Annotated in this window: 55 protein-coding genes and 4 tRNA genes (2 of these 59 running past the window's edge); 31 read left to right on the forward strand and 28 right to left on the reverse strand. The window is 33.7% G+C overall.

Annotation, left to right across the window (positions count from 1 at the left end; genetic code table 11):
• The 8 genes from FCN74_RS02990 to FCN74_RS12260 form a co-directional block, all read left to right on the forward strand.
• Positions 1-151 carry the 3' portion of a helix-turn-helix domain-containing protein gene (locus FCN74_RS02990; protein WP_138931104.1) on the forward strand. 146 nt of this gene lie to the left of the window's left edge, so the window shows 151 of its 297 coding nt (coding positions 147-297); its start codon lies beyond the left edge, outside the window; the stop codon is at positions 149-151.
• 3 nt (positions 152-154) lie between these two features.
• Complete coding sequence (locus tag FCN74_RS02995; RefSeq protein WP_138931105.1) at positions 155-2,458, forward strand: DUF3987 domain-containing protein; 2,304 nt, start codon at positions 155-157, stop codon at positions 2,456-2,458.
• 192 nt (positions 2,459-2,650) lie between these two features.
• Positions 2,651-4,591 (forward strand): tetratricopeptide repeat protein, encoded by a 1,941-nt coding sequence (locus tag FCN74_RS03000; protein ID WP_138931106.1) that lies wholly within the window; start codon positions 2,651-2,653, stop codon positions 4,589-4,591.
• A 4-nt stretch (positions 4,592-4,595) separates the two neighbouring features.
• Entirely contained in the window at positions 4,596-5,204 is a 609-nt protein-coding gene (locus FCN74_RS03005) for a nucleotide pyrophosphohydrolase (protein ID WP_138931107.1), read from the forward strand.
• Positions 5,205-5,281: 77 nt separating this feature from the next.
• Positions 5,282-7,135: a DUF2075 domain-containing protein gene (locus tag FCN74_RS03010; RefSeq protein WP_138931108.1), complete on the forward strand. Its 1,854-nt coding sequence runs from the start codon at positions 5,282-5,284 to the stop codon at positions 7,133-7,135.
• A gap of 158 nt (positions 7,136-7,293) precedes the next feature.
• Positions 7,294-7,947 (forward strand): hypothetical protein, encoded by a 654-nt coding sequence (locus FCN74_RS03015; protein WP_138931109.1) that lies wholly within the window; start codon positions 7,294-7,296, stop codon positions 7,945-7,947.
• Positions 7,948-7,954: 7 nt separating this feature from the next.
• Positions 7,955-8,425, forward strand: coding sequence for a DUF6804 family protein (locus tag FCN74_RS12150; RefSeq protein ID WP_246062541.1), 471 nt, complete (start codon positions 7,955-7,957; stop codon positions 8,423-8,425).
• A gap of 19 nt (positions 8,426-8,444) precedes the next feature.
• Positions 8,445-8,567 carry a hypothetical protein gene (locus FCN74_RS12260; RefSeq protein ID WP_262710013.1) on the forward strand — a complete coding sequence of 41 codons (123 nt, stop codon included), beginning with the start codon at positions 8,445-8,447 and terminating at the stop codon, positions 8,565-8,567.
• Positions 8,568-8,653: 86 nt separating this feature from the next.
• On the opposite strand, the gene FCN74_RS03025 is transcribed toward FCN74_RS12260, so the two are convergent.
• The gene (locus FCN74_RS03025) at positions 8,654-9,523 is read right to left on the reverse strand and encodes a hypothetical protein (protein WP_138931110.1); all 870 of its coding nucleotides are present in this window, start codon (positions 9,521-9,523) and stop codon (positions 8,654-8,656) included.
• 911 nt (positions 9,524-10,434) lie between these two features.
• On the opposite strand from FCN74_RS03025, the gene FCN74_RS03030 reads away from it, so the two are divergent.
• Positions 10,435-11,484 carry an endonuclease gene (locus tag FCN74_RS03030; protein WP_138931111.1) on the forward strand — a complete coding sequence of 350 codons (1,050 nt, stop codon included), beginning with the start codon at positions 10,435-10,437 and terminating at the stop codon, positions 11,482-11,484.
• 537 nt (positions 11,485-12,021) lie between these two features.
• On the opposite strand, the gene FCN74_RS03035 is transcribed toward FCN74_RS03030, so the two are convergent.
• The gene (locus FCN74_RS03035; protein ID WP_138931112.1) at positions 12,022-12,771 is read right to left on the reverse strand and encodes a hypothetical protein; all 750 of its coding nucleotides are present in this window, start codon (positions 12,769-12,771) and stop codon (positions 12,022-12,024) included.
• 185 nt (positions 12,772-12,956) lie between these two features.
• Between FCN74_RS03035 and FCN74_RS03040 the strand changes: the two genes are divergently transcribed.
• Positions 12,957-13,148 carry a hypothetical protein gene (locus tag FCN74_RS03040; protein ID WP_138931113.1) on the forward strand — a complete coding sequence of 64 codons (192 nt, stop codon included), beginning with the start codon at positions 12,957-12,959 and terminating at the stop codon, positions 13,146-13,148.
• Between the two features lie 94 nt (positions 13,149-13,242).
• Here the strand turns inward: FCN74_RS03040 and FCN74_RS03045 are convergent.
• Positions 13,243-13,315: transfer RNA gene (locus FCN74_RS03045), tRNA-Phe, on the reverse strand.
• A gap of 172 nt (positions 13,316-13,487) precedes the next feature.
• On the opposite strand from FCN74_RS03045, the gene FCN74_RS03050 reads away from it, so the two are divergent.
• The 6 genes from FCN74_RS03050 (at position 13,488) to FCN74_RS03080 (ending at position 21,124) form a co-directional block, all read left to right on the forward strand.
• Positions 13,488-14,222, forward strand: coding sequence for a type III pantothenate kinase (locus FCN74_RS03050; protein ID WP_138931114.1), 735 nt, complete (start codon positions 13,488-13,490; stop codon positions 14,220-14,222).
• A complete protein-coding gene (locus tag FCN74_RS03055; RefSeq protein WP_138931115.1) occupies positions 14,215-15,456 on the forward strand; it encodes a lipid outer membrane transport protein FadL-like protein in 1,242 nt (413 codons plus the stop codon). The genes FCN74_RS03050 and FCN74_RS03055 overlap by 8 nt, the downstream gene beginning before the upstream one ends.
• A 14-nt stretch (positions 15,457-15,470) precedes the next feature.
• Positions 15,471-16,838, forward strand: coding sequence for a hypothetical protein (locus tag FCN74_RS03060; protein WP_138931116.1), 1,368 nt, complete (start codon positions 15,471-15,473; stop codon positions 16,836-16,838).
• Position 16,839: 1 nt separating this feature from the next.
• A complete protein-coding gene (gene lptC, locus FCN74_RS03065; protein WP_138931117.1) occupies positions 16,840-17,403 on the forward strand; it encodes an LPS export ABC transporter periplasmic protein LptC in 564 nt (187 codons plus the stop codon).
• Positions 17,404-17,670: 267 nt separating this feature from the next.
• Positions 17,671-18,963 (forward strand): hemolysin family protein, encoded by a 1,293-nt coding sequence (locus FCN74_RS03075; RefSeq protein WP_138931118.1) that lies wholly within the window; start codon positions 17,671-17,673, stop codon positions 18,961-18,963.
• Between the two features lie 97 nt (positions 18,964-19,060).
• Positions 19,061-21,124 carry a peptidylprolyl isomerase gene (locus FCN74_RS03080; RefSeq protein ID WP_138931119.1) on the forward strand — a complete coding sequence of 688 codons (2,064 nt, stop codon included), beginning with the start codon at positions 19,061-19,063 and terminating at the stop codon, positions 21,122-21,124.
• A gap of 89 nt (positions 21,125-21,213) precedes the next feature.
• Here the strand turns inward: FCN74_RS03080 and FCN74_RS03085 are convergent, their stop codons facing one another.
• Both FCN74_RS03085 and hemC read right to left on the reverse strand, forming a co-directional pair.
• The gene (locus FCN74_RS03085; RefSeq protein ID WP_138931120.1) at positions 21,214-21,858 is read right to left on the reverse strand and encodes a uroporphyrinogen-III synthase; all 645 of its coding nucleotides are present in this window, start codon (positions 21,856-21,858) and stop codon (positions 21,214-21,216) included.
• Between the two features lie 5 nt (positions 21,859-21,863).
• The gene (gene hemC, locus FCN74_RS03090; protein ID WP_138931402.1) at positions 21,864-22,769 is read right to left on the reverse strand and encodes a hydroxymethylbilane synthase; all 906 of its coding nucleotides are present in this window, start codon (positions 22,767-22,769) and stop codon (positions 21,864-21,866) included.
• Between the two features lie 110 nt (positions 22,770-22,879).
• Between hemC and FCN74_RS03095 the strand changes: the two genes are divergently transcribed.
• The 3 genes from FCN74_RS03095 (at position 22,880) to FCN74_RS03105 (ending at position 25,256) form a co-directional block, all read left to right on the forward strand.
• On the forward strand, positions 22,880-24,031 hold the full coding sequence (locus FCN74_RS03095) for a DegT/DnrJ/EryC1/StrS family aminotransferase (protein ID WP_138931121.1): 1,152 nt from the start codon (positions 22,880-22,882) through the stop codon (positions 24,029-24,031).
• Entirely contained in the window at positions 24,018-24,578 is a 561-nt protein-coding gene (locus tag FCN74_RS03100; protein ID WP_138931122.1) for a nitroreductase family protein, read from the forward strand. Before FCN74_RS03095 ends, FCN74_RS03100 begins: the two co-directional genes overlap by 14 nt.
• Positions 24,579-24,653: 75 nt before the next feature.
• Positions 24,654-25,256 carry a carboxymuconolactone decarboxylase family protein gene (locus FCN74_RS03105; protein ID WP_138931123.1) on the forward strand — a complete coding sequence of 201 codons (603 nt, stop codon included), beginning with the start codon at positions 24,654-24,656 and terminating at the stop codon, positions 25,254-25,256.
• A 30-nt stretch (positions 25,257-25,286) separates the two neighbouring features.
• On the opposite strand, the gene FCN74_RS03110 is transcribed toward FCN74_RS03105, so the two are convergent.
• Positions 25,287-26,111 carry an SDR family oxidoreductase gene (locus FCN74_RS03110; protein ID WP_138931124.1) on the reverse strand — a complete coding sequence of 275 codons (825 nt, stop codon included), beginning with the start codon at positions 26,109-26,111 and terminating at the stop codon, positions 25,287-25,289.
• Between the two features lie 46 nt (positions 26,112-26,157).
• A complete protein-coding gene (locus FCN74_RS03115; RefSeq protein WP_138931125.1) occupies positions 26,158-27,132 on the reverse strand; it encodes a beta-ketoacyl-ACP synthase III in 975 nt (324 codons plus the stop codon).
• A gap of 215 nt (positions 27,133-27,347) precedes the next feature.
• Between FCN74_RS03115 and FCN74_RS03120 the strand changes: the two genes are divergently transcribed.
• The gene (locus FCN74_RS03120; RefSeq protein WP_138931126.1) at positions 27,348-29,066 is read left to right on the forward strand and encodes a sodium:solute symporter; all 1,719 of its coding nucleotides are present in this window, start codon (positions 27,348-27,350) and stop codon (positions 29,064-29,066) included.
• 45 nt (positions 29,067-29,111) lie between these two features.
• Positions 29,112-31,043 carry a trehalase family glycosidase gene (locus FCN74_RS03125; protein ID WP_138931127.1) on the forward strand — a complete coding sequence of 644 codons (1,932 nt, stop codon included), beginning with the start codon at positions 29,112-29,114 and terminating at the stop codon, positions 31,041-31,043.
• 39 nt (positions 31,044-31,082) lie between these two features.
• On the opposite strand, the gene FCN74_RS03130 is transcribed toward FCN74_RS03125, so the two are convergent.
• The 14 genes from FCN74_RS03130 to FCN74_RS03195 all read right to left on the reverse strand — a co-directional run bounded on the left by FCN74_RS03130 (position 31,083) and on the right by FCN74_RS03195 (position 44,786).
• The gene (locus FCN74_RS03130; RefSeq protein WP_138931128.1) at positions 31,083-31,475 is read right to left on the reverse strand and encodes a hypothetical protein; all 393 of its coding nucleotides are present in this window, start codon (positions 31,473-31,475) and stop codon (positions 31,083-31,085) included.
• Between the two features lie 19 nt (positions 31,476-31,494).
• Positions 31,495-32,112 carry a fibrobacter succinogenes major paralogous domain-containing protein gene (locus FCN74_RS03135; protein WP_138931129.1) on the reverse strand — a complete coding sequence of 206 codons (618 nt, stop codon included), beginning with the start codon at positions 32,110-32,112 and terminating at the stop codon, positions 31,495-31,497.
• Between the two features lie 31 nt (positions 32,113-32,143).
• Positions 32,144-33,115, reverse strand: a complete 972-nt coding sequence (locus FCN74_RS03140; RefSeq protein WP_138931130.1) for a hypothetical protein — start codon at positions 33,113-33,115, stop codon at positions 32,144-32,146.
• 7 nt (positions 33,116-33,122) lie between these two features.
• Positions 33,123-34,079 carry a DUF6175 family protein gene (locus FCN74_RS03145; protein ID WP_138931131.1) on the reverse strand — a complete coding sequence of 319 codons (957 nt, stop codon included), beginning with the start codon at positions 34,077-34,079 and terminating at the stop codon, positions 33,123-33,125.
• A gap of 9 nt (positions 34,080-34,088) precedes the next feature.
• Complete coding sequence (locus FCN74_RS03150; protein WP_138931132.1) at positions 34,089-34,577, reverse strand: hypothetical protein; 489 nt, start codon at positions 34,575-34,577, stop codon at positions 34,089-34,091.
• Between the two features lie 10 nt (positions 34,578-34,587).
• Entirely contained in the window at positions 34,588-35,118 is a 531-nt protein-coding gene (locus FCN74_RS03155; RefSeq protein ID WP_138931133.1) for a hypothetical protein, read from the reverse strand.
• Between the two features lie 6 nt (positions 35,119-35,124).
• Entirely contained in the window at positions 35,125-37,947 is a 2,823-nt protein-coding gene (locus tag FCN74_RS03160) for a hypothetical protein (RefSeq protein WP_138931134.1), read from the reverse strand.
• Between the two features lie 355 nt (positions 37,948-38,302).
• Entirely contained in the window at positions 38,303-38,842 is a 540-nt protein-coding gene (locus FCN74_RS03165; RefSeq protein ID WP_138931135.1) for a hypothetical protein, read from the reverse strand.
• 165 nt (positions 38,843-39,007) lie between these two features.
• Positions 39,008-40,645: a LytTR family transcriptional regulator gene (locus FCN74_RS03170; RefSeq protein ID WP_138931136.1), complete on the reverse strand. Its 1,638-nt coding sequence runs from the start codon at positions 40,643-40,645 to the stop codon at positions 39,008-39,010.
• A gap of 185 nt (positions 40,646-40,830) precedes the next feature.
• Positions 40,831-41,994, reverse strand: coding sequence for a DUF6268 family outer membrane beta-barrel protein (locus tag FCN74_RS03175; protein ID WP_138931137.1), 1,164 nt, complete (start codon positions 41,992-41,994; stop codon positions 40,831-40,833).
• Position 41,995: 1 nt separating this feature from the next.
• A complete protein-coding gene (locus FCN74_RS03180) occupies positions 41,996-42,445 on the reverse strand; it encodes a DUF2147 domain-containing protein (RefSeq protein WP_138931138.1) in 450 nt (149 codons plus the stop codon).
• Between the two features lie 22 nt (positions 42,446-42,467).
• Positions 42,468-42,986 (reverse strand): hypothetical protein, encoded by a 519-nt coding sequence (locus tag FCN74_RS03185; RefSeq protein ID WP_138931139.1) that lies wholly within the window; start codon positions 42,984-42,986, stop codon positions 42,468-42,470.
• 117 nt (positions 42,987-43,103) lie between these two features.
• Positions 43,104-44,309, reverse strand: coding sequence for a GTPase HflX (hflX, locus tag FCN74_RS03190; RefSeq protein WP_138931140.1), 1,206 nt, complete (start codon positions 44,307-44,309; stop codon positions 43,104-43,106).
• Between the two features lie 87 nt (positions 44,310-44,396).
• Positions 44,397-44,786 carry a DUF2721 domain-containing protein gene (locus FCN74_RS03195; protein WP_138931141.1) on the reverse strand — a complete coding sequence of 130 codons (390 nt, stop codon included), beginning with the start codon at positions 44,784-44,786 and terminating at the stop codon, positions 44,397-44,399.
• A 153-nt stretch (positions 44,787-44,939) separates the two neighbouring features.
• Between FCN74_RS03195 and FCN74_RS03200 the strand changes: the two genes are divergently transcribed.
• The 3 genes from FCN74_RS03200 to FCN74_RS03210 all read left to right on the forward strand — a co-directional run bounded on the left by FCN74_RS03200 (position 44,940) and on the right by FCN74_RS03210 (position 47,570).
• The gene (locus FCN74_RS03200; protein ID WP_138931142.1) at positions 44,940-47,201 is read left to right on the forward strand and encodes an inorganic phosphate transporter; all 2,262 of its coding nucleotides are present in this window, start codon (positions 44,940-44,942) and stop codon (positions 47,199-47,201) included.
• A 62-nt stretch (positions 47,202-47,263) separates the two neighbouring features.
• Positions 47,264-47,338, forward strand: a tRNA-Val gene (locus FCN74_RS03205).
• A gap of 157 nt (positions 47,339-47,495) precedes the next feature.
• Positions 47,496-47,570: transfer RNA gene (locus FCN74_RS03210), tRNA-Val, on the forward strand.
• Positions 47,571-48,048: 478 nt separating this feature from the next.
• Here FCN74_RS03210 and FCN74_RS03215 read toward each other — a convergent pair.
• The 3 genes from FCN74_RS03215 to FCN74_RS03225 all read right to left on the reverse strand — a co-directional run bounded on the left by FCN74_RS03215 (position 48,049) and on the right by FCN74_RS03225 (position 48,998).
• On the reverse strand, positions 48,049-48,237 hold the full coding sequence (locus tag FCN74_RS03215) for a hypothetical protein (RefSeq protein ID WP_138931143.1): 189 nt from the start codon (positions 48,235-48,237) through the stop codon (positions 48,049-48,051).
• Positions 48,238-48,684: 447 nt separating this feature from the next.
• Positions 48,685-48,894 (reverse strand): GIY-YIG nuclease family protein, encoded by a 210-nt coding sequence (locus FCN74_RS12390; protein WP_212751755.1) that lies wholly within the window; start codon positions 48,892-48,894, stop codon positions 48,685-48,687.
• Between the two features lie 30 nt (positions 48,895-48,924).
• Positions 48,925-48,998: transfer RNA gene (locus FCN74_RS03225), tRNA-Ala, on the reverse strand.
• 80 nt (positions 48,999-49,078) lie between these two features.
• On the opposite strand from FCN74_RS03225, the gene FCN74_RS03230 reads away from it, so the two are divergent.
• The 3 genes from FCN74_RS03230 to FCN74_RS03240 all read left to right on the forward strand — a co-directional run bounded on the left by FCN74_RS03230 (position 49,079) and on the right by FCN74_RS03240 (position 51,798).
• Complete coding sequence (locus FCN74_RS03230) at positions 49,079-49,666, forward strand: HupE/UreJ family protein (protein WP_138931144.1); 588 nt, start codon at positions 49,079-49,081, stop codon at positions 49,664-49,666.
• Between the two features lie 88 nt (positions 49,667-49,754).
• Positions 49,755-50,186, forward strand: a complete 432-nt coding sequence (locus FCN74_RS03235; protein WP_138931145.1) for a deoxycytidylate deaminase — start codon at positions 49,755-49,757, stop codon at positions 50,184-50,186.
• 1 nt (position 50,187) lies between these two features.
• Positions 50,188-51,798 (forward strand): S41 family peptidase, encoded by a 1,611-nt coding sequence (locus tag FCN74_RS03240; protein WP_138931146.1) that lies wholly within the window; start codon positions 50,188-50,190, stop codon positions 51,796-51,798.
• Here the strand turns inward: FCN74_RS03240 and rsmI are convergent.
• Together rsmI and FCN74_RS03250 are read right to left on the reverse strand one after the other, a co-directional pair.
• Positions 51,776-52,447 (reverse strand): 16S rRNA (cytidine(1402)-2'-O)-methyltransferase, encoded by a 672-nt coding sequence (gene rsmI, locus FCN74_RS03245; protein ID WP_138931147.1) that lies wholly within the window; start codon positions 52,445-52,447, stop codon positions 51,776-51,778. The two genes, FCN74_RS03240 and rsmI, sit on opposite strands and share 23 nt — an antisense overlap.
• The gene (locus tag FCN74_RS03250) at positions 52,444-53,304 is read right to left on the reverse strand and encodes a hypothetical protein (RefSeq protein WP_138931148.1); all 861 of its coding nucleotides are present in this window, start codon (positions 53,302-53,304) and stop codon (positions 52,444-52,446) included. Before FCN74_RS03250 ends, rsmI begins: the two co-directional genes overlap by 4 nt.
• 98 nt (positions 53,305-53,402) lie before the next feature.
• Between FCN74_RS03250 and FCN74_RS03255 the strand changes: the two genes are divergently transcribed.
• From FCN74_RS03255 to FCN74_RS03265, 3 genes are read left to right on the forward strand one after another with little or no spacing between them, the layout of a single operon-like run.
• Positions 53,403-54,035: a thymidine kinase gene (locus tag FCN74_RS03255; protein WP_138931149.1), complete on the forward strand. Its 633-nt coding sequence runs from the start codon at positions 53,403-53,405 to the stop codon at positions 54,033-54,035.
• Positions 54,035-55,144 carry an alanine racemase gene (alr, locus tag FCN74_RS03260; protein WP_138931150.1) on the forward strand — a complete coding sequence of 370 codons (1,110 nt, stop codon included), beginning with the start codon at positions 54,035-54,037 and terminating at the stop codon, positions 55,142-55,144. The genes FCN74_RS03255 and alr overlap by 1 nt, the downstream gene beginning before the upstream one ends.
• A gap of 8 nt (positions 55,145-55,152) precedes the next feature.
• Entirely contained in the window at positions 55,153-55,473 is a 321-nt protein-coding gene (locus tag FCN74_RS03265) for an antibiotic biosynthesis monooxygenase family protein (protein WP_138931151.1), read from the forward strand.
• An 8-nt stretch (positions 55,474-55,481) separates the two neighbouring features.
• Here the strand turns inward: FCN74_RS03265 and FCN74_RS03270 are convergent, their stop codons facing one another.
• Both FCN74_RS03270 and FCN74_RS03275 read right to left on the reverse strand, forming a co-directional pair.
• A complete protein-coding gene (locus FCN74_RS03270; RefSeq protein WP_138931152.1) occupies positions 55,482-56,210 on the reverse strand; it encodes a metallophosphoesterase family protein in 729 nt (242 codons plus the stop codon).
• A gap of 2 nt (positions 56,211-56,212) precedes the next feature.
• Entirely contained in the window at positions 56,213-57,352 is a 1,140-nt protein-coding gene (locus FCN74_RS03275) for an ATP-binding protein (protein ID WP_138931153.1), read from the reverse strand.
• A gap of 91 nt (positions 57,353-57,443) precedes the next feature.
• Here FCN74_RS03275 and FCN74_RS03280 point away from each other — a divergent pair, with 91 nt between their 5' ends.
• On the forward strand, positions 57,444-57,671 hold the 5' end (the start) of the coding sequence (locus tag FCN74_RS03280) for a tRNA1(Val) (adenine(37)-N6)-methyltransferase (protein WP_138931154.1). 483 nt of this gene lie beyond the right edge of the window; 228 of the gene's 711 nt are visible here — the first part of the coding sequence; it begins with the start codon at positions 57,444-57,446; its stop codon lies beyond the right edge, outside the window.

Genomic DNA, 57,671 nt, shown 5'->3' on the forward strand with positions numbered 1-57,671 from the left:
ACTTGCAAAACTCTTTAAGGTAACACTCCCAACCATTTCAGATTGGTCTAATAAGGGCATTTTAAAGCCTTATAGGCTTGGTAATCTTGTGCGATTTAAACGCTCAGATATCAACGAAGCTTTAAAAATCATTAACCCTAAAAACCAATAAGCCATGGAAACGAAAAAGATAAAATTTTCAACATATAATGATCTTTATACACCAGCTACTATAATAACTCTAGAAGAGTTTACAGATAGCATCAAGAGCAGCGAAATTTCAAATCAAATTGAACATATCAGAGAAGTTTATGAAAATGGTGATGAAGATAAATCACAGCTTTTAAAGAAAAAACTGCCAGGCGTCACGGTGTCCGGTATATTCAAAGACAGAAGAAACGCAGATAACATTTCAGAGTATTCTCAACTGGTCATTTTAGATATTGACAAATTAGACAAAAACCAAGTAGTGTCTATTAAAAATAAATCAAAAATCGCACCTTATACGGTAGCCTCATTTATTAGCCCAAGAGGTAGAGGACTTAAAATAATAGTCAGAGTAGATTCTAATGCAGAGCATCATAAATTAGCAATAAGCCAAGTAAAAGAGTATTACAGAAAAGCACTCGAACTAGAGTTAGATGATGGTGATGATATTTGCAGATTATGTTTTATGTCTTACGACAAAGATTGTTATTCTAATTTCAACGCAAATGTTTTTAATGTAGATATACAAGCATTTGAGGAAGAAAAAAACAACTTAGAAGAATTGCAAGACGACATAACAAAGCAGAGAACACAGGTACAAACAAAATCTTCGGAAGATAGTATTCAAACCCTATCAACTTTCGAATTATTAGAAAGATGTATCAAATTCACCGAAAAAAAGAGCCAATATATTGAAGGCAATCGCAACAATTTTATCTATATGTTCGCTTCAAATGCCAATAGATTTGGTATTGACGAATCTGACACCTTGGATTTTTGCTTAACTAATTTTGATCTAGACGAAAGAGAAATTAAATCATCTGTAAAAAGCGCATACAAACACCATTCTCACGAGTTTGCAAAGTTTGCAAAGTTTGCAAACGATGCAAAGCTTGAAAAAGCATTTGATAATGATGAAAACAGTATAAAGGACAGTTCAATTTTAAACAATACACTATCAATTCCTGAAAGCGTATATGAATCGCTACCTGCTTTATTTCAATTAGGAATTAAATATTTAAAGACAAAAAGGGATAAAGACGTTTTCTTGACTGGTGCTTTTTCAATTATATCTGGTTGCTTGCCAAATGTAACAGGCTTATATCATGGTAAAGAAGTTTACCCCAACTTATATGCATTCATTTTAGCGCCTGCCGCATCAGGCAAAGGTTCTCTCACGTTTTCTAAAATGTTGGCAGATAAATACCATGATGAAGTATTATCTGAATCAAAAAATTTACAGGAAGAGTACAAACAAGAATTAGAAGTACATAAACAAACTAAAAAGTATCTGAAGAAAGGCGAGCTACCACCACCACCGCCAGAAGAACCCGTATTTAAAGTGGTTTTTATTCCTGCAAATACCAGTAATGCAAAAATGATGAAACATTTAGAAGATAATGAAGGCTTTGGCATTGTATGCGAAACAGAGGCTGATACTCTGGGTCAGGTATTCAAAAACGAATGGGGTTCTTATTCCGATTTATTAAGAAAAGCATATCATCACGAGAGAATATCCAGCTCAAGAAAGACAAACAATGAGTATTTTGAAATCAATAACCCTAGAATCTCAGCAGTTTTATCTGGAACACCTAATCAAATTCTGAATATCATAGACTCAGCAGAAGATGGCCTATTTAGTAGATTTATGTTTTATGTGTTTAGCTCAGAACCTATTTGGTTAGACCCATCACCAAAAGCAAATCCTGTTAACTTAACAGAGCACTATAAAAGACTATCTAAATATGTTTTAGAAATGGTACGCTTTTTTGAAAGTTCCCCAACTAATATAACACTATCAGAGGAGCAATGGGATAGATTTAACCCACTTTTTAACGAGTATTTATTCAGAATATACAACTTAGTACATCAAGAGGCTACAAGTATTGTAAAGCGTCTAGGGTTAATTGTATTTAGATTTTGTATGATGTTTACCGCTATGCGTAAATATGAAAATAAAATGACAGAAATGAGCTTAGAGTGCACAGATCAAGACTTTGAAAATGCCATTTTATTAGCCAATATGTATTTAGAACATAGTATTTTAGTGTATAACAGTTTGCCAAATAACAGTTCTGAAATTGTGTTTAAAAGCGCTACAGCTCATAAATTCTATGATAAACTCCCTAAGGATTTTCAAAGAAAAGAAGCTGTTGACATTGGAAATAAAATGAATTTAAGCGAACGTACAGTTGATGGCTATTTGTCTAAACTAGAAAAAGCAAGTTATTTGTCTAAACCAAAAGCAGGATTTTACATCAAAATGAAGTAAATAGAACTTTGCAACATTGCAAACTTTGCAAAGCTTGCAATTAAATATTTAACTATGCCGGCAGTTAAATATTCGATTAAACAAATTCCTCAGACAAATAAGGTCAATACAGGATTATTTTAAATTTCTATGGTTCTGTTACGCATAAAAGTTTATATTTTAGCACTTAAAAAATAATCAGTCTTAATATTTATGACCATAATCGTACCATTAGAACACGTCAGACAGATTTTAAAGTTAGAGGATACAGATGATATTATAAATCAACTGAAAAATGTTTACAGTGGTTTAGAAATTGATATTAGTTTAAATAAACTCAGCATTCATATAGACGATATAAATCTAATGACAGATGAAGTCCATAATAACTTAATAAACCTGTGTGAAAAAGGGAATTACAAAAAAGCATTAACTAAAGCAATTTCTCTTTTAGATAAATATAATGAATCTTCAGAGTTAAATCGTATAATTGCTCAAATATACTTTGAAACTAACGAAATAGAGAAAGCTGAAAATTACTTAATTCAAGCTTTAAAACTCAATCCAAGAAACACGAGTGCCTTAATATTAATGGGTAACTTTTATTATAGTAATAAAGATACTCAAACAGCGCTTAAATATTGGAATTCAGCATTAAAATTTAATCCTGATGATTACTTATCACTATCTAACATAGCTGGCCTACTAGCTAATCAGAATGAGTTAGATCAAGCAAAAAAATTCTTTGAAGAGTCTTTAAGTATAAATCAAAACTTCCCCAACGTTTTATATGGTTTGGCATTAGTGTATTTCAATCAAAATAATTTTGAAAAATCATTTTCTAATACTATTAAAGCTTTAAAAAATTCATCATTAAAAGATAAAGTCAATAATAATTCTTTAAATCTTTTGTTAGAGACGGCAAAGAAACTTACCAAACAAAATTTATCTCAAGTAGAGTCAGAGATTCATAAGTTAAAAGATAAAATTGTAATCAAATCAGGTAAAGATGTCGAGATTTCAATATCTGATAATATAGATACAGCAGCAAAGTTAGAAGTAGCTGAGTATCATAAACGTAATAAGCACAGATTAATTTATAAAAAACAAGACTTAACAGTACCTCATTTAATGTTGCATGAACTCTATCATTTACAACTTATAGCAGAAGCAAGAGAGTTCAAAAACAACTATTTATTTACATCAACACAATACCACCAAGAAAAGTTTTCTGAAAAATTAAGTAGTTATAAAAAAGCTTTAATAAAAAAAGGAATACCTACAGATAATATTTCTAGGCTAATAGAATCATTGTTTTCAGGCTTAAACTCTCAAGTTTTTAATACTCCAATAGATTTGTTTATCGAACAGCGTATTTTCGAAAATCATCAATCAGCACAACCTATTCAAGTATTATCCTTATACAATTTAATTTCAGAAGGTATCAAAGCTACAACTGATAAGCAGATTATTAATTTAATGCCAAAAACCATCATATCTAAATCAAAAATTTTAAATATGGTGAATGCTTTATGGCTTAAAGATTACTATGGCATAAACCTAATTTCTAAATTTAAATCTAATAAAATTGAACGCCAACAGGCTGAAGATTTTTATAATGAATATTTAGAATATGCCAAAGACAAAGAGCCTTCTGAAGAATATGAATTATTACAAAATTGGGCTGAAGATCTTAAGCTAGATGATTTATTCAACCTTAAAAAGGAAGAAACCAATAAATCAAAAACACCTGATGAAGTCATGGATGAAATAAACAAAGATCCATATGGCGTTGAAGATGAAGAGCTAGAAGAGGTAAAAGAGCAGCGTAGAAATTTTATTGAATCTCATAGTAACGATGAGGTAAATACTGCAGTAGTTATGTACATGGTTAGCGCTTTAGATTTTTTTAAAAACTTTTCAAAAGAAGAAATCAAAAAAATAGCATTCGAGTTTGCAACTTTAGGGATGACAGGGATAGATCCAAAAAAAACTAATTACGAAGTTCCTTCAATAAATAAAAAAATGTCAGGCTATCAAGCTTTATCCTACTATTATGTAAGTTGGGCTTTAGCTATACCCGAAATGCTATCTAAATTAGGAATGCCTTTTGATGAAGAATTTGACTTAGCACAGCAAGCGATTAGAAACTAAAAATATGATTAGTATCCATTTTCCTAGAAACGACAAAGAAGCTTCTGTTTATGGTGGTTACCTGAACAGAGAAGGCGATTTTGAAAAGTTATTTCCTGAAAGTGAATTTGATTCAATTCAAGATTTAAACAAATCTATCAATCAATTTTTAATAGAAAATGCTTACGATGAGGTAAACTTCAACTCGGTACAAGATACTATCATTTTAGATAATAAAATTATCTGTATTTCAAGAGTAGATACAAAAGCTTCTATTTTACTAACACTTAAAAAACAACCCAACATAGGGTTCACATCCTTAATTTTAGAGCTATTAGAATTTAGGCAGAAAAGGGATTGGGAGCAATTTCATAAACCAAAAGACTTAGCCCTAGCTTTGTCAATTGAAGCAAGTGAATTATTAGAATGTTTCCTATGGAAGGATATTAAGTCCGCAAATAGGTCTAATATTAAAAATGAAATCGCAGATATACTATCTTATCTCTTGTATTTAGCAAATGATTTAGATATTGACCTAGAAGAAGCGACTTTATCTAAAATAAAACAAAACGAAATAAAGTACCCTGTATCTAAGTCAAAAGGAAAATCAACAAAATATAACCAATTAAAATGATTCCTATTGGTATTTAGCTATTTTCAATTTTTCATTTATTAAAAAATCTAATCAATACATATAAAACTCATCTAACCATGCTAGTTTATAACAAAACAAAAGAAGATTTTAGTAATGATGTCTTAACTAATAACATCCATAACATTGTATCAAATCAAATTTTAGAGCGTACAGGCAAAAAAGTTGCTGATAATGAATTGAGGTCGTTTCAGAACTCACTACAATATATGGATAGGGTACTAAATGATGGTGATATACCTGAGGATTGTGGCATTTCCATAGAATATCACTTACCACAAACATCTAAACGTGTTGACTTTATTGTTTCAGGTACTTCAAATAGTCAAGAAAATGTAATTATCATTGAACTTAAACAATGGCAAGAAGCTGAGGTTACAAATAAAGATGGTATTGTAAAAACTCGCTTTCAGCATGGTGTTACAGAAACAAGTCATCCTTCTTATCAAGCATGGTCTTATGCTGCTCTTTTAAAATCATTTAATGCAACAGTAGATGAAGATCAAATCAATTTATATCCTTGTGCATATCTTCATAATTATGTCCCTGATAATAACATAACTAATGAATCTTATAATTACTATTTAGAGAAAGCACCTGTTTTTCTTCAACCAGATGCTTTAAAATTAAGAAACTTCATAAAACGTTTCATTAAAGAAGGCGACCAATCAAATATTATGTTTAGGATAGATAATGGTAAAATTAAGCCTACAAAAAGCCTAGCTGATAGCTTAAAAAACATGATAAAAGGTAATCAAGAGTTTGTTATGATTGATGACCAAAAAGTGGTTTATGAAACAGCTCTAGATTTAGCACTAAAATCACATGAGAAAAACAAAAACGTATTGATTGTAGAAGGTGGTCCAGGCACTGGTAAGTCTGTGGTGGCGATTAATTTATTAGTTGAGTTAAATCGTAGAGGTAATATGTCACAATACGTAACTAAAACCTCAGCACCAAGAGATGTTTTTTTTGAGAAACTATCTGGCACAAAGAAAAAAGTAGAACTTAAAAATCTCTTTGTTGGTTCAGGTACATTTATAAATGCACCTAAAAATGCTATAAATACATTAATTGTAGATGAAGCTCATCGTTTAACAGAAAAAACAGGATTTCTAAAACGAGGTAATAACCAAATTATTGAAATATTGGATACAGCATTATCTTCAATTTTCTTCATAGATGAAAACCAAAGAGTTTCGGTTGGTGACTATGGTGAGTCTTATTTGATTGAAAAATTTGCCAAAGAAAGAAATATAAATGTTACCAAGTTAACATTAGAATCTCAATTTAGATGTAATGGTTCAGATGGTTATTTGGCTTGGTTAGATAACACATTAAAAATTAGAGAAACAGCTAATGTAAATTTAAATAACTTAGATTATGAATATGATTTTAAAGTGTTTGACGATCCATTAGCATTGCAACAAGAAATTTTCGAAAAGAATAAAATAAATAATAAAGCACGTTTAGTTTCAGGGTACTGTTGGGCTTGGGATAGCAAGAAAAATTCAAACATATACGATTTTAAAGAAGAAGAATTTGGCTTCAATATGAAATGGAATATGACCGATTATGGTGGTAAATGGATTATAGACCCTGAGTCAGTTACTGAAATAGGGTGTATCCACACAGCTCAAGGACTAGAGTTAGATTATGTAGGTGTCATTATAGGTGAAGATTTAATCGTAAGAGATGGAGAAATTTTAGTTCAGCCATCTAAACGTGATAAAGGAGATAGAACAGTATTTGGTTGGAAAAGCGGTATTAAAACAAATCCTGCGTATTGGAAACCATTACTTAAAGACGTGATCAAAAACACCTATCGTACTTTAATGACAAGAGGTATGAAGGGCTGTTATATTTATTGTAAGGATAAAGAGACTAGTGAATATTTTAAAAATAACACTTAAAATATATTATGTATTTGTTCTATGATGAAAACCTATTAGATTTATACTTGTCTTATAGTGTAAAAGTAAGGGTAAAAAATAATCCTGAAATAATCTTTTATATTCATCTCTTTACATTGAGTATTTGTATTACCTTTAATTCTTGAAAGCATTATTTTATGTTAAGCGGAAAAAAATTACCTCCAACTTTTTTTACTAAAGAAACCGAGTTGGCGTTAAAAAACTACATATTTGAAAACATAATTGAAAAAAATGATGACAGGGAAAACATAGAATTTAAATTTGATTATTGTAAAGATGATTATTTCAACGACGGATATGGTTATGTAACTACGATTGCCATAGAAAACAAACCATATAAAAATTTGCTTAATATATATTTACACACTTATAAAATGTCAACTATTTCTTTAAATATATCACGAGAATCAAATAAAATACATTATAAAGCTATTTACAAAATACTAGATAAAAAACTACTAATAAGGAAAATAGTCTATTATGACAATTATACTACTCTTACCTTGATAGCATGGTTTTTATCATTTATTTATTTACTAACTTTTTTTGCGAAAGGTCGTGAAAATTTTATCGTTCAATTATCACTTTTTGTTTTTTTGTTTATTACTTCGAAATTTTCTCTTTTTAATAAGATAGTACCTAATACTAGTTTTGATATTTTGCATAATAACATTTTAAAGGAAAAATTTGGCTCAGCTATCTTTATAATTATTCTGATTAGCTACTTAATTTTGTCCTTTTCGAATTATAATATTTTTATGATTTTAGAATATTTAAATAGCGGTAAATAAATTAGAAGTGAAATCGGTCATAACAGTAAGTATATTAAAAATAGTATTAGCAACATTCTTGTTGCTTTGTTTATTTGATATGCCTTATGGTTACTATCAGTTAGTAAGATATATTGCATTAGTTGGTTTTGGTATAATTGCATATTATGAATTCAAGAGTAATAATAAGATTTTAGGTGTAATATTTTTTTCATTAGCTATTTTATTTCAACCATTTATAAAGATTTCTCTAGGCAGTGAGATATGGAAAATTGTAGATGTTATAGTTGCTATTTTTCTTTTGGCATCACTTTTCATTAAAAAAGATAATAACAAGACCAAGATATTTTTAGGTGTTTTAATAATATTAGCTTTTTTGACGCCTTGGTTATTTTACGATGATATTCATACACCAAAAAAAAATCCAGTAATTAAAAAACGTATCAATTTTAATCGTGGGGCTTTTGATGGTTTTAATATAGACATGGATACTAATTGACTTAGATACAGACATCGATATGGATACTAATATAGACATCGATACAAACATAGATGTAGATACTAACATCAATATGGATGGCTTAAACATAGATGCAGATGATATTGATATCGATATGCACGATATAGATGTAGATTTTTAGACCGTTAAACTTACATATAGTATTGTAATAACACTATGCTTATTTATAACTTAATTATTCTGTATTTTCTTAAGTCAGCGTTATGTTTAATCTTCGAACTCATCTCTATAATATTCAATTCTTCTTTTAACTCTGATATTTAGGGTATTATATATGTATATATCTTTTGTTATCCAATTGCCTTTATCATCATTAATAAAGTTGTCTGTCCTTGTTATTTCATTGTTTTGACACCAATTAATCGTTGTTAAGTAGCCAGATTTATCGTACTTATAATATTTTCTATTTATACGATTATGTTCAGGAATTCTTTCAAATTCCCTAGCGTATTCTACCACATTAAGCTTATTGTCTTTATATTTATACGTATAATAGATATATCCAAATGAGTCTTTCTGTCTACTCATTTTTTTATTCTGGTTTTTATCAAATAAGGTTTGTTTCATAAAATCCTTATGATTTCTAGATTCTACTCTAGCATATGAGTCAATTCGGCATATTTTGTTATTAAGAAAATAGAATTCTTTTGTGATTAGGTTATTTTGTGGTTCTGATAACCATTTTGTGATTTTATTGTTAGAGTATAAATACTTAAAGTTGTTCGTAAATAATATTTTGTTATCATGGTTTCTATATATTTCTTTATTGCAGAAACCATCACGCTTTATATATTCTAAACTTTTTATATAATCTATCTTTTCGTTGTTAATGTATTTAGTTTCTTGCATTAGATATCCTAGATGGTTATACATTTTATCATATCCATAATCATTAGTATTTGCATCAGCCCAAGATTCTGGGGGCATTTTATTTGGTTTGTTTATTAAAGTAACATGTTCTGAAATTGACTTTACTTTTCCATTCAATCCATCTTTAATTAAGTCATTTTCTAGTCTCCATTTTTTGTTTTTATAAAAGCTACTCAATATACGCTTATCAATTAATGATAATCTCATTTCATCTTATTTTATAGAATAAATTATAAACAAATATAATGGATTAATGTAAGTATATAAACAATAATGAAATAGTATAATATATTCTGCTTCTTATACTTAGGGCATAATGAAGGTTTTTGTTTTCAGTAGTCCATTTTTAGATAAGTACACGATTCGTGGCAGGTAATAAGGTGTGCTTCCGTCATTCCGTTTTGTTCCATATAGCATAGTTACAAGGGGTTTTAAGGTAAATATGATAGTTAATTATATCAATAAAAATAATTGCTCTAATAAGCTAATACGTTTTCATAAAGCCCTTGTACCTACCACTCATACGCTTTCTTTCGCTTGTAGCTACATAAAGCTATTCATTTGCCATATTACACACACTACATTCCTACAGCACCCGTAGCTACTCTTGTACCCAAACCAATAAGGTTTTGCTATTGCAAGTATTTTATTTGGGTACAACCGCTACTTCATAATTGTGCGAGCCTGCTGGTCACAACTGGCGGATAGTTTGTCACAGTATTTGTAGCATCCAAGTTGTCATAAAGCTTGTTTTTGCTCCTATCGTCACAAAAAAAAGCCTTATTCCAACCGCGCAAAAAGAGCTGTTTCTCCATTGCATTACACACATTTGATTAAGAATTTCAGTTATTAAAATTAGATGGTATCATACTCCGTAAATAAGTTGTCATCAGTTAGTAATCAAGACGCCATCAAATGTATTTCATTCCATTTCGGCACAGCCCTTTTTCTTTGCCCACAGAACAATTACTGCGCCAAACAGTGTTTGCAACATAGTATTGGTGGCTTATCAGCCTTCCTCCCAATACACCAGTTGTTCCACTCGCAGGCGGCTCGCGCCTTTAGATTACCTGCCATTAAAACGTTTTTAGTTATTTTTGTATAATTACTTTTTAGTTATGTATTTTCGTTTATTAATATTATTATTTGCTTATTCTACATATGCTCAGATTCCTAGCTATTATAGTAGTATAGATTTCTCACAGTCAAATAGCGATATAAAAAACCAATTAGCAAGTTTAATTACAGCAACACATGTAGAAGATTTTCCTTACACATCCAATAACACTGATACATGGGATATTCTGAAATTATCAGACGAAGTTTTATCATCACCAGTTGATGTTTATTTAGTTTATGGGTCAGATGATAGTAATAGCATCATTGTAGACGATTATACACGTGCTAAGTCTCTTTCGTGTCACCAGTCAGGATGCAGTGGTTTATGGAATAGAGAACATGTATTCGCTCGTTCTTTAGCAAATCCACCTCTAGTTACAGATGTTGAAGGTTCAGGTACTGACGTTCATAATTTAAAACCATGTGATGGTGATATGAATTCTATAAGAAGCAATAGAGTTTTTGAGGATAGTTTTGGTGTAGCCAGTATTACTCAAAATGGTAGTTGGTTCCCTGGTGATGAATGGAAAGGTGATGTTGCAAGAATTGTAATGTATATGTATTTGCGTTATAATAATCAGTGTTTACCTAATACTATTGCAAATAGTAATAATACGTATAACGTAGATATGCCCGATATTTTTTTACAGTGGAATGTAGAAGACCCAGTATCTCCGCTAGAAATTCAAAGAAATAATATCATTGCATCATTTCAAGGCAATCGTAATCCATTTATTGATAATCCTTATCTAGCGTCATTAATATGGGGTGGTCCAATTGCACAAGATACTTGGAATACTTTTTCAACAGTAGACAATTTCTTTAGTAATATAACAATTGTCCCAACTTTTGCTGATGATTCAATTTCAGTTAGCAATGCAGATAACTTAATTCTATATTATTATATATATAATATATCAGGTCGTTTAGTTCAATTAGATAGTTTAGAAAATAAAGTTATTGATATTTCAAATTTATCAGATGGCATATATATTTTAGCTATACATAAGAATCATAAAAGAAAAGTTTTTAAATTTTATAAAAAATAAAAAAACAAGTTATATGGCTCAGCTCCAGCCCATGCTATCGGGCAGTAAAGTTCAAGCCCTGCGGGTTTTTGAAAAAACTTTTTTCTTCTTCACGCTTTCAGTCAATATCAAGTTTCATATTTAAAAAAAACTTTTTCCAAAAAAACTTGACAGCCCTGCCACGCCATATGTGATATTGCTTTCTTTTTTTCATTTTTTCTTTGCCAAAAAAATATTGAAGGGATTGTGGTAGTATTTGAATATTTATATTTGAATAAATAAGTTTTGATTTAGTGATGAAGGTATTGAAATTTATAATTAATGGTCTAAAAAAATCAATTGAAGGTTTTTTTGATTTAGTGTTTCCTGAGGAAATTGATGAAAACGACAATGTTATAGAATCTAATGATGACATTAGCTTTAAATTGAAATTATTATTTTTTCTATTCTTAGTTTTAATTATGACAGCATTATTTCTTTATTATTTATAAAAATGAAAAGCCCCACAAACTGAATTGCAGGGCTTTCTAAAATTCAAAGGTCAATTTGAACAAAAACTTATGCCACTTCAACAACGCTTAATACATTAAAAGCACCATTGTTTAAACTGTACTGACTGCCATTAACTTCCTGATAAAACTCGATTAAAATCAACATAAAATCAAAACCAGTACCTGATGGAACAGCAGGTGGAACCAATGATTGCGTTGCAGTCGTGTTATCAATCGGTAAATTAACCTCAGGGCTGATTTCAATTGAATTTTCGCCCGTATCAAAATCCACTTTTGCATAAGCAGACGTTAAACTCACATGCGTAGCACCACTTGGATAAGCAATGTCATTCATCGGATTAAGATCTGTTAAAGTGATTTCACCAGTTGCAGTATCTATCGTATAAGGTGCAAATAAAACTGAACCGATAATTGCTCTATTGTTGAAATTAAAGCCTTTTAAAAGTTCTTTACCTTCTGGAGTAGCTAAACCAATTGAAACCTTTCTTTCTCCTCTGTCAGAAGTTGAATCAAGGTTTTTAATTTGTGTCATTGCTTGGGTTAAACGACTAGCAACTCTAGCATCTTTAGCTTTCATCAATAAATTTCTTATTGAAGTTCGTAACAGCTTACCAGCTGATGCAGAAGCACCAAACTCAGCGCCGTTTTCACGAGTTCTAACGAATGCAGGGTCATTCTGGATTCGGTCTTTAGATACGCCACCTTTTGTTCTTACAAGGTGTCCATCTTTGGTTTTGTAGAACGTCATACCATCTAACGTTCCTTCAATTTTGAGTATTCCTCCTAACTTTGCCATAACAATTGGGTTTTATAAGTTAATATGATACAAACATACAAAAAATAATAGCTTTTAATTATAGTAAATACACTTTCGATAGTTATTTCCTATATTTGTTATATATTCCGCTTTTGAATATTTCAAAGTCAAGGTTTAAGTATAGATAAAGTATAGATAGTGTATGAAAACGATAAGTAAAATCTATGAAAAAAAGAATTTGTATCTACCCTAAAGACGTGGCCATAATCACAGGCAAAACAGAAAGATACGGCAGGAGCTTATTAAAACGTATCAGAGAGCGTTTAAACAAGGAAAAGCATCAAGTGGTAAGCGTGTCTGAGTTCTGTGATTATATAGGCTTAGATGAAGAAGAAGTTAGGCGAGTTATGATGTAGAATATATAGGCTACTATTTGTACCCTTATTTGTACCCTTCCTAAAAAAAGAAACCCTAAAAGCTTGTTTATTAAGCGATTAGGGTTTTAAAAGGTGGTGCCTCCAGGAATCGAACCAGGGACACAAGGATTTTCAGTCCTTTGCTCTACCAACTGAGCTAAGGCACCAGTTTTAATTTCCCAATTATGGCTTTTACTTTAATTTTTAATTTTCAGTCCTTTGCTCTACTCCCGAGACTTCGGGAAGCTAAGGCACCAGTTTTGGGACTGCAAATATATATGCAATTATTGTATTGCCAAAACAATTATTCAAAAAAATCATTTATTACATTTGCCGTTTATGAATACAGTTATTGACATTGGAAACACTTTAGTCAAAGGTGCAATTTTTCAAAACGACACAATGTTGTGGTCTGAAAAAGCTAAGCCTGAAGTATTTCTTGAATTAATAAAAAGCAAAATATCCAAAGCTGTAGAGACACCAAACTTGTTATACGCTGCATCAGGTTATGTCGATCCAAAGTGGCTTGATTATTTTAACGCTAATTTTAAAATTTACCATTTCAACCACAAAACACCATTGCCTTTTGTCAACACTTACAAAACACCAGAAACACTAGGATTAGATAGAATAGCTTTAGTCGCTGCAGCAAGTAAACTGTATCCACAAACCAATGTTTTGATAATAGATACTGGAACTTGTATCACTTATGACTTTATATCTGATAAAAACACTTATTTGGGTGGAAACATATCTCCAGGATTAGATATGAGATTTAAAGCTCTTCATCACTTTACAGCCAACTTACCTCGGTTAAAACGCGACCACCCCGCGACAAGGCCACTTGGTCAAACAACAAAAGATGCTATACTAAATGGTGTAATTCAAGGTGTTGTTGATGAAATAGATCAAAATATTAAACGTTATAAGTCTGAGTATAAAGATTTAACAGTTATTTTAACAGGTGGAGACCAACAATATTTGTCTGCACAACTAAAAAATAGCATATTTGCCAACCCAACTTTTCAGCTTGTTGGATTAAATGCTATACTCGAATATCTTTTGAATGACTAAAAAAATAATTCTTTTATTTCTATTGATGACCACAAGTCTTTCTGCACAAGAAGGAAATTTTTCGCCATACTCTTTTTTTGGGGTGGGTAATAACACCTTTAAAGGTACTACGGAAAATAGATCGATGGGTGGCATCAGTATGTTTTCTGACAGTATTCACCTTAACTTACAAAACCCGGCCGCCTATTCTAAATTAAAACTCACCAATTTTAGTATTGGAGCGACGGCCAATAGTTTAGAACTTGAACAAGGCTCAACAACCGACGATATTAATTTTTCTAGTGTAGATTATATTGGGGTTGGAATTCCTTTAAATAAATTTGGTGTGGGGTTTGGTCTCAAACCTCTGTCATCTGTTGGTTATGAAATCCAAAGTTTAGAAGGAGATGTAGCGAAATCCTTAAACGGAAGAGGCGGTATAAATACAGTTTATCTGTCTGGTGGATTCAATATTATTGATAATTTAAGTGTTGGTCTTTCGTTAAATTATAACTTTGGAGATATAGAAAATAAAAACCTAATCGCTCAAAATGGTATTGAGCGTTCATCAAGAGAAATAAATTCATCTGATATAAATGGATTAACCTATAATTTAGGTATTCAGCATGATTTTAAATTTAAAAATAAATTTAGAGTGAGGAGCTCTGTTTCATTTTCACCTGAATCTACATTAAACATAAATAATGAAAGACAGTTGGCAACTATTATTTTCGGGAACGATGGTAGTGAAATTGTAATCGACAGCAATGATCCAATCGAATCTTCATCTGAAGTTGACTTTGGTTCAAAAATTAATGCTGGATTAGGTATAGGTCAAGATCGTAAATGGTTTGCAGGGATAGAATATGAATATCAAAGTGCGAGCAATTTTGACGCCATAAACTTTAATAATAATGTCGATATTAATTTTATTGAGTCAAGTCAAGTTAAGTTAGGCGGATATTTTATACCTAGATATAATGCTCCACGAGGTTACTTTAATCGAATAGTCTATAGAGCAGGTTTACGATATTCAGAGACTGGTCTAGAATTTAGAGGTGAGTCGATAGATGAGTTTGGCATATCTTTTGGAGTAGGTTTACCAGCAGGACGATATTTTACAAATATAAATTTTGGAGCTGAATATTGGATGCGCGGAACAACATCAAATAACCTGATTCAAGAAAATTATTTCAGCTTTTTTGTAAGTTTGTCTTTTAATGATTTATGGTTTCAAAAACCTAAGTATAATTAAACAATAAAAATTCTATGAAAACTAAATTATTTGTATTGTCAATTGCTCTTTTTATAGGGTTTAATAGCAGTTATGCTCAAGAATGTACCAAAAACTTAAGCTTATTTAACGATAGTGCTAAAGCCGGTATTTATCAAGATGCCCTACCTCGATATAAAAAATTGATAGAGGAGTGCCCTAAAGTCAATATTGTACTTTATCAAAGAGGCGAAAAAATGCTTGAAGATATGATTGACGAAGAAAAAGATGAAGCTAGAAAAAAAGAATTAGCACAGTTACAAGTTAATAATTTAAAACTTCGGCTTGAACATTTTCCCGATAAATCACCAGTAGGTAAAATCTATGTTGATATAGGTAAAGTCATGTATCAGAACAAGTTAGGGACTCTTGAAGACCAATTTAAATATTTTGACGATGCCTGGAATTTAGACCCAGACAATTTTAAATCGCCCAAAGGGCTATACGAATACTTCTTGATTTTTGATAAGTTAGAAGATGCTGGTAAAAAAGATATCAATGAGCTCTTTGTGAAATATGACGAAATTGTCAACCAAATTGAGCGGATGGAAAATGAACAAGCTTTGGTGGCAAAACCTCTCATGGCAAAAAAAGAAAATCAAGAAGAATTTACTTCTAGAGAAAAAAGAAAACTTAAAAACTCTGGAATTTACCTTAAAAATTATGCTGTAATTAAAGGTGCTATAAATGGAGTACTTGGTAGAAAAGCAGATTGTGACAATTTAATCCCAATGTACAATAAAGACTTTGAAGAAAAGAAAACCGACAAAGACTGGTTGAGAATAGCAGCCTCGAGAATGAATGCTAAAGACTGTACTTCTGATCCTCTATTCTTTAAACTTGTTGAAGCATTACACGATTTAGAGCCTTCGTCAAAAACAGCATTTTATTTAGGTCGATTGGCTAAAGCCAACGGAGATATCAATAAAGCTCTAGAGTATTATAAAAACGCAGCCGATTTAGAAGACGAACCTTTGGACAAAGCCAAAGCTTATTTCAGCATAGCTGAAGTTTACAAAAAGAGAGGTTCTTTTTCTTCAGCTAGAAAATATTACAACTTAGCTTTAGATAATAAACCTTCAATGGGTCTAGCATACTTGCGTATTGCGAGTATGATTGCTAGCAGTGCTAACAACTGTGGTGATAGCACATTTAACAAAAGAGCGGTGTACTGGAAGGCTGCAGATTATGCAAGACGTGCAGCTAGTGTTGATGCTAGCTTAAAAAGTAATGCTTTAGAAACCGCTGATAGTTATCAACAACGCGCCCCTTCAAAATCTGATATTTTCCAAGAAGGGATGCAGGGCAAAACTGTATCATTTTCTTGCTGGGTTGGAGGTAGTGTAAGAGTGCCTAATCTTTAAGATGTCTTTTAACAAATTAATTTTAAAAAGCATTGCAGTGGTAACATTGGCTGCAATGCTTTTTGCTTGTGAAGGCAATCTTAATGAGGTCAATAAATTTAACATTGAGGTAGATAACCCTCAAGGTATTGCCAAAAACATAAACCTCTTTTATACAGATAGTGGGCATGTAAAATCTAATTTAAGAAGCCCAAAAATGTTAGACTATTCACAAGAAAAATATCCATATAGAATATTTCCAATAGGTGTGGAGGTCGATTTTTTTAATAAAGACTCCACAAAGAACACTATTATTGCAGATTCTGCCATCATACACTCCAATTCTGATCTTATAGACATGAGGCATAATGTCAAAATAATTACTGCAGATAGCTTAATTTTAACGACATCTCAACTTTTCTGGGATACTGAAAAACAATGGGTTTTTACAGATAGAGATTATAAAATTCGTTTGGCTAATGGAACAGAAAACAACGGTACCGGCTTTGATGCAGATCAAGAATTCACAGTATTTAATTCAAGGTCTAATACTGGTGTTCAAGTCATAGAAGATAAATCCCTATAAGTAAAAATTACAAGCAAGTTTTTACAATATAAACAATGGCTTAATATTTTCTTACATTTGTAAACATCAATTTATTTATCTGGTGAAGTTTTTTAAATATTTTCAATACGCCTATCTCGTATTTGCTATTTTATTTTTAGTCGAAGCTTTTTTGGTTTGGCAAGAGTCTTATCAACGGGGATTACTTTTTATATTTTTAGCTATTGTTGCAATTTTTATGTTTTTCTTTAAAAGGCACTTTAAAAATAAATACAAAGACAAATCTTAATGCAAATCGAGTGGCTGATTATAATCATTTCCCTTTTGCTATCTGCTTTTTTTTCAGGTATGGAAATCGCCTATGTCTCCTCCAATAAACTTCACATTGAGATAGAAAAAAAACAGAATAGCTTTATCGCCAAAGCGCTTAAAAATTTAACCGAAAAGCCTTCCAAATTCATTGCAACCATGTTACTTGGAAATAATATCGCCCTGGTTGTATACGGATTGTTTATGGGTGATGTTTTAACAGAGTGGCTTGCTCAAATTCATACAGATTATTCAATTCTGTATTACTTTACACACGATGCCAAATTATTTACCCAAACATTGATATCTACTGCACTTATATTAATCACTGCAGAGTTTTTGCCTAAAGTTTTTTTTCAGATTTATGCCAATCAAATCATTAGGATTCTGGCTTTACCAGCCATTATTTTTTATTATATATTTTGGCTTTTTACAGACTTCATCATCGGGTTTACTGACCTTATTCTTAAAAAGATCTTTAAAGTTAAAGGTGATACTGTCCAGCTTAATTTTACTAAAGTTGAGCTTGGCCACTACATTAGTGAACACATGGAATCTACTGAAGTTGATGAAGAGATTGACTCAGAGATTCAAATCTTTCAAAACGCCCTTGAATTTTCAAATGTAAAAGCTCGGGAAGTGATGATTCCTAGAAATGAAATTATTGCAGTGGAAATTGATGAAAATCCCAAAAATTTAATTGAATTATTTACCAAAACAGGTCTTTCTAAAATCTTAGTGTATAAAGAAACCAATGACGATATAGTAGGTTATGTTCATTCTTTTGAAATGTTTAAACACCCGGAGCATATTTCAGAAATCTTGAGGTCTGTAATTTTTGTACCAGAAACTGTCCATGTCAAAGAGATTTTAAACAACTTAATCAAAAAACAAAAAAGTATCGCAGTTGTTATTGACGAATACGGCGGAACCAGCGGGATGATGACGGTTGAAGATATTGTAGAAGAACTCTTTGGCGAAATAGAAGACGAGCATGACCCTGTTGTACTAATTGAAGAAGAAATTGATAAAAATACTTACCAACTATCTGCTAGACATGAAGTAGACTACCTCAATGAGAAATATAAAATAGGCATTCCAAAAAGTGAATCTTATGAAACCTTAGGCGGTTATATCATGAGTCACACAGAAGAAATTCCTGAAGCCAGTACAAAGCTAGTATTTGACCATTTTAAGATAAAAATTCTTGAGGCTTCTAGCAAAAAGATAGAACTCATTCAACTTTCTGTAAATGAGATTGAAGATCGATGAAATAGTTCCAAACCTATCCAGAAATAATAAGCTTATACTTTCTTAATATAAAACAAAAACCTTATTTTCGCCAACTATATTTTTTAAAACATAAATCATGGCGATTTTAAATTCAATACGAAAAAAAACAGCGATATTAATCCTTATAATCGCAATGGCATTATTTGCATTTGTATTATCAGATTTAATTGATACAAATAGTTTTTCTTCAGAAAAAGCTGTTGAGTCAATAGGTATGGTTGGCGACAAAAAAATTGATCGCGTAGAATTTGCAAAGAGTGTTGAAAACTATATTCAGCAAACACAAGGTCGTTCTACAACTATGCAGGCCGTAAAACAAGTTTGGGATGCTAAAGTTCAAGAGTTAGTCCTTGAAGAAGAGTTTGAAGAACTTGGTATTGAAGTTGGGCGCGACCAGATTATTGCCAAACTTTCTGAAAGCTTAGCAGGAAACCCAAATTTCTCTAATGATGAAGGGTTTTTTGATGAAGCTGTGATGACAGAATATTTGGCAAACCTTAAAGAAACACAACCCCAACAATTTCAACAATGGCAGAATTATGAAAAAAGTGTTGCCAATCAGGTAAGAAGAGAAATCTATTTCAATCTCATAAAAGCTGGTGTTGGTGCTACTTTACTTGAGGCCAAAACAAATTATAAATTACAATCTGATAATGTAAGCTTTCAGTTTGTACGCATACCATTTGACAAAGCAGAAGATGTAGAAGTGTCAACTTCTGAAATTAAAACATACGTAAAAAATAATCCTAAAGAATTTAAACAAGATGCCCAGCGAGACATCCAATATGTATTATTTGAAAATAAACCTTCTCAAGAAGATATCGCCAAAGCAAAAGCTGATTTAGAAAGTTTGCTTGAAGAGTTTAAAAGTACAGAGGACGTTAGCGCTTTCATAAATATGAATTCTGATGTGCCTTATAACGCCAGGTTTAAGTTTGAAAATCAATTGCCATCAGAGAAAAAACAAGAACTACTCGCATCAGATGTTGGTGATGTGTATGGGCCTTATAAATCTTCTGAAGCTTGGAAAGCTACAAAACTTGTAGAAACCCAAAAAATGTCAGATTCTGCTAAAGTCAGCCATATTTTAATTTCTACTCAAGGTCAGAATAGCCAGCGGTCTCCGGAGGAAGCTAAAAAATTGGCAGATAGCTTATTAAATATTATTAAAGCCAATCCCTCAAAAATGAAAGAATTGGCTAAAAAATTCTCATCAGACACAGGAAGTGCTGAAAAAGGAGGTGATTTGGGTTGGAACACTTATGGTAGATTTGTACCCGGATTTAACGATGCAGTGTTTAATAATGAACCAGGATTTAAAGGCGTGGTTGAAACGCGATTTGGCTTTCATGTTATTCACTTAAATGAACTTTCTGATAAAAGCGAGATGTACAAATTTGCAGATTTAGTGATTAATATCAAACCGTCTCCAGAAACCTTAAATGAGGTATACCGTCAAGCAGGTAACTTTTATTTAGATGCCCAAGAAGGTGAATTTGCAAGTGTAGCAAAAGACAACGGTTATGAAGTTAAACCGGTCTTAGGTGTCAAAGCTTTAGATGAACAAATCCCTGGTTTAGGTGCTCAAAGACAAATTATAACTTGGGCTTTTGAAGAAGAACGCTCAGCTGGCGATATCGTTCAGTTTAGTATAGACAAAGGTGAAATAGTTGTACAACTTAATAAAGTTATTAAAGTAGGTTTACAAAATGCACAACAAGCATCGGCAAAGGTAACTCCAATTTTAGAAAAAGAGAAAAAGGCAAAAACAATTATGTCACAAATCAATACCAAAGACCTCAATGAGGTGGCAAGCCAATTTAGTGTAAGGATTCAAAATGCCAGTGCTGTTAATATGGAAAGCCCATTAATCCCTGCAGCTGGTAAAGAACCCAAAGTTGTAGGTGCAGCATTTGCCTTAGATAAAGATGAAATAAGTCAACCTGTAGAAGGTCAAAAAGGGATTTATGTCATTAAATTGACTCAAAAAACGGAAGCGCCCGCTTTAGCTTCTTACAAAGATGCAGCGCTGAAGGAAACTCAAAAGCGCATGCAAAAGCTTCAAAACCCAAATAATGATGTTACCGAAGCCTTAAAAGAAGCTAAAGAAATTGAGGACAATAGGTCAAAAGTATATTAATCTTTTAAGCTCATTAAAATTTAAGAAAGCGGACCTAAATGGGCCGCTTTTTTTATTTAATTAAAGTCGGATAATTTTTTGAAATTTATTTAAGTTAAAGTCTTAATAGTTTTTACGACGACACTATCAAGGCTCGGCTTTGATGCAATGATCACTTTTTTTGTAAAAAATCCTGCTGACTTTGCCGTAGTTTTACCAATGCAAATGGCCAGGGGTTTATAGTCGTGAATTTTGTAATAGCTTTTTACTCCAAGTGGACTAAAGCATAAAACAGCGTCAAATACATTAGGAAAAGTCTTAAAACTACAAACCGAATCATAAAGATGATATTCTTTTAAAGACACCTGATGTTTAGACAATACATTTGGTAAATCGTCTCGTCGTTGTGCAGAACAAAAAAAATCAAAATGGGCTTTGGTGTATTTTTCAGAAATTTGAAGCGCTAAGTCTTGGGCATAATCTGCTTTAAGCTGAACATTAAGCCCAAAACTTTCAATGTATTTTGCGGTTTTGTCACCTACACAAAATATCTTATCAATTTTTATGTCTTTTGCCATTGCTAGTTTCACAGCATTTTGACTTGTAAAAATTACATTTTTAAAAGTATGTGTTGGCAGTTCAGGGTTTAAAGTTTTTATCTTAACGGCATTGTAATCTACCAATCCTATATTAGCAGCAAATAAATGTTGTTTTTGTATTGGGCTTAAGATTTTGGTAGATAAAACAGTCGGCATAATAGCTAAAGAATTTGTCTTAATTTATCCATTAATTTATCACCACCCTGATTTAATATTTCTTGAGCACAACACTCTCCAAATCCCTTATAGTTATTAATTTTACATTTCTTTTTAATATAGAAACGTTGCTTGCCGTCAAGGCTTAAAAGTACTCCCTCAAAATGAATATCATTTTCATTTACTTGAGCTAAAGCGCCAATAGGTGCAGTACAACCACCTTCCAGAGTTCTTAAAAACGACCGTTCTATGCTTACACAGATTTCTGTGGTTTTGTCATTGAGTGGTTTAAGAGCATTCAGAACTTGAGTGTTTTTTTCATTTGAGACGACTAACATCGCACCCTGAGCAGGCGCGGGAATCATCCAGTTTATAATCTGACTGTTTTTTGGTGTAAGCTGAATGCGACCTAGTCCTGCAGCAGCAAAAATAGCAGCATTCCAGTCATTATTTTTTAACTTTTTTAAACGTGTATTGACATTGCCTCTAAGATTGCTGACCTCATGATTAGGGTATCGGTTTAGCCACTGGGCTTTTCGTCTGAGACTACCTGTGGCAATATGACCTTTTCCATCTAAAAAGTCCAAGCCTTTATGGACTAAAATATCATAAGGATTAGCACGATTTAATACGGCGGCTTGCACTATTGTTTTAGGTAATTGAGTTGGCACATCCTTCATTGAATGTACGGCTAAATCAATTTCTTTCTTGATCAAAGCAACATCTAAACTTTTGGTAAAAATACCTGTAATACCCATTTCATAAAGCGGTACATCCAAATTGAGGTCACCACTGGATTTAACAGGATGTAATACGCTATCTACACCATTATTTTTTAATTGAAGTTGTACAGTTTTGGCTTGCCACAAAGCAAGTTCGCTGTCACGTGTACCAATAACCAAAGGTTTCATAGCTGAAATTAAAATTTCAATCAAAAATAAAGTTTTAATGGGTTTTATAGCTATGTTTTGATGCAATTCCTTTTAAAATTATCTATTTTTACAAAACTTGAAATATACCAATGTCAAAATCATCAAAAATCTGGTTATCCTCACCACATATGGGTGGTAATGAATTAAATTTTATACAAGAGGCTTTTGATACCAATTGGATTGCACCATTAGGGCCAAACGTCAATGGGTTTGAAAGTGATATCCAGGCCTATTTGAAAACAAAAAAGTCTATAGCAGCATTGAGTAGTGGAACAGCTGCTATTCATTTAGCACTTGTTCAACTTGGTGTGAAAAATGGCGACGAAGTGATTTGTCAAAGTTTTACTTTTTGCGGTTCAGTCAATCCCATTATCTATCAAGGCGCAAAACCTATTTTGGTAGATAGTGAACCCCAAACCTGGAACATCTGTCCAATAGCTCTAGAGGAAGCTATAGAAGACCGGATAAAACGAGGTAAACGCCCTAAAGCTATCATTGCTGTTCATCTTTATGGTATGCCTTATCAAGTAGAGGCTATACATCATATTGCTGATAAATACAAAATACCTATAATTGAAGACGCCGCAGAGGCTTTAGGTTCTACTTACAATAATCAAGCTTGTGGAACTTTTGGCGAGTTCGGCGTATTATCCTTTAATGGCAATAAAATCATTACAACAAGTGGCGGTGGAGCCTTAGTTTGTGAAAATCAAACTGTAAAAGACAAAACTGTGTTTTACGCTACGCAAGCTAGGGAAAATGCACCACACTATGAACACACCCATATTGGGTTTAATTATCGCATGAGTAATATTGTCGCCGGTATAGGTCGTGGACAGATACAGGTTTTAGATAAACACATCGGTATGAGAAGAGCTATGCACTCCTTTTACAAAAGTATTTTTAAAGATGTAGATGCCATTAATGTTTTTGAAGACAAAAGAGATAATATATTTTCAAACCATTGGTTATCAGCAATTACCATAAAAAAAGATGCCAATTTTACCCCAGAAGACTTAAGGTTAGCGCTTCTTGAAGACCAAATAGAAAGTCGACCGCTATGGAAACCAATGCACATGCAACCTGTATTTAAAGATTTGCCATTTTACGGACAATCTACAGCAGAAGATTTATTTGAAAGAGGTTTGTGCTTGCCATCGGGCTCAAATTTAACTGATCATGAGAAAAATAGAATTTCTATAAAAATCAATGAATTTTTGAAATACTATGGACTTATTTAAAGCAATAAAACAAAGACGTTCAATTTACCCTCATCAGTTTAATGATAAAATCATTGCTGATGCAGATATCAAAAAACTTTTAGAATTGGCCAATTGGGCACCGACACATCGCAAAACTGAACCTTGGCGGTTTAAAATCATATCTGGTGATTTTAAGCAAAAAGCCGGTAAATTTTTCAAAATGGTGTATTGGAATAACACAGAAAAGCCTAAAACATTTAAAGCCAAAAAAATCCTCCAAAAATTTGAACAATCAAGTCATGTTATTGCCGTGTGTATGCAACGCGATCCAAAAGAAAGTGTTCCGGAATGGGAGGAAATTGCAGCAACAGCCATGGCAGTTCAGAATATGTGGATAGCATCAAGTGCTTTAAATATTGGTATGTATTGGAGTACGCCAAGCTTTAAAGAAAGCCTTCAGGACTTAATCCCTTTAGCCGAAGGAGAACGATGTCTGGGCTTTCTATATTGTGGATATTTTGAGGATGAGGTAAATTTATTAGAACGTCAATCTGATATTAGCACGAAAGTCATTTGGAAAAAATAATATTTCTTATTTAAGCCAAAAACCACGATTTAAAGCCTTTACTGATTTAAGCAATTTACTTTAAAAAATATTATTATGGCACTAGTAAAACCCTTATCACCTGAGCATGACCAAGAGACTAAGGAGCTGGCAGATTTTTTTAATGAGACTTTGGGCTTTTGTCCCAATTCGGTTCTTACGATGCAGCATAGACCGGCAATAAGTAAAGCTTTTATTAATTTAAATAAAGCTGTCATGGCCAATGAAGGTAAGGTCACATCAGCATTAAAGCGAATGATTGCATGGGTAAGTAGCAATGCAACGGGTTGTCGATATTGTCAAGCTCATGCCATTTGTGCAGCTGAACGTTATGGTGCCGAGCAAGAGCAGCTTGACAATATTTGGGAATATAGAACGCATCCGGCCTTTTCTGAAGCAGAACGCGCGGCATTAGATTTTTCTTTAGCGGCAAGCCAAGTCCCCAATGCCGTAAATGCTGAAATTAAAGAAAGGCTCTACAAATACTGGAAGGAAGGTGAAATTGTAGAAATGCTAGGCGTGATATCTTTATTTGGATATTTAAACCGATGGAATGATTCTATGGGGACGACAATGGAAGAAGGCGCCATTGAAAGCGGGAATAAATATTTAGCCAAACATGGTTTTGAATTGGGGAAGCATGATGGAAATTCCTATTAATTTTTCTTTAAAGTCTCAACATTCAAAAGTTTACCCTACGATATTATATCCACCATCCACATGTCTTATTTCACCTGTTATTTTCATATCTGGTCTTAACAAATGTGTAACTTCATAAGCTAAATCTTGTGGATTAGCATTGCCTAAGGGGCTTTTGTTCGCTGCATGGTCTACATCTGAAGTATTTAATGTTGCAGTCCCTGCTTTACTTCCCAAATATGGAGAAAAACGAACACAATTAACACGTGTACCGTTTTGACGACCCAATTCATCTGCTAACTCAATTGTAATTCGTTCTAAGGCAGCTTTAGCAATGCTGATGTTTCTGTAGGGATGAAAAGTCACTTTTTTGGCAGCGATATAACTCAGTGAGCAAATAGATGACCCAGCGTTTAATAAGCTGTGATCTTTTAACTTTGACGTTATGCTCACCAAGGAGAAAGCCGAGACTTCCATAGTATCACAAAATTCATCAAAAGTAACTTCAAGAAGAGGTTTTACAATTTTGTTACGGATAGTTTTATCCATAGCAATGGCATGCAGCAACCCATCAACTTTAAGGTTTTTAGCTTTTAATTTTGAACAAAACTCTTCAATACTTTCTGGTAAAGTAACATCAAGAATATGGGTCTCAACATCTTTTCCTAATTCCTTTTCAACACTTTCTTTAAAAAGGCTATAGCTTTTATGAAGGAAGCTTTTTGCACGATCAGAAAGGTTTTTGTGATGTTGACTTACACCTAAACCTGTGCAGATAACTTGACCATTGTGTTTTACAATTTCCTTAGCAACATACATCGCTAAAGAATGCTTGTCTGCTATGCCTGTGATGATATAAGTTTTTCCTTTAAACATATTTTAGTATTAATCATTAGATTGTAACTGCGAATAAGAGTTGAGTCTACCATTTATAAAGTGCAGTTCCCCAAGTCCAGCCCGCTCCAACAGCTGCAAAAATAAGGTAATCTCCTTTGTTAAATTTTCCTGCTTGATGACTTTCGTCTAGAACCAAAGGAATGGTGGCTCCAGAAGTATTGGCGTATTTATCCATATTGGTGGTGACCCGATCAAATGGTAAACCTATGGTTTTTGCAATACTTTTAAGGATACCTATACTAGGTTGATGTGGTATCATATAGCTAATTTGACCAACGCTTACCCGATTGCGCTGAAGAATACTTTCAATTGATTGAGGAACAACTTTTGTAGCTGTATCAAACACTTCACGACCATTCATTTGAAAATAATGTTGTTTGTTTTTAAGGCTATCTGAAGATGCAGGTTGCTCTGCGCCACCTCCAGGGATAGTAAAGTGCTCCTTACCGCGCCCATCTGAGTGCAAATCAAAATCTATAAAACCTTTATCTTCATCAGTTTGGCTTAGCACTAAAGCGCCTGCACCATCTCCAAAAAACACTGAGTCTCTGCGGTCCCAATCTGTAATGGTAGAAAAGGTATCTGCACCAATCACTAATACATTGTTGTAACGACCAGTTTTTATAAACTCATGGGCTACAGCAATGGTAAATAATGCTCCTGAGCACACTGCTGCTACATCAAAAGCAACAGCCTTATAAGCTTTAATTTTATCTTGTACAAAACATGCACAAGACGGCGCTTGTCTATCTGGTGTAGTTGTAGCAACCACTATCATATCAATATCTTTAACCTCAAGGTCAGCGTCTTGAATTGCATTTAAGCCTGCTTTTGCTGCTAAGTCTGAAGTCGTTTCATTTTCAACAATTCTTCTTTCTTTAATACCGAGATTGTTGTAGATCCACTCATCGTTAGAGCCCACTTTTTCAAAATATGAATTTGGAACAACTTTTTCAGGCGTATAAGATCCTGTACCACTGATGTAAATGTTCAAGCTCATTAGAATATATTTAATATTTTAACCCCCAAATCTATAAAAAAATTACATTGTGAAGTTATAATTGAGGTTATTTGTCTTTTTGGCACCTAAAATTATCAAAATGAAAATAATGTAAGCGTTTACATTAATTATTTGAGGTTTGTATTAATTTTTTTTACATATATTCACAACTCTATTTATAAACATAACGTAATTATTTCTTAAAACATGGTAATATGAATGATTTATCTATCATAGACTTAAGCGTCATAGTAATCTATTTGGTTGGGATTATAGTTTATGGTATCAGTAAATCTAAACGTAGCGGTTCAGAAGATTATTTCTTAGGTGGGCGAACTATGACCTGGCCTATTGTTGGGATTGCTTTGTTTTCTGCAAATATTTCAAGTTCTACCTTGGTTGGTCTAGCTTCTGACGCCTATCAAACCAACGTACATGTGTATAATTATGAGTGGATGGCTGTCATTATATTGATATTCTTTTCTATATTTTTCTTGCCATTTTACTTGCGTTCTAAGGTTTATACAATGCCTGAATTTTTAGAACGCCGTTACGATAGACGTTCTCGGTATTATTTTTCTATGATAACTGTAATTGGTAACATTCTTGTAGATACAGCAGCTGGACTTTATGTTGGAAAAATCGTTTTATCGCTCTTATTTCCGGAGATCAGTTCAACAGTTATACTTGTTATTTTAGCAGTAGCTGCTGCTGCATATACTATTCCGGGAGGTTTAAATTCTGTAATACAAACAGAAGTGATACAGGCTATTTTGCTCATCATCGGCTCATGTTTAATCACTTATTTTGCCTTTGACCAACTTGGCGGTGGTTGGGACGCTATGATGGCTGGCTTAGATGGATTACTACAATCTGGTGATGTAGATTTTGCAGAGCGTATAGAGAGCGGTAAACATATTCCATCCGATTCCAGTGAAGTCTTCAGTTTAGTTCGACCATCTAATGACGAATTTATGCCTTGGTGGGGTTTGCTTACCGGTGTGCCCTTGCTCGGCTTTTACTTTTGGGCTAATAACCAATTTATGGTACAACGTGTTTTGGGTGCAAAAGACCTGAACCACGGTCGTTGGGGTGCTTTATTTGCCGGTTTACTGAAACTACCTGTAATTTTAATCATGGTTGTACCTGGTGTTTTAGCTTTGTTGTTATTTCACGGCCTGGATATTTCTGAATTAAACTATGTCTTGACCGATGGCAGTATATGTAATGATTTAGCTAACTGTCCAAATTTAACTTACCCGGTATTGCTTTTTAAATTATTACCAACCGGAATTTTAGGTTTAGTTGTTGCTGGCTTGATGGCTGCGATGATGTCGTCGGTTTCGGCAACATTTAATTCGGCTTCTACTTTGGTAACCATGGATTTTATCAGAAATATTAAGCCTGATTTTACCAGCAAACAATTGGTTTATGCTGGACAAATTACAACGGTCATTTTAGTAATACTAGCTATTGCCTGGGTGCCATTTATTGAGCGGGTCAGCGATTCACTTTGGACGTATTTGCAGTTGGTCATCGCTTATACCAGTCCACCGGCTGTAGCAACTTTTATTTTAGGTTTATTCTGGAAACGTGCCAATGCCAATGGTTCAATTGTGAGTTTGGTCAGTGGTTTTTTCTTAGCTTTATTTGCTATTTTTTCCCAAGTATTTGATTGGGTACCATTTATCAATGATTTGCACTTCTTGGCCATTGCCACGTGGTTGTTTATCATATCAGTGATTATACATGCTGTAGTGAGCTTAGCAACTTCTGCACCACCTCAACAGCAAGTGGATGAATATACCTATAAGCGTTCTATATACAAAGCGGAAACCGAAGAGCTGAAAGGTGTTAAATGGTATCATAACTTTAGGATTTTAGCCATTATTTTACTTATTATTACAGCAATAATCGTTATTAGTTTGTGGTAAAATGCATATGAAATATTTTAAAAACACGATTTTACAGGTGTATTCTTGTTTGCTTTAGCTTGTCAGGATCGATCTTCAAAACCAGATGTCCTTAAAGTAAATGTGGATACCACCTTGTCAGATTTAGAATACGATGAAGATACGGACCAAGATAAAAAAATCACCATAGAAGATACTGCTGATAAAGTATTTGAGGTTAAAACGAAAGACGGGAATGAGGTGAGCATTGAAAGCACTTATCATCTCTCAAATTTACTTCAAGAATTAGCAAGAGCCAAAAATGAAAGTTTAACTGAAGCAGATATTAAAATGAGCCGTGTTGAAGAAGAACCAGCTGATAGAATTTCAAGATTGATCAAAACCAAATATTGGGATAACCTCACTCGACAAGTCGACAAACCTGGATTAGAACGGATTTTAACTGACACCAAAGCTTCAGACAGCACGATGAGACGACTTTATGTGCCGTCAACCGATAGTGTTGGAATCGCTTATTTTAAGTCGATTGAAAAGGATTTTAAGAATTTTAAAGTGGTGGTTTTACCTCAAAATATTACGCCAGAGTATGTCAAATCTATCAACGATAAACCTGGAATTTTAAGCTTAAAGCTTAAAAATGGGAAAGGTGTACCATTTGTCGTACCTGGCGGACGTTTTAACGAAATGTACGGTTGGGATTCTTACTTTGAAGGTGTTGGTCTCAACATTGACGGGCGACAAGATTTGTCTAAGGCTATGGTTGAAAACTTTGCTTATCAAATTGAGCATTACGGTAAAATTTTAAATGCCAATCGCAGCTATTATTTAACTCGGAGTCAACCGCCATTTATGACCTCTTTTATCAGAGAAACCTATGAAAGTACAGATGAAAACGATACTTTATGGTTAAAAGTCATGACACGAGCAGCAATGCAAGAATATTTTGAAGTTTGGATGGAAGACGGTAAGAAATTAACTTCCAACGGATTAAACCGATACTTTGCGGAAGGTATTGGCATACCACCAGAAACAGAATCCGGACATTTTGACGAGCAGTTAGCAATTTATGCTGAAAAATACAATATGCCTATCAGCAAATTTACGGAAGCATACCAAAGCGGGAATTTACCATCTCAAAATCAAGTAAAAAGCGATTTAAGTTTACCAAGTTTAGATGATTATTTTTTACACGATAGAAGCCTCAGAGAAAGTCGACATGACACCACTTGGCGGTTAGATGGTGTTTGTGCCAACTTAAATACAGTGAGTTTAAACAGCTTGCTTTACAAGTATGAAACCGACTTTGCTTATCTTATCCAAACTTATTTTGATGATTCCTTAACTTATGACAATCAAACCTTTGATGCTCAATATTGGCTAGACAAAGCGGAAGCAAGGAAACAATTAGTTAATCAATTGCTTTGGAACGAAGATGACAAAGTATTTTACGATTACAATTTTGTTACCCAATCCCATTTGATTTATGAATCAGCAACCAATTATTATCCCATGTGGGCTGAACTTGTTACTAGTGAACAAGCTGAACATCTTAAAAATAGACTTCTTGCTACCTTAAAAGCTAAAGGTGGAATTTTAGCCTCATCGAAATTTTCTGTAGAAAAATTTGCGACCAGCGACGTCGCTCGACAATGGGATTATCCCAATGGCTGGGCACCACACCAAATGTTGATATGGAAAGGTTTGATGAATTACGGCTATGACGATGAAGCACAAGAGCTGATTTATCGTTGGCTGTGGATGATTACTAAAAATGCAGTTGATTATAACGGCACCATCCCAGAAAAATACGATGTCGTCAGTAGAACCCATAAGGTTTATGCAGAGTATGGCAATGTAGGAACAAAATTCGATTACATCACCCCATCAGGATTCGGTTGGATGAATGCCTCATATCAGTATGGGTTGAGTTTGCTTAATGAGGATTTAAAAACTAAACTCAATCAATTGGTAGAGCCGGAGGTATTATTTACACCATAACGTTAAAATAAAAAAGATAAATAACTTGGGCTTGACTTATTAAAAACATTTACTTTTTTCAGGCCACTGATTTTTTGGTAAATCTTTGAGATTAAAATATTCTACGCTCACATTGCCGAGTCGTGATGAGGAGCCACATAAATAAAATGAATATTTTCCTTTATTAGCGAGCTTGTAGGTCATATCTTGTCGAGCAGCTTTTTGTTTGCCATTGACCTCGTAACAGATTAATACACCATAAACACCAGTATTTCTATTATACTTTGGATCTGATGGACTTACCCTTGAGTGAGGTTGTATCTCAAGATATTTATTGCCATATTCATTTTCAACAATTTTATACTGGCTAAATTCAACGATTTTTTGAGCTTGAATATTTAGAATTGGTGTTGATGCAATTAAAATAAATAGAATAAATTTAAAATACTTCATAGGTTAAGTTTTTTTATAGTCAATTTTTTACACATCTCACTGAAAGTCCCATAGTCTTATATTGAGGAGATCTTGTGGTGTTTTTTTGAGATGCGTCGAAAGTTACCCCAAAAGCATCTTCATCAGTGAGCTCAGTGCTTGTCCAATAAATGACCATTTTACCTTGATGAAAAAAATTGGGAACGCCTCGAATTCCAACCGGATAAGCAGAAAAGTTTGAAGAATTACTTCCGTAAAAGCCTCCTTTCCAACCTTCCTTTGTTTTTAACGGATAAGCATGATTATGTTTTGGATAATTTCCTAATAAAGTTTCCCAGTCTTGTTTTGAAGCTACCTTCCAACCTTCTGGTGCAAGACCTCGATCATCGTTTACAGCAAACCAATTGTATAACAACCCATGCTTATCTGATGTTGATGGGTCATTATTATAGTAGCACCAAGCTGGTTCTTTATTTTCAGCAGCTTTTTTCCATTCAGCTGCGGTTTTTGCTCGTGGTATAGGATCTCCGTTTCTAAATTGTTTGATATTTAAATTCATTGACCATTCTTGAGAACCTATGGTAACAGAATTTTGAGAATTACAAAATTCGTGAGCTCCAAAAATTATGATAAAAAAAGAGATTAAAATTGTTTTCATATATACGGTTTAATTTAGAGTACGGTATTTTTTACCACCATCCTTTGATATTATAAATGGTTTCCGGTTGATTATTAGCATAGGCTAAAGCAATTTCTTTAGAAATTAGCAAACGGTTTTTTTCAACTTCAGCGCTAAATTTTTGTTGGTTTTCAATGAAATTCCATTCTCTGTCTGTATTTTTCTTAACGCCTTTTTGAATAGTATTGGCAATTCCTTTTACTTTAGAATAGCACTTAGAATCGGGCTCGATTTGATTGAGATAAAATCCGGCTTTTTTAGCAGCTTCGTAATTTTGACCACTATTCCAGGCATTATTGGCCATATTGAGCAAAATATCACAGTCTCTATTGATTTTTTGTTTATACACATCGGCTGCCATATCTTGAGCCTTGTTAAAACATTCTTTGGAAACGAAAGGAACAGAAGTTAAAGAAAATAAAGCCTCATCAAATTTATTTTGTTTCGTAAGGCTTTCAGCTTCTTTAATAATAAAGTCGCAACCATCGTTGTAGTAGGCCAAAATTTGTTCTTTAGCTTTGTCCACTAAGTTTTTAATTTGGGAATTACTGGAGCTGATATTTTTAAAGGCTGATAAATAAGCTTTGTTTTCGTTACGACCAACACCTTTTACAGTAATGGCAGTGCTGCCAAACTTAGTTCCACTTACGCCATCACCTATATAGAAAGCCACTTCTAAGACTAAAGCAACCTTTGGTGGCGCCCCCGCAACGACATCTTTTGAAAGCACGGAGACATTTGGTGTAATAATAAATCTTGAATTATAATTTGTGGAGCCTGCAATACCATTGGCTGTAAGTATTTGAGCCATTTTGCTTTGCAGGTTATTCTTTGCTGAAAGTGGTATATTTTCAACTTGATTGGCGACGTAAGGTACAATTGCAATACGTCCTAAATCATCAATTTTTTCTAGATTGTTTTGAGCTTTAGAAACACTAAAACCTAAAACACAAATGACCAGTATTATGAGTATGTTTTTCATCGTTATATTATTTACTGCCTAGATATATAGTCGCCTCGCCTAAACCTCTAGTGGTGATTTTATTTTCTATATTAAATGGAGAATCTCTTAAAAAACGGCTTAACATGGAAGCAAATCGCCTAGTATCCATAGCGCGTTGACGGCCTCTTCTTTCAAAATATAAAGGGATTCTTACTTGCTCAAATACAATCATATTTTCCGTGGCATCTTTGGTATTAAAGCGACCATTGACTGAATTTTCTGCCACCCAATCTTCTATGAGAAACCCGAGTTCTTCTTGCTCGGGACCGTAGTAACTTTCTAAGTCGCCATCCCAGTCGTCCCACCGTTTTACTGTAATACTAACTTCTCGACCATTTTCAAACAAATCGTCAAAATGCGTCTGCAATCGGCTTGTAAATGGTCCCATATAAGAAACCACGGCTTCTTCTAATAATACAGGAAGTTCAACAGAAAATGATGGTGCACCTGTTCCTGCTGCCGTAGCAATTTGCTTGTTTGAATAAGCATCAATGCCTTGAAGGTTAAATGTAATTGATCGATTAGGGCCAGATTTGTTGACCGACCAAGTCATTTGAATAATAATGTCTGCTTTGGCTTGATTGAGTAGCTGATCGACAGGACTTTCGGCAACTTCGGCACCAGTAGATTTTGAACTGCGCATGGCATCTAGTGCACTAACCTGAGAAATACTTTTTATTTCAGACTCCATGTTTTTTAATGGGAAACCTCTATCGGCCATCATTCCATTAATCTTACTCACAACCAAAAGTAAGTCTGAACTTTCTTGAAAGGCTCTTTTATAATCCGGTATAACTTCTTTGATACCTTGATTGTCAAATTCTAGCGTATAACCATTAGTGATACACCAATTGTCACTAGGAACAACCATTAAAGTGGGTTTCTTGGCCTGAGAAAACATCAACCAAGGAAATATTAATGCTATTACATAAAGTTTATTCATAATTTGTGATTATTGAATTAAATTATCTCTTTTCATTTGCTCTCGAAGCCCCATAACATCAACTTCTATAATGATCTCATAGGCTAATTTTCCATCGTTTTTTTTATTGGTTTTGAGTTTTCGTCTCAACCAATTTTCGTCAGGTAGTCCTGCGTATTGTTCAAATAGGCCTTTAGGTGCATAAAATCGATTGAAATAATTAATATTATCTCTTCTTTTATTAGGGTTTAAGATAATAGGTCTAATCTCGCAAGATGAATTTCCACCTCGTATACCTTTAAACAGAATATCGTCTACGGCTCTTCGTCTGGCGTTGAGGATAGCTTCTTTTTCGTTCAAGCCAATACCCCAAGCTTTTACAGTTTGAATACCATTTCGATCTACCGAAACACATTCAGTTTCATAATCATAATATCCTGATACGGTTTCTATTTTAGATTTACAAGCAATACATAGGACTGCTAACACTACTATTTTTAGAAAAACTAATTTTTTCATATTGAAATATTTAAAATCCAGAGGATAAACTTTTGATGATACCTGCTGCTTCGAGTTCTTTTCTTAAACCAGCAACATCTACGGAGACAATTAAGCCAATTTTATATTCTCTTCTACCTACTTTAAGTCGGTCGCCAGGCGCAATAGCACCGTCTGTTGTCAGCGTTACAAATTTTTTATAATCTCCATTTTCAGAGAAAAAATTATTGAAAAAATCTCGGTTTTTTTCTTGCAGGTTAGGGTGTCTAGCCAAAGGCGGCTGTCTCACACAACCGACTTCATTTTGTGGAATGCCTCTAAAAATGACAGCATGCACCGCATTTTTTTTTGACTGTTCGACAGCGACATTTTTCTTTTTGGAATACGAAAATATTTTGACAATGTATGAGCCTTCAGAAGCTACATTGAGGCATTGTATCTCGTATCTCCAATTTTTAGTATCCTCATCAGCTTTTTTCTTAGCTCTTCTTTGAGCATCGACGTTTGCTGATAAAATTAAAAATACGGTTAACAATGAAGTTTTTAAAACTGAGTGTTTCATAATATGTTATTTAAGTTGTCTAATAAGCATTCCCGGTGCAACCTTATTATTTCTCCCTTTGAAAATTGTGTAGGGTTTACTGGTTTCTGCGCCAGCTTCATCCGCTAAGTAGGTGTTATCCCAGATGTGGTTTTTATCTACCTTAATTGTGGTAACACGTTCATATTCTGTTGTACCATCTTCATTTAAAACTTGTTCTAGAACTTCAAATTTATCTCCTTTTTCTAGGCCTTCTTTTAAGCCAATTTTAGCTGCGATTGGCTCTGCAGAAAGCAAAGGGGTTTTCACTCTAAATTGCTCATAGCTCCGTTGTAATTTTCCTATATTTTTATCAACGGCCTTAGTGGTTGCAATATCAATGAGTTGCTCATTTGATTTTGAAGAGAAAATGGTAGATTGCAAATTGTTTCTAGAAATTTCACTTCCCACATATTCCAGTTTAAATAGATTAGAATTTTCAAAAGCCTCTTTTTTGCTTTTGTCATCACTATTTTCATCTATCCATAAATTGTCATAAAATTCTTTAGCAATCTCATCGTTCCAAACTAAGCGATACAGGTAACTTGTTGTTCTAACAAAGTAGCCTTTCCCAACAACATCTGAAGCTGCAGTAGCAAGGGTAGATATATTTGCGACGTCTTCGCCCCCTGGGACAAAAGATGCTACTGTGGTTACTGCATTGAGTATACCTTTTCTTTTTTTGGCTTGCTTTTGCTTGTTGGTGTATTTGTAGTCATAAACAATCACAAAAGTATTTCGAATGAGTTCTCTGCCTGCATCTGATAAAAGTGCTTTACCTCTCATAGAAGATTGAGCGACTTTAAGGTCTATCTCTGAGGCATTGTATTGACCACGCTTTGCAATAAGATTCATATCAAAGTGCCCATTTTCATCTCTATTAAACCAGCGTGCAACCAAATTTCTAGCCACACCATTGGCATTGAGATAATCTTCTATCAATAGCGTTTGATCTTTTTCTCCGCTCATACCGTGAGCTGGAATTAAATAAGGTCCTATATTATGGTTATTAAACTTTTCAGACAACTCTGTGTTCCCAAAAGCATCTTTAATGACATTGTAGTATTCTCTTGTATTGTCGTCGACCATTAAAGTGTAGAGTGAACTTCTTCTGTATTTAAGTTTTCCAGCATTGGCGGCATCCATTTTACTTATGCGTTCTCTCTCACCAGTAGACTCTACGGTAGGTGCTGTATTTGTAGAAAATCCTGAAGTAGAAGATGAGCCCGCTTCTTTTTGTTTTACAAGCATAAGTTGATAGGCTTGTTCTCGTTTGTTTAGGTTTTTGAAAGCCTCTGAGTTTATCAAATCATCTTCTGTCTCAGCTGTAATTACGGGTGAGCTTGATGCTGAAGAATTGGTTTGACCTATAGGGCTACCGGCATCAATACTAGTGGTTGGAATAGCAGCAAGATTGCCAGCTACATCATCGAGGGGTTGGTTTGCATACTTTTCAAATGATTCATTGAAACTATAGTCAACAGTAGATTGAGAATTTATTTTGGTGTCTACATTTGTGCCTTTATTGGATATTTGTGATGTAATTAAGGTTGGTCTTTTAATACCATTAAAGTCTTTATAGTTTTTAAATAAAGTGATGGATGAAGTTTTAAAACCATTAACTGTAGATGCATTTTTAGAGGCTACCTTGGCAAAGGTTTGTGTGTCGTAATAGTCTTCTATTGTTGTAGGTTGACCGTTTTGAATAAGGCTATATTTTACACTATAAACTTCGTTGTTTTCAAATTTCTTTACGCTGACTTCTGAATTTTCAGGAGCCTTTTGCTCCGTAAAATAAAACTGGCTATTTTTCTTGAAAGTCTTTATAACTTGGGGTGTGAGTTTTGTTTTGTAACCGTTGTTTAATTCTGTGTAACCACCTGTGCCATCAAATACCGTTTTTGAGTTCATACTCGGCATTTTCATAATTCCGACAACTTTTCCTTCTCTGGTTCTTAAATTTAAATTCACAAAATTGTTTTTCATTTCAGAACCATTGGCAATGGTTAATGTGGCAGAGGACTCAATTTTTGTGATGCTTTGTATGCTAGTAATTTGATTGTTTGGGTCAATGTAAGCGAGGTAATTGTTGTAGATTTCTGAGACGCTAATGCTATCTATTGTGTTTTGTTCTACTTTATCACTTGTGATAGATGCTGTAGAATTTTCCTTTTGAAGCACTTTCTCTTTAGCAATTGCCATATCAATCGCATCCTCAAGTTTTTCTCTTTCATTTTTCTGTCCTGTATTTTCCGCTAGGCTATTTCCGGAGGTATTATTAAGTAATGCTTTTACGTTATCATTATGAGCGATAATTTGATTTATTATTTCATCATCCGATAGTGCAAGGTCTTCTTCATATACTTTAGATAATCGTTTTCTATATTTTGATAAATTTTCTCTTTTTTCGTCTAAAGTTACATTTAAAAGTTCTTCAGAATTAACCCTTTTAATAACCTTTCGCTTTAATTTTTCATCATTATTGACGCTTTTTAATACATATACTTTAGATAAATTGACATTGACGTAAGTTGGGTAGCCTGGATTTAAGTTTACTTCAATTGATCTTTTTAAGCCAAAATTTGACATCAGTCCTATTTTAAGCTTTGCTTTATTGGTCTTATAAATGATATAATTTTTGTTTTTTAATTTACCGAGATATTCATAATCGGCAAACATGTGAGCTGGTGCTCCCGATCCTGCAAATCCATTATTTCTTGCGATATAAACTGTAGAGACTTCTTGGGAATAATTAATTAATGTAAATAAAATAAAAAATAAAAGAATAGATTGGTTAATTAATACTTTCATTGTAGACGTTTTAGATAGTCAAATATATATGTTAAAATATTTGTTAATGCCAGTGTTGTCGTGTTTTGTCACAAGTGGTATAAAAAACGACGTGACTAACATTATCACTTTTGTTTACTTAATTTGGTTGAATTACTAGAAGGATTTTTGCGTCTTAAATCCAAAGTGTGGATTTAGGAATTAAGATAGTTTTAATTGAAAATGATTAAATTTTGTCATTTATTTTTAATACAAAATTTAAATCATTTAAAGGATAATTTATACTTAGTTCTAGTTTATGTCAAGGTCTATGAATCTTGTAAAACAACAACCCAACCGAGAATGGTTGGGTTGTTTGGATAAGGTGTAAAGAATACTAGTCGAATATTGGTTCATGCATTACTTCAAATGTAGTTGTTGTACATCCACCTGAACTTTGTTCTGACCACCATTTAAGACCATTATTATTAAGTTCAGAAAAATAGAAGACAACACCTTGAATAACAACACCAGTTTTGTCACCATTAAATTCCCATTCTCTTGATGAGCTTATTTGATTGCCACCCTCGTCAGTATATTCTATGACGCCAGAAGGTGTAAAGGCTACATAATAGTCTCCTGATAAAGTACTACTTTGCTCTGGACAATCATCTGAGTTGATTTCACCGTAATTATAATTCCATCGTTTTTGAATATCGACTCTTTGTTCACCTGAAAGTTGGTCAAATCCAGTGAGCGCAAGAGTTCGTTCATCTGCTGGTACAATTACACCGGAAGGTACTCCGTCAGGAACTTCCACAGAAGAGGTATTGTTTGTACTACTATCATCATCACTACATGATAAGATAAAGAAAAGCAACACTAGAACTCCAAGTTTAAACACTGTTTGACTGAATTTAACTTTTTGATTTTTCATAATAAAAGAATTTTAAATGTTAAGATTGGGGTCAAACATAGAGATTAAGCGGCTTGTTTAGAAATAAATGTCTTGAGTTGCTTTAAAAATGTCATGAATGACAAAATTTTGCGAACTTAAAATTTAAAAGTACTTATCTGAAATAAGGTTAAGACATTGATGAGGCTAGCTTGAAACAATAGGATGTTTTATTTTTTTAAGCTTTTGCTTATAAGTCCTAGAAAAGGGAACTTCTAAGGTCTTTTTTAATACAATGCGGTCTGATTTTACGGCCTTTACCTTTTGCGTATTGATAATATACGACCGATGCACCCTTATAAAACCGTAGTCCTGTAACTTTTCTAATATTGTATTTAATTTTTGTCGCTCTACAATGGGTGTTTGACGATTTTCAATGTGATATCTTAAATAATGCCCATCGCTCTCGACATATAATAAGTCTTTGGTGTCTATAAAATGATTGTTCTTAAGTTTAATTTTTGTATGAACATTTTGAGATTCAAGCTGCTTTTGAAGTTTTTCAAGTTGAGTAGTGTTGGTTTTAACAAGTTTTTTTGCGGCTTTATGCTTTGATTTTGTTACTCTGTAACGCCAATAAAAAACAAAAGCCCCTAATAATAAAACAATTGAAATGACACTGATTATGATAAGATCACTTTCTAGGCGTTGTTTGCTTTCTATAAAAGCTTTCATTTCCTGTTCTCTACTATCCAGTTGATATTTTGTAATAGTTTCTTGGATAACTTTAATTTCTTGTACATTCTGAAGGCTGTCTCTTAGTGTAGTATAGCGTTCATAATATTTTGTAGCAGGACGATACTTTTCAAGGGATTTAAGGATCTCTGCTTTACGTAAATATAATGGAAATAAGCGATTGGGAAGTTTAAATTGTTGCGCTAGAAAAATAGCAGAGTCAATATGCACCAAACTCTCATCATATTGTTTTATAGCATTGTCTAGTTTTGAAGCCACACTATAGATTTGAATTTTTCTTTCAATATTGGTTCCGTTAATAATCAAGGGTTTTGCTAGGTTGAGGTATTTTCTAGCTTGATTAAAGTCTTTATTATGTATTGAAAGCTCTGATAAACTTTGGTAAAGTAAAGTTTTATAAAATGTATTGAGTTTGTTTTCTCTCAACAATAATTGGTTATAGTAAACTTGACTAGAATCGTACTGTTTTAATGTTTTATAATGGTTAGCAAGATTATTTGTCGCTCTAATTTTTAGCCGATCAATTTGGTGAATTTGGGCATCTTTGTAGGCTTTTTGAAACCACTTAAGAGAAACTGTATCTTGACCGAGAATATCGTAGGCAACAGCAACATTTGTGTAGGTATTGACTAATCCAGGATTTTTTAAAGACTCGTATAAACGACTGGCTTCAATATAATCATCAATAGCAAGTTCTAAATTTCCTTTTTCCTTATAAATTATACCTCTTTGATTGAAAGCGTGAGCCAATAATAAACTGTCGTTATTTTTATTTGCCAATTCAAACATTTGTTCAGCATAGTCTAGCCCCATATCGTTTTTTCCTGCGTTAACCGCAGTAATCAAAGACATTCTTATCGCTCTTGATTTTAGATTTGTTTGATTTGCAAATTCTATAGCCTTTTGAAAATTGACGAGAGCGCTGTCAATTTCCATATTGTTTCTAAAGGCATAAGCTTTTGCAAAGTAGCCTTCATATTGCGCTGTGGAATCATTTATTTTTAGTAAAAGTCTAGAATAATAAAAAAGACTGTCAGCATTGTTAGAATTTTTCTGACAGCGTTGTTTATAATGGTTTATTTGTTTCAAATTGTTTTGGGCAATCGATTGGAAACCACAAACTAAAAAGATAATAATTTTTAAAAACAATATTTTTTTCAGCACAAAAACAGTATTGAATTATTAATAGACTAACGCGTAATTAAAACTTCCATAAAAAATTAAAAAATCACTTAATTTTTAAAATACGATAGGTTGAAATAGTTATTCCTTATTTAAGGACTCACAAAGTTGATACTGACATTAAAGAAAAATGGATTATCAAGGTTGTTGACCATAGCAAACTGCTGGTCTCCAAAAAAGCCTCTAAAGAAATCATTGTTGCCATCCAATTGATCTGCATCGTAAGACCAATTCCAGCGGTAACCGGCTTGAAGACTTAGCCAAAAATAGCCCATAAGTTTCATTTGATACTCTATTTTTGGTCTGACTTCTCCTCTTCTTATTTCAAAAGAATTACCATCTACAGAATAATCTTCTATCCTGTAACTTTGACCCTCTAAATCGAAGCCAGCCAGTAACAAAGAATTTTTATTGATATTATAACGCACATACGCTCTGGCCGGGAAGAGTATTTCAGTTCCCCATTTTCTGTTTTTTGAGCTCCAGTCGTACATAATTACAGGAACATAATTCAATGCGCCAACTCTATAAGTTCTGGCAAGGCCAATTCCCCATCTATAATAGTCATTTACACGACGTCCGTAAACAGCTGCGGCACTATACCGAATTGTGTTTAAGGGCTGTAAGTCGTCAAAATCATAGTTGCCGCTTAAATCCATTTGACCTTGAAAAACTATAAATTCTGTTTCGTTTAATGGAAAAAAGACAGTATTAGTCCAATTGAGATTTCTTAATCCATCTTCATTCAATATTTGACCCAGGCTTCTGGCTTCGGAACCATCGGGTAAGGTCACAGGTTGTCGTGGTGAGTTGAGACTTTCTGATATATTGTAACTGGTATCCTTATAATTGATACCGGACTGCCACACAAAACTACTTTTTGATATAATAGGGATATTAGACCCAAACCGAAAACCACCAGTAAACTTTGCTCTTCCAGTTTCATTTATAGTTGGGTTTTCCTCTTCTACATCATAACCGCTATTTGGGTTGGTCTGTGGGAAACGAACATCTGAAAATTCATATTTGTAAGGCATCTGCGCATCAAACCCTACACTTATAAATTTCTGTGGGCTCATTCCTAAGATTGTAGGCTTTGCATAACGCTTTACAGGTGTGTCATCAACAGCTTCAAAATCATCATAAATACTGTAATCCTCTTCTTCCTCTTCTTTTTCATCTTCAACTTGTGCGAAATTGTATTGAAAGCTTCCTAGAAGTACCAATACTAATATTAAACATGATGGAGTTCTCATCTTAATTTTTTTTCTTTTGTAATCTTTTCCAGGTATCTGTTCGCCCAAAAGTCTTTAAACCGACATAACCTCGGATATCGAGTGTATTCTCATCTTTAAGATTGATCACACAATCATAAGTGGTTCCATTTTGTGGGTCGTAAATGGTGCCGTTTTCCCAAACGCCGTCACCCTTGTATTCAAAATCTTTAAGCATTCTGTAGCCTCGTAACGGAACATCACGCATGCTCTCATCAGGATTGTTTATATCGGTTTTAGGCTCGCCTGTCTCAGGATCTTTAGGTTCCCTTAACCAAACAATTTTGCCGTAATATTTATCGTCAATTTTATCAATTTTGACATAGACTTTTCCATTACTTGGTTCCCATACGCCAACAATTGCATCGGCTTCTTGTGAAAAACCAATGTAGGCAAACAAGCAAAAGGTAATGATAAGAATTTTAGTTTTCATAGTATAAATTGTATTTAGATTATTATTTACGGGTTTGTATTTCGAATGTAGCTACTAAATCAAATGTCAAGTCATCAAAATATTCTTCATCTAACATATCGAAATCAGCAACAAAAGTTAACTTTTCGTCTTTAAAGGCTTCATTGAAATCTTCTTGAACTTCTGCAACATTGAAATTGTTGGCTTGACTATTATCAAAATTAGTCTCCAATAAACCCACTCGCGTCATATTAGTATTTTTAGGTTTCATTTCCATGACCACTTTACCTAAGTTTGGATATTCGACATTTTTTTGAGGAATAATTTTTATGGTCGATACTCTTGCATTTTCTATAACGATTTCGTTTTCAGTTTCAGAAAAAAGCTCTTCTAATGAATATTCCCAAGTTACGGTTGCGGTATTAGGACCTTGAAAAAGTGGCCCTGTTGCTTTTAATTCTAAAACCGGGGTTTTTACAATATGAGTTTCGGTTTCAACTGAACAGGATATAGCTGTAATAAATATGGTAAGCAGTAAAATATTTTTGAAATAATTTCTCATCATTAATGATTTATTATTGTGATAAATTTAAATTTATTTTTTAAACAAATCTAAAAATTTAGAGTATTATTTGCTTTTAAAGTGTCTTTAAATTGATTCACAGTATTTTAAATAGTCTTATTCTTCGATATCCGGATATAAAAAATTATTGTAAGGAAAACGGGTCACATGAATACCTCTCACTTTTTTATAGACCTTTTCTCTAAAAGATTTAATGTTTTGTTTTTCGATAGCGGAGATAAATATCGCATCATCACCCACTTTGTTCATCCAGGTGTTTTTCCAGTCTTTTAAAGAGAAATGTTTTTCTGTTTTTTCTGTCATTAAATCGTCTTCGTCTATTGTCTCAGGCTCATATTTATCAATTTTATTAAATACCATCATACAGGGTTTGTCTTGTGCATCGATTTCATCTAAAATTTGATTGACAGAATCAATATGATCCTGAAAATTTGGATGCGAAATATCAACCACATGCAGAAGCATATCGGCTTCTCGCACCTCATCTAAAGTCGATTTAAACGACTCGACCAATTGAGTCGGTAATTTTCTGATAAACCCCACGGTGTCAGAAAGCAAAAAAGGTAAATTGCGAATAACTACTTTACGCACTGTAGTGTCTAGCGTAGCAAAAAGTTTGTTTTCAGCAAAAATATCGCTTTTACTAATGATGTTCATTAAGGTCGATTTCCCCACATTGGTATAACCTACAAGCGCCACACGAACAAGGCTTCCACGATTGCCGCGCTGCACGGCCATTTGTTTATCTATCGTTTTCAATTTCTTTTTAAGTAAAGCAATCTTATCACGAACAATACGGCGGTCCGTTTCAATTTCGGTTTCACCCGGACCACGCATTCCAATACCGCCGCGCTGTCGTTCAAGGTGTGTCCATAAGCCGGCCAAACGAGGTAATAGATATTCATACTGTGCCAATTCAACTTGTGTACGGGCATAACTAGTAGTTGCACGTTGCGCAAAAATATCTAAGATGAGGTAAGTCCGGTCAACGACTTTGCATTTAAGTATTTTTTCGATGTTTTTTTGTTGTGCAGGAGACAGTTCGTCATCAAAAATAGCCGTTCCAACATCGTTGGCTTTCACAAACTGTCGAACTTCCTCAATTTTTCCGGAACCGATAAAGGTTTTGGGGTTGGGTTTGTCAAGCTTCTGTTGAAATCGTTTGAGCACTTCACCACCGGCAGTATAGGTTAAAAATTCAAGTTCATCAAGGTATTCGTCAGATTTGTCTTCATCTTGATATTGGTTAACAATACCAATGAGGACAGCGGTTTCGTATGTTGTTTTTTTGGGTTCAAGCATATATTAATATGTCTTACAAAGGTAAGTAAATTAGTGGTTTTGATAATTGCAAGTATGAAAGTTCCAGATCGGTAAGTTTAAAAAATATTATTTTTCCATATCCGCTAATTGAATGTTGAGGGCTTTGACACTGATTTGTATTTCTATAATAGACAAAATAAGCGATATCATTAATAAAACTAGAGATATTCCAAATATGATGCTTCCATATAGCTGCAATTCTTCAAAAATCAAAAACATGCTTAAAACACATAAAAATAATGATAAAATTCCAAAGATTTGCATATTTCTAATCAGATTGACTCGCTTTTTGAGATTAGAAATTTGAGCTTTAATGCTTTTACTAGGGTTGTCTTTGTAGGCTTTATAGAGGTTTCTGATCAGACCTGCAATGGTCAAAAATCTGTTGGTATAGGCTAATAGTAATAACGAAATAGCAGGGAAGAGCAGAGCCGGCGTAGTTAAAGAAACATTCATATCCTATATATTTTTTACAAAGTTAAGGCTTAAAATTGTAGTCTTACCAAAAGGAATAATTTTAATGCAAGTCTTAACGATTTGATAATAAGTTTTTTTAAGTTATCAACATCGGATAGTTGATTTTTGCAAATTATTTTTGCATCATTGATTATGGAAACTTTTTATACGGTTTTAATCATATTACTTTTTGTGCTCGCTATAGCAGATCTTATAGTTGGGGTAAGTAATGATGCGGTCAATTTTTTAAATTCTGCAATAGGGTCAAAAGCCATTCCGATGCGTACCATTTTAGCAGTTGCGGGTGTAGGTGTCTTAGTGGGTGCTATTTTTTCAAGTGGATTAATGGAAGTGGCAAGAAAAGGTATTTTTATGCCGGAGTTGTTTTTCTTTGATGAAATTATCATCATTTTTCTCGCAGTTCTAATTACAGATATTTTACTTTTAGATGTGTTTAATTCATTTGGTATCCCTACATCGACCACAGTATCGGTAGTTTTTGAGTTGCTAGGAGCTTCGGTGTGCATTGCAGCTTTAAAAATATATTACGACCCAGCAAGTGAAATCGCATTAAGTGAATACATCAATGTTGATAAAGCTTCAGATATCAGTATAGGAATATTAATGTCTGTCTTGATAGCTTTTGTAGTAGGTGCCATTATTCAATATATCAGTCGTTTAATTTTTAGTTTTGAGTATTACAAACAACCGATTTGGCTTAAGGCTTTGTTTGGCGGTATTTCACTTTCTGCAATCACCTATTTCATATTAATAAAAGGCATCAACAGTATCCAATTTATCGATGATAATTTTATCACTTTAGTAAAATCTAATACTTTATTAATAATAGTCTTTAGTTTACTTACTTGGACAGTTGTTTCATGGTTGGTTCAAGCTTTGAAATTTAATTTATTTAAATTTATTATTGTCCTCGGTACATTTGCTTTAGCTTTAGCTTTTGCCGGGAACGATTTGGTCAATTTTATCGGTGTAAGTATTGCAGCCTGGCAATCTTTTGAATTGTGGCTTGTCGCTTTTCAAACGCAAGGGGTTTTGCCTTCAGAATTTAGTATGACTGCCTTATCGGGAGAAGTTGAAACACCTGAATATATGTTAATTATTGCTGGATTTATAATGGTATTGACCTTATGGTTTTCTAGCAAAGCTCAATATGTCGTGCAAACCGGAGTCAATTTAAGCCGACAGGGAGAAGGTGATGAACGCTTCAAGGCCAATCTCTTATCGCGGAAAACTGTAAGACTTTTCTATTATTTTGGTTTAGGTATAAAAACCATATTACCTAAATCTATACAATCATTTTCAAATTCTCGGTTTGAAAAAGGAAATGAAGAAACGACCAAACAAGGCATTACGAAGCCTGCTTTTGACTTACTAAGAGCATCAATAAATTTGGTTTTAGCCAGTATTTTAATTTCAATTGCTACAAATTTTACGCTGCCTTTATCCACAACCTATATCACTTTTATGGTAGCCATGGGAACTTCATTTGGAGACAAAGCTTGGGGCAGAGAAAGTGCAGTTTACAGAGTAGCCGGAGTTTTTAATGTGATAGGGTCTTGGTTATTAACTGCTGTTATTGCTTTTGCTATTGCAGCAGTAGTTGCAATTATTATTTATTATGGTGAGATTTATGCTATTGTAGGCCTTGTAGCTTTCGTTATGTTCTCTTTAATTAGAAGTGGATTAAGACATGCCAAGCGAGTCAAATCTCAAAAACAGAAAAAACGCTTTAAACGTAGCGATATAATTACAATCAATGATATTACGGCAGAATCTTCACATAATATAGTATCTGTGATTAAAGGGATTGATGTCAGGTATACAGATTTAGTTAATAATTTAGGCTACCACGATTTATCAAAATTGAAAAAAATTCGTAAGGATTTGCCTGATTTAGAAAATGAAATCGATGACTTGAAAGACAATATTTTTTATTACATCCGGTCTTTGGAAGACGATACAGTTGAAGCTAGTAAATTTTATATCTTGACATTAGATTATTTGCAAGATATGGAGCAATCTATGGCTTATATGATAAGAACGAGTCATAAATATGTCAACAATAACCACAGGAATCTAAAGTTTAATCAAATACGAGAACTCAAAAGCATTAGCCGAGATTTAACTGCTATTTTTGAGCACTTAAAAATTGTATTTCAAAAAAACGAATTTGACGATATCGAATTTTTGATTGAACAGCAAAAAGAACTTCAAGACTTAGTTTCAGCTCTAATTCAGAAGCAAATCGAGCGTATTCGTACGACAGATATGGGCCAGCAAAATACCAAATTGTATTTTGGTTTGCTTTTAGAAACTAAAGACATGATCACGGCGTGTATTAATATGTTAAACCTCTTTTACGACTACTATTCAGAAGCCAAAGAAGAATTTTAAATTAATCTTGATATAAAGTTTTTGATAATTTAAAATTAGTTTATATTTGCATCCGCATTTTAGGGTGCGTAGCTCAGTTGGTTTAGAGCATCTGGTTTACACCCAGAAGGTCAGGGGTTCGAATCCCTTCGCACCCACAAAACCCAAACAGATGTTTGGGTTTTTTGTAAAAAGTCTCGGAATATTGTTCATTTATTTTGTGGTATTGAGGAGTTTTGAAGACAGAGGTTCCCCCGAAACTTCGGGGTCTTCGCACCCACAAAACCCGAACAGATGTTTGGGTTTTTTTATCCCGGGTCATTAACTCAGCTGGTTTAGAGTGTTACCTTGACAGGGTAGAAGTCACTGGTTCGAATCCAGTATGACCCACATCAAGCAGAATCCCAACACCGCACGGTGTTGGGATTTTTTATTTTGCAGGAGCCTAAGCTTGCTTAAAGGCGAATGGAAAATAAAAAATCCCAAAAGCCTGCAGCAGCTGGCTAGGATTCTATTTGCAGGAGTGGGCTTCATTTCTGGATCAACTTGAGTTAATCCAGTTTTCATAAGCCCAAGCTTGCCTGAAGGCTTGTGTTAAATAAAAAAGCCAAAAACTGTGCTAGCAGTTTTGGATTTCTATTTGCATGAGTGGGCTTCAACTCTGGATCAACTTGAGTTAATCCAGTTCTTTTTGAGCTTGACAGGACAAATAAAAAATGTGCAAAATCTTTGTGGTTCTATTTGTAGGCGTAGGCTTCAATTCTCAATCTAGATGATTTTGTAAATACCTTTGTAGAGGAGTTAAAAATAAAACATAAATCCCCATGACACTACCACAGGGATTTTAAACGCTTTTTTTAAAGATGTTTTATATTTCAAAATTAGGCTTCAGTCTTAAAGCAAAGGCCTTATTTAAAATATCTATCAACTTCGTTTTAGTCGCATTCTTTTGCTTTACTGTCTTATCTATTTTATGGTTTTTTAGGCGTTCTATTTCTCGTTTATCATTTATAAGATCTAAATTATTGGGGTTGGCCCACATCATCGGTGTATTCATCTGTTCTCATTTTAAATTAGAAAATTAGTTTTAATCTTAGCTTTTCAACCAAATTAATTATGTCTCATTGTGCAAACATATATTCTTTTTTCCTAAGGGACAATGAATTAAGCAATAAATTAACCTTAAATATTTATTTATCTATCTGAAATACAGGGTTTTATATTCTGTCATAAAATGTTGTAGCAAATTGTAAAGCACTGACATACAGTTAATTAAAAAAAATACCTAAAAGCGTTAATTTGATAACAAAAATTTTACATATATCTATTTAATATTTTAACAATTATGTTAAAATACTGAAATATTTATGCTCAAAATGTATTTGATTCTAGGATTTGCTGAGTTGTGTAGAGATGTCATATCTTTAATAATATCGAAACCGCTGACCTTTGTTTTCGTTTATAAAATAAATTATTTTTTGCCTTGATTTTAGTCTTTTGATTTTTATTCAAAACTAAACGCTTCACTTCTAGTCTTAAAAGCTTTTGGCCATATTATTTTCCAAGGTCTGAATTTCTTAGTATAGTTTGAATATCCTTTGTTATGATAGGCTAATCTGTTTTGCAAATCTTGTGTTTGACCGATATAAAATCGCCCATCGTAAAGGGATTCTAATAAGTAAGTGTAGTAAGTAATGCCAGATAATTTTACAATTTGTAAAGGATTCTATCAGCAGAAAAACAGTGGAGAATATCGGATTCGAACCGATGACCCCTACGCTGCCAGCGTAGTGCTCTAGCCAACTGAGCTAATCCCCCATTTGTGCAGACAAATTTACTATTATTTTTATTTTTAAATCCAAATTAATTGATATTTTGCATGATTAAATATTATTCTTATGCTCGCAGACTTTTGGTTCAATTTAAAACTTGGTTTGTTTCACGTTTTAGACTGGAATGCTTACGATCATATTTTATTCTTGATTGCTTTAGTCGCCGCTTACACCTTTAGCGAAGGCAAACGCGTGTTTTGGCTGGTGACAGTTTTTACGTTAGGTCATACAGTTTCTCTAACTTTATCGGCATATGAGGTGATTCAAATGGATAGCGGGTTAATAGAATTTTTAATTCCAGTGAGTATTTTATTTACAGCGATTTACAATATTATTTTTGCCAATAAGAATATTGCAAAGCAAAAAGTTAATGGCCTTTATGCGTTAACTTTAATTTTTGGTCTGATTCACGGTTTTGGGTTTTCTTCTTATTTTAATTTGGTCTCACAAGGCACAGAAAACAAATTGGTCATGTTAGTAGAATTTGCTCTTGGGGTAGAATTGGCCCAGCTGTTTGTTGTGGTCCCGGTGTTAATTTTAGGATTTCTAGTTCAAAACCTGTTTCGTTTTTCTAAAAAAGACTGGATACTGATCAGTTGTTCTATCGTTATCGGTCTTTGTATTCCTATTTTAAGAGAAATTTGGATCTGGTGAGAAACCTTTAAGAAAAGATAAAGACCTTAACACATTTAAATGTTTTAAATTTGAATTTAACGTATATTGTGTTGTTATAAAAGCCTAAATGAATCCCAAAAAACAAGAAAAATTTGACCGTGCCTATTTACGCATGGCTAGAGAATGGGGCAAGTTGTCGCATTGCAAACGCAAGCAAGTCGGGGCTATTATTGTAAAAGACAGAATGATTATATCTGATGGTTACAACGGTACACCAAGCGGTTTTGATAACAACTGTGAAGATGAAGACGGCATTACAAAATGGTATGTTCTTCATGCCGAGGCTAATGCCATATTAAAAGTTGCATCATCTACCCAATCCAGTCGAGGTTCAACTTTATATATTACACTATCCCCCTGTAGAGAGTGCAGTAAATTGATTCACCAAGCGGGAATCATAAGAGTGGTTTATCAAAAGGCTTATAAAGATAATTCAGGTCTTGTTTTTTTAAAGAAAGCTGGTGTTGAATTAGTGCATTTACCTGATGTGAAAGAATGATATGAAACGCGTAAAAATAATATATATTCCTGTGTTGCTCAGCATTGCCTGTGTGATAGGGATTTATATTGGTGCGCTTTTCAATGTATCTTCTCCGATAAGCTCAATTAAACTCTACAAACAAAAGCAAAAGCTCAACACTTTAATACAACTCATTGAAAATAAATATGTCGATCAGGTTGACACCGATAGTATTGTAGATTTGACGATAAGTCAAATTATACAAGATTTAGACCCACATACTGCTTATTTGCCCAAAGCTGAATTGGATGCTGAAAACCAAAGTATGAACGGGAGTTTTGTCGGAATTGGTATCAGTTTTTACAAAAACAACGATACGCTTACAGTAATCCGGACAATCCCAAATGGACCAAGCGATAAAGCCGGTTTACAATCTGGTGACAAAATTTTATACGCAGATGGATTGAATTTATCACAACCCGAAATTACATCAGATTCTATTGTAAAACTTTTAAAGGGTGAACGACTCACGGAAGTTAATTTAAAAGTAAAACGCGACAAACAAGAGAATTTTTTGAGCTTTAAAGTAAAGCGAAATTCTGTCTCGCTCAAAAGTGTTGATGCGGGATTTATGATTGATTCTAGCACGGCTTACATTAAGATTAATCGGTTTGCCAAAACTACTTATGATGAGTTTAAGGCTTACGCCAAAACTTTAGAGTCCAAAAACCCACAACGCATTATTGTCGACATTAGAGACAATGGTGGAGGTTATCTGAAAGAGGCCGTTGATATTGCTGACGAATTTTTAGCTGATGACACACCTGTACTTTACACCAAAGATCGAGGTGGCAACATGAGTGAAACTCTAGCTACTGCACAAGGTTTATTTGAAAACAAAAAAGTAATCATCTTAATCAATGAGAAATCTGCATCGGCCAGTGAAATTTTGGCAGGTGCTATTCAAGATAATGATCGCGGTCTTATAGTAGGTCGGCGGTCATTTGGTAAAGGTCTTGTCCAACGCATCATGCCGCTTGGTGATGGTAGCGCAGTGAGACTTACAGTTGCTCGATATTATACACCTACAGGTCGCTCTATTCAACGGTCTTACAATAATGGTAGAGAAGATTATTTTAATGACTACATGAGTCGTTATACCAACGGCGAGCTGCAATCTGCAGATAGTATTGTTGTAGTTGATTCTTTAACCTTTAAAACCCCTAAAGGAAAGACCGTTTATGGCGGTGGAGGCATTATTCCCGATGTTTTTGTTCCAAAGGAAATGGGTGATGTCAATACCGATTTACACGATATGTTTGAAGCTGGTATTTTGGATCGATTTATATTCTCTGAACTTGAGAAAAACAGATCCTATTACAACAGTCTAAATGTTGAAGATTTTCTCTCTTATTATCAAGTCAGCCAAAGTATGTTAGTTGCATTTGATGATTTTTTACAAAGCTTTGATATCAAATATGAAGAAGATGAATATACGCAATCTACTATAACAACCTATCTCAAAGCCACAATAGCTCAACAACTTTTCAATACAAATCTAGCCTATCAAATTATTGTAAAAAAGGATGTTATGGTTATGAAAGCTTTAAACATTAAATCACAATTATCTAACCCAAACCTTTTACAATAATGACAAACTCACCCTTGGGGTTTTGAGTCGTGAACAAATCTAATAGCTCGTCAATGCTACCGTGTTTGGTCTCTTCGTATAGCTTACTGATTTCCCTGGAAATGCTGATTAAGCGTTCACCTCCAAAAGTAGATTTGAAATCTTTCAGGGTTTTCAGAACTTTGTAGGGCGATTCGTAAAATATCATTGTTCGCACTTCATTTTTTAAAAGTTTAAGTCGTTTTTGACGGCCTTTTTTTGGGGGGAGAAATCCCTCAAAAGCAAATTTGTCATTGGGTAAACCACTTGTAACTAATGCGGGTACAAAAGCTGTAGCACCAGGCAAACATGTCATTTTGAGCCCATGCTCTGCACAAGTCCTCGACAATAAAAATCCGGGATCTGATATTCCCGGTGTGCCAGCATCCGTGATCAGGGCAATGTCTTCACTATTATTTAGCCGCTCAATAATTTTATCCGTAAGGCTATGTTCATTGTGTTGATGATAGGCAATCATCGGCGTTTGAATGCCGTAATTTTTTAGCAATTTACCACTGACTCTTGTATCTTCAGCTAAGATAAGATTTACTGCTTTAAGTACCTCAACACCGCGATAGGTCATATCTTTGAGGTTGCCTATCGGCGTTGGAACAAAGTAAAGCATGATTATTCAAATTTTTTTTCAATCAAATGAAGCAGTCTATTAGCAATGTCTTCTTTGTCTTTCCAATAGCTGTACTTGTCTTGAATTTGCTCATTGAGATACGACTTCACTTCTTCAAAACTTTTCAAAGCGTTGATGCGACCAATAAAACTTTCGTAGGCTTTAGTATCGCCTTTAAAGAGCTGATTGACAAAAGTCAACCTATCATTAAGCCCAATTTTCAACTCTTTATTTAAACTGTCGTTGAGCGATTTTTTAGGTTGGGAAAACAAATCCATTTTGCGTTTTGGATGCTTCTCTTCATCTTTTCTCTTTTCTGATGAATTTTGGGTTCCAGCATCTTCTTTAACTTCAGTATTTTCTTCATTTGGGTTGTCAGACTCTTCTTGAGAGGAATCTTTTGCAGGCTCAAAATTGGGCAAATCGTCAAAATGCACGCCAAAGTCTTGAACGTCTTCAGTTGACGAAGGCTTTGTCTCTGGTTTTGTGTTGCTATCTGAATCTTGACTTTGTTTTTCAAACATCTTATCAACTTGTTCAGTCTCATAAGGCATTTGCGACACAATATCTTTTATTTTTTCTGTATTGTGTTCGTAAATTTGATCTTCATTATATTCAGTGCCATCGGGGTAATTAAGGTCTGCTTTTTCATCTTCATACTCTTGCTCTATGGCTTTTTCGACATCGTGTTTTTTTATTGTAGGTTTGGCACCTTCAAAATGTTTTTCAGCAAAAGACAGTACAGATAATTTTTCGTATAAAACAGCAGCTTCTTCTTTAAGTTCGTGTATTTCAGCTTTATCCCTTAATTTGAGGATTCTGTGGGCTAAGCTCATCAATTCGTCTTCTAGGACTTTCTTCATTTTTGTTTCTTTGTCTGTATATTAACGCTTTATTTTTACTAATTTTAACGATTTAAAATTAAAGAAATTGTTTCGGTAATCCTCATAAAAATAAAAAAATGTTTCTTGAAAATACTGTAAATCACAAAGAAAAATTTGGTTGGATAGAAGTGATCTGTGGTAGCATGTTTTCAGGAAAGACCGAAGAACTTATCCGTCGACTAAAACGAGCGCAATTTGCTAAACAAAAGGTAGAGATTTTTAAGCCTCAAATCGATAATCGCTACGATGAGGCGCATGTTACATCTCATGATGAAAATAAAATACACTCAACACCTGTGCCAGCTGCAGGCAATATTCCACTAATGGCAGATGATTGTGACGTAATAGGCATAGATGAAGCTCAATTTTTTGATGATGAAATTGTCAATGTTTGTAACAATCTGGCCAATCAAGGCAAAAGAGTGATTGTGGCCGGCTTGGATATGGACTTTAAAGGCAATCCTTTTGGACCTATGCCCAATTTAATGGCTACGGCAGAATACGTAACCAAAGTGCATGCGGTGTGTACCAGAACTGGTAATTTGGCGCAATATAGTTTTAGAAAATCATCAAGTGATAAGTTGGTTTTTCTTGGTGAAACCGATGAATACGAGCCTTTAAGTAGAGCAGCATATTTCAAAGCGATGCGGCAAGAAAAATTAAAGCAAATCGAACTTAACGATATAGAAGAAATTAAACCCAAAGATTAATGCATAAACCATTGGAAACCCGACTTGAGATTAACCTAAGTGCTTTAAAACACAATTTTGAAGTCATAAAAAGTCATCTTAAATCAGAGACCAAAATTATGGGTGTTGTTAAAGCTTATGCTTATGGTTCTGACTCTTTGATTATTGGGAAAGCACTTCAGGATTTAGGGGTTTCTTATTTGGCTGTTGCCTACATAGAAGAAGGTGTTCGCCTCAGAAAAGGAGGCATTCAATGCCCAATTTTAATATTTTACCCACAGCTAGAAGAGTTGTCGCAACTTTTGGAATTTGATTTAACACCCAGCGTATATAGCTTCTATTTTTTAAAATCTCTTCATCAAAATTTAAAACATCAGAGCGTTAAAGGCTTTCCTATCCATCTTAAAATTAATACGGGAATGAATCGCTTAGGCTTTGATAAACACCAGTTTGAAGATGTCAAAACGTGCTTATCCGATAGACAAACTTTAAAACTAAAGGGCATATTTTCTCATTTGGCTGCAGCTGGTATGCCAAATGAAAAAAGATTCTCCCTTGAGCAAATCCAAAGTTTTCAATCTGCAGTTAAAGTTTTTGAGGCCTATGCGTCTCACGATTTGACAACTCATCTTTGTAATTCCAGTGGAATATTAAATTATGCTGAAGCTGAAATGGATATGGTGCGCGCTGGTATTGCACTTTATGGTTATGGCAATCATCCGAAAGAGCATAAAATGTTAAAGCCTGTAGCCTCTTTAAAAACTCCAATAGCCCAATTAAGGTGGATTGTAAAAGGCGATAGCGTGGGTTATGATAGAAAATATAAAGCTCAAAGCAAAAGACAAATTGCGACTTTACCTTTAGGTTATGCAGATGGTATTTCTAGAATTTACGGAAACGGAAATGGTATTGTAAAACTTCATGGCAAAATTGCACCAATTGTCGGCAATGTTTGTATGGATACTTTGATGGTTGATGTCACTGATATCAATTGTGAAGAGGGCGATGAAGTTTTAATTTTTGGCGAAGGGCATTCGGCATTAGATTTTGATATCAACCAATTGAGTATTCCTTATGAGTTGATTACTAGAATTTCTCAACGCGTAAGTCGAATCGTTATAGACAAATGACTTTAAATATGATAGCTCAAACTCCCAAACCACCGTATTATGCCGTTATTTTTTCGTCTATACGAACTTCAGAAGACGATAATACTTATGCTGAAATGGCTGAATTGATGATAAACTTAGCCCAAAAGCAAGAAGGTTTTCTGGGTGCAGAAATTGCTAGAGATTCAATAGGAATAACAGTGTCTTATTGGAAAGATTTACAATCTATAAAACAATGGAAAAATCATTATCAACATCAAATAGCTCAACGCAAAGGACAAAACCAATGGTATAAAAGCTACAAAACCAGAATTGCTAAAGTCGAACAAGACTATAGCTTTCGGAAGTAAGTAGTCTATTAATTTCTGCCATTTTCGTCGGGATACAATTTATGAACAGGCGTACTTTGCCAATATTTTTTAGAATCGACATCTAATATCGTGAGAGGTCCTTTATAGGCTGCAGCAGTGTCGAGGTTGATTACATTTTGGGCTTGCATAGGAATATCTTTTCCATAACGATTCACAGGTGTATGACCAATGTAAATTTCCTTGAAGAGCTTTAAACGTTTGGGATATGTGACATCATTTTGACTTAATTTTTTATCCGTAGCTAATGCCATTTCCCAAAGCGTTCTATCCCAATAAACTGTATTTTCATAATACTCATAATCTGGCCCGTGCATATTGGCAAAACCTGCATGGACAAACAGTCGATTTTGATCATCGACATGATAGGTTGGCAAATTTTCGATAAACTTTTGGTGGATGGTCTTATGTGTTTTATTGATGTTTTTATAAGCTTGTAGGGTGCTTCTACCACCGTGCATCAGCCATTTTTCATTTTGTTCTTGATGAATAAGCCAATGAAGTAATAATGCATCGTGATTGCCTTTTAAAATCATACAATGATGAGATTTTTGAAGTGTGATTAAATAGTCTAAAGTTTTTGCACTATCAGACCAACCATCAACATAGTCGCCTAAAAAAATAAGCTTATCATCTTTTGTAACTTGAGCTTTTTTTAAAACTTCTTTGAGGGCTTTCAACGCACCATGGATATCTCCTATTACAAGTGTTCTTGACATAATCAATTGTATTTTATTTTTCTTAAAGCCCGCATAGCGTCTTTGTATTTTTTATAAGCGATTTGGCTTTTGGCTTTTATAAATGATTTTGCAGATTCTAACTTTTCTATACTATCATCAAAACCATTTAGATATCCTAAAAGGTAAACTGATGGTAAATATCGAAGTTCAATGGTTTCTTGCTTATTTAAGCTCAGGTTTTTTTCGATTTTCTTCAATAAATGGTCGTTGGTATTCATGTAATGCCGCAAGGTCTTTTGATTAAACTTTGGTGGTTTAAACACCAATTTACTTTCGATATCGTAACTCATATTATTATTAAAACGAATAGAGGTTTTTTCTAAAGGATAATAGTAGTATTCTCCTTGCAAACCTAAATGAATGTATTCTAAAATTTTAAATTCGTCATCACTGATATCAATTTCAACTTCATCTTGGTCAGAATAAAACAATTTGACTTGTTCATTAATTAACTCAATATTTACCCTTGAATAGTAGGTTTTGTTGTTAACTTTTTGGGTTTTTCCTGCCCAGCATAGCACAAAATACTCTTTAAAGACCTTATAAGTTGGGTTGAAGTCTTTACTGTTGTTCATAAACTCAAATACACTGTCTAAGGTCATTTTGATGTTATTCTGCGAGTGGTTTTCAATGGCTTTGACCATTTCAGAATTTATGTCTTTGATTTCGATATCAAATACTTTGGGTTTACTGATGCTACCTTCACGCATAAAAACCGAGCCACCGTAATATTTCCAAATGTTGCGCCTCAAGGCGCAGATGCTATCATCATTTCGCGGTCTAATGCTCACTAAACCCACAACCTTATCGGCAGGTAAATGTGGAAACGGGATGTTTTCGTAGTTGACTAATGGTGGATTTTCTAAATAGGCATTGATGAGGTTTTGTATTTTAGAATCGTCAAAAAAATCTACACCTACAATACTGTTGTCGTCATCTTTTACTCCAATGACAAGATAAGAATTGTTTTTGGGATTGGAATTGCTCATGGCGCAAACGTGCTTTAAAAACTTAGCTTTGCCTTCACGACTGCCAAAATCGAGTTTGAGCTTTTTGTCATAAAAACTGTTTTCGTCGTTATGCGCCAGCAGGTTTTTAATCAAAAGCCGTTTGTTAATCATAGTCTTATCCCAATGATTTCAAATTTAAGGGTTTTCAAGTATAATAGCTGTGTTTTGTTTTTATATCATTGTAAAAGTTTATAAAAGCTATATGTCAAATCCTTTTTGTTTTAAGCAATTTCAAGTCTACCATAATAAAACCGCCCATAAAATTGGAACCGATGCGGTTTTATTAGGGGCATGGATTGATATTAGCTTTAAGCCTAACCAAATATTGGATGTAGGCACTGGCAGTGGAATCATTGCATTAATGATGGCGCAACGGTCATTTGCAGAACAAATCGATGCTATAGAAATTCAAGCTGAAGCCTTTCAGGAA

Source organism: Mesohalobacter halotolerans, assembly GCF_006120725.1.
In the GTDB taxonomy this organism is placed as follows: domain Bacteria; phylum Bacteroidota; class Bacteroidia; order Flavobacteriales; family Flavobacteriaceae; genus Psychroflexus; species Psychroflexus halotolerans.

What these genes read in the sequence shown, in the direction of transcription:
- FCN74_RS03000 (WP_138931106.1), top strand. Translation starts at nt 2,651, where the DNA reads ATGACCATAATCGTACCATTAGAACACGTCAGACAGATTTTAAAGTTA.
- FCN74_RS03195 (WP_138931141.1), bottom strand. Translation starts at nt 44,786, where the DNA reads ATGAATGTTTCTTTAACTACGCCGGCTCTGCTCTTCCCTGCTATTTCG.
- FCN74_RS03240 (WP_138931146.1), top strand. Translation starts at nt 50,188, where the DNA reads ATGAAACGCGTAAAAATAATATATATTCCTGTGTTGCTCAGCATTGCC.
- FCN74_RS03185 (WP_138931139.1), bottom strand. Translation starts at nt 42,986, where the DNA reads ATGAGAAATTATTTCAAAAATATTTTACTGCTTACCATATTTATTACA.
- FCN74_RS03010 (WP_138931108.1), top strand. Translation starts at nt 5,282, where the DNA reads ATGCTAGTTTATAACAAAACAAAAGAAGATTTTAGTAATGATGTCTTA.
- FCN74_RS03250 (WP_138931148.1), bottom strand. Translation starts at nt 53,304, where the DNA reads ATGAAGAAAGTCCTAGAAGACGAATTGATGAGCTTAGCCCACAGAATC.
- FCN74_RS02995 (WP_138931105.1), top strand. Translation starts at nt 155, where the DNA reads ATGGAAACGAAAAAGATAAAATTTTCAACATATAATGATCTTTATACA.
- FCN74_RS03060 (WP_138931116.1), top strand. Translation starts at nt 15,471, where the DNA reads ATGAAAACTAAATTATTTGTATTGTCAATTGCTCTTTTTATAGGGTTT.
- FCN74_RS03230 (WP_138931144.1), top strand. Translation starts at nt 49,079, where the DNA reads ATGCTCGCAGACTTTTGGTTCAATTTAAAACTTGGTTTGTTTCACGTT.
- FCN74_RS03255 (WP_138931149.1), top strand. Translation starts at nt 53,403, where the DNA reads ATGTTTCTTGAAAATACTGTAAATCACAAAGAAAAATTTGGTTGGATA.
- FCN74_RS03080 (WP_138931119.1), top strand. Translation starts at nt 19,061, where the DNA reads ATGGCGATTTTAAATTCAATACGAAAAAAAACAGCGATATTAATCCTT.
- FCN74_RS03135 (WP_138931129.1), bottom strand. Translation starts at nt 32,112, where the DNA reads ATGAAAACAATTTTAATCTCTTTTTTTATCATAATTTTTGGAGCTCAC.
- FCN74_RS03030 (WP_138931111.1), top strand. Translation starts at nt 10,435, where the DNA reads ATGTATTTTCGTTTATTAATATTATTATTTGCTTATTCTACATATGCT.
- alr (WP_138931150.1), top strand. Translation starts at nt 54,035, where the DNA reads ATGCATAAACCATTGGAAACCCGACTTGAGATTAACCTAAGTGCTTTA.
- FCN74_RS03110 (WP_138931124.1), bottom strand. Translation starts at nt 26,111, where the DNA reads ATGTTTAAAGGAAAAACTTATATCATCACAGGCATAGCAGACAAGCAT.
- FCN74_RS03215 (WP_138931143.1), bottom strand. Translation starts at nt 48,237, where the DNA reads ATGAATACACCGATGATGTGGGCCAACCCCAATAATTTAGATCTTATA.
- FCN74_RS03270 (WP_138931152.1), bottom strand. Translation starts at nt 56,210, where the DNA reads ATGTCAAGAACACTTGTAATAGGAGATATCCATGGTGCGTTGAAAGCC.
- FCN74_RS03025 (WP_138931110.1), bottom strand. Translation starts at nt 9,523, where the DNA reads ATGAGATTATCATTAATTGATAAGCGTATATTGAGTAGCTTTTATAAA.
- FCN74_RS03145 (WP_138931131.1), bottom strand. Translation starts at nt 34,079, where the DNA reads ATGAATAAACTTTATGTAATAGCATTAATATTTCCTTGGTTGATGTTT.
- FCN74_RS03040 (WP_138931113.1), top strand. Translation starts at nt 12,957, where the DNA reads ATGAAAAAAAGAATTTGTATCTACCCTAAAGACGTGGCCATAATCACA.
- FCN74_RS03015 (WP_138931109.1), top strand. Translation starts at nt 7,294, where the DNA reads ATGTTAAGCGGAAAAAAATTACCTCCAACTTTTTTTACTAAAGAAACC.
- FCN74_RS03150 (WP_138931132.1), bottom strand. Translation starts at nt 34,577, where the DNA reads ATGAAAAAATTAGTTTTTCTAAAAATAGTAGTGTTAGCAGTCCTATGT.
- FCN74_RS03140 (WP_138931130.1), bottom strand. Translation starts at nt 33,115, where the DNA reads ATGAAAAACATACTCATAATACTGGTCATTTGTGTTTTAGGTTTTAGT.
- FCN74_RS03095 (WP_138931121.1), top strand. Translation starts at nt 22,880, where the DNA reads ATGTCAAAATCATCAAAAATCTGGTTATCCTCACCACATATGGGTGGT.
- FCN74_RS03155 (WP_138931133.1), bottom strand. Translation starts at nt 35,118, where the DNA reads ATGAAACACTCAGTTTTAAAAACTTCATTGTTAACCGTATTTTTAATT.
- FCN74_RS03200 (WP_138931142.1), top strand. Translation starts at nt 44,940, where the DNA reads ATGGAAACTTTTTATACGGTTTTAATCATATTACTTTTTGTGCTCGCT.
- FCN74_RS03130 (WP_138931128.1), bottom strand. Translation starts at nt 31,475, where the DNA reads ATGAAGTATTTTAAATTTATTCTATTTATTTTAATTGCATCAACACCA.
- FCN74_RS03050 (WP_138931114.1), top strand. Translation starts at nt 13,488, where the DNA reads ATGAATACAGTTATTGACATTGGAAACACTTTAGTCAAAGGTGCAATT.
- FCN74_RS03120 (WP_138931126.1), top strand. Translation starts at nt 27,348, where the DNA reads ATGAATGATTTATCTATCATAGACTTAAGCGTCATAGTAATCTATTTG.
- FCN74_RS03035 (WP_138931112.1), bottom strand. Translation starts at nt 12,771, where the DNA reads ATGGCAAAGTTAGGAGGAATACTCAAAATTGAAGGAACGTTAGATGGT.
- FCN74_RS03115 (WP_138931125.1), bottom strand. Translation starts at nt 27,132, where the DNA reads ATGAGCTTGAACATTTACATCAGTGGTACAGGATCTTATACGCCTGAA.
- FCN74_RS03085 (WP_138931120.1), bottom strand. Translation starts at nt 21,858, where the DNA reads ATGCCGACTGTTTTATCTACCAAAATCTTAAGCCCAATACAAAAACAA.
- FCN74_RS03265 (WP_138931151.1), top strand. Translation starts at nt 55,153, where the DNA reads ATGATAGCTCAAACTCCCAAACCACCGTATTATGCCGTTATTTTTTCG.
- FCN74_RS03235 (WP_138931145.1), top strand. Translation starts at nt 49,755, where the DNA reads ATGAATCCCAAAAAACAAGAAAAATTTGACCGTGCCTATTTACGCATG.
- FCN74_RS03075 (WP_138931118.1), top strand. Translation starts at nt 17,671, where the DNA reads ATGCAAATCGAGTGGCTGATTATAATCATTTCCCTTTTGCTATCTGCT.
- FCN74_RS03105 (WP_138931123.1), top strand. Translation starts at nt 24,654, where the DNA reads ATGGCACTAGTAAAACCCTTATCACCTGAGCATGACCAAGAGACTAAG.
- FCN74_RS03005 (WP_138931107.1), top strand. Translation starts at nt 4,596, where the DNA reads ATGATTAGTATCCATTTTCCTAGAAACGACAAAGAAGCTTCTGTTTAT.
- FCN74_RS03275 (WP_138931153.1), bottom strand. Translation starts at nt 57,352, where the DNA reads ATGATTAACAAACGGCTTTTGATTAAAAACCTGCTGGCGCATAACGAC.
- lptC (WP_138931117.1), top strand. Translation starts at nt 16,840, where the DNA reads ATGTCTTTTAACAAATTAATTTTAAAAAGCATTGCAGTGGTAACATTG.
- hemC (WP_138931402.1), bottom strand. Translation starts at nt 22,769, where the DNA reads ATGAAACCTTTGGTTATTGGTACACGTGACAGCGAACTTGCTTTGTGG.
- FCN74_RS03055 (WP_138931115.1), top strand. Translation starts at nt 14,215, where the DNA reads ATGACTAAAAAAATAATTCTTTTATTTCTATTGATGACCACAAGTCTT.
- FCN74_RS03165 (WP_138931135.1), bottom strand. Translation starts at nt 38,842, where the DNA reads ATGAAAAATCAAAAAGTTAAATTCAGTCAAACAGTGTTTAAACTTGGA.
- FCN74_RS03175 (WP_138931137.1), bottom strand. Translation starts at nt 41,994, where the DNA reads ATGAGAACTCCATCATGTTTAATATTAGTATTGGTACTTCTAGGAAGC.
- FCN74_RS12260 (WP_262710013.1), top strand. Translation starts at nt 8,445, where the DNA reads ATGGATACTAATATAGACATCGATACAAACATAGATGTAGATACTAAC.
- FCN74_RS03180 (WP_138931138.1), bottom strand. Translation starts at nt 42,445, where the DNA reads ATGAAAACTAAAATTCTTATCATTACCTTTTGCTTGTTTGCCTACATT.
- FCN74_RS03100 (WP_138931122.1), top strand. Translation starts at nt 24,018, where the DNA reads ATGGACTTATTTAAAGCAATAAAACAAAGACGTTCAATTTACCCTCAT.
- FCN74_RS03160 (WP_138931134.1), bottom strand. Translation starts at nt 37,947, where the DNA reads ATGAAAGTATTAATTAACCAATCTATTCTTTTATTTTTTATTTTATTT.
- hflX (WP_138931140.1), bottom strand. Translation starts at nt 44,309, where the DNA reads ATGCTTGAACCCAAAAAAACAACATACGAAACCGCTGTCCTCATTGGT.